The organism is Microcoleus sp. S13_C5, assembly GCF_036700845.1.
Lineage (GTDB): Bacteria > Cyanobacteriota > Cyanobacteriia > Cyanobacteriales > Microcoleaceae > Microcoleus.
Map to the genome: position 1 here is coordinate 1 of NZ_JAUBPR010000022.1, position 57,671 is coordinate 57,671.

At 45.9% G+C, this 57,671-nt stretch carries 51 protein-coding genes and 1 pseudogene; 34 read left to right on the forward strand and 18 right to left on the reverse strand.

From position 1 onward, the window contains the following. Window positions 1–382: 382 nt before the first annotated feature. A pseudogene (locus QUA04_RS08820) lies at window positions 383–962 on the reverse strand (transposase); the annotation flags it as partial. Window positions 963–1,079: 117 nt separating this feature from the next. Here QUA04_RS08820 and QUA04_RS08825 point away from each other — a divergent pair. The 3 genes from QUA04_RS08825 (at window position 1,080) to QUA04_RS08835 (ending at window position 5,432) form a co-directional block, all read left to right on the forward strand. After that, window positions 1,080–1,724: a ZIP family zinc transporter gene (locus QUA04_RS08825; RefSeq protein ID WP_333255791.1), complete on the forward strand. Its 645-nt coding sequence runs from the start codon at window positions 1,080–1,082 to the stop codon at window positions 1,722–1,724. A gap of 170 nt (window positions 1,725–1,894) precedes the next feature. Continuing rightward, window positions 1,895–4,306: a bifunctional serine/threonine-protein kinase/ABC transporter substrate-binding protein gene (locus QUA04_RS08830; RefSeq protein WP_333255793.1), complete on the forward strand. Its 2,412-nt coding sequence runs from the start codon at window positions 1,895–1,897 to the stop codon at window positions 4,304–4,306. Window positions 4,307–4,712: 406 nt separating this feature from the next. Then, a complete protein-coding gene (locus QUA04_RS08835; protein ID WP_333255795.1) occupies window positions 4,713–5,432 on the forward strand; it encodes a PHP domain-containing protein in 720 nt (239 codons plus the stop codon). A 349-nt stretch (window positions 5,433–5,781) separates the two neighbouring features. Here QUA04_RS08835 and QUA04_RS08840 read toward each other — a convergent pair whose 3' ends face one another. After that, on the reverse strand, window positions 5,782–6,948 hold the full coding sequence (locus QUA04_RS08840; protein WP_333255797.1) for a CO2 hydration protein: 1,167 nt from the start codon (window positions 6,946–6,948) through the stop codon (window positions 5,782–5,784). A 177-nt stretch (window positions 6,949–7,125) separates the two neighbouring features. Beyond that, complete coding sequence (locus QUA04_RS08845) at window positions 7,126–8,640, reverse strand: NADH-quinone oxidoreductase subunit M (protein WP_333255873.1); 1,515 nt, start codon at window positions 8,638–8,640, stop codon at window positions 7,126–7,128. A gap of 164 nt (window positions 8,641–8,804) precedes the next feature. On the opposite strand from QUA04_RS08845, the gene QUA04_RS08850 reads away from it, so the two are divergent. Next, window positions 8,805–9,380, forward strand: a complete 576-nt coding sequence (locus QUA04_RS08850; protein ID WP_333255875.1) for a Uma2 family endonuclease — start codon at window positions 8,805–8,807, stop codon at window positions 9,378–9,380. Window positions 9,381–9,504: 124 nt separating this feature from the next. On the opposite strand, the gene QUA04_RS08855 is transcribed toward QUA04_RS08850, so the two are convergent. After that, entirely contained in the window at window positions 9,505–11,379 is a 1,875-nt protein-coding gene (locus QUA04_RS08855; RefSeq protein ID WP_333255799.1) for an NAD(P)H-quinone oxidoreductase subunit F, read from the reverse strand. Between the two features lie 624 nt (window positions 11,380–12,003). On the opposite strand from QUA04_RS08855, the gene QUA04_RS08860 reads away from it, so the two are divergent. From QUA04_RS08860 to QUA04_RS08890, 7 genes are all read left to right on the forward strand, one after another. Continuing rightward, the gene (locus tag QUA04_RS08860; RefSeq protein WP_006635059.1) at window positions 12,004–12,315 is read left to right on the forward strand and encodes a carbon dioxide-concentrating mechanism protein CcmK; all 312 of its coding nucleotides are present in this window, start codon (window positions 12,004–12,006) and stop codon (window positions 12,313–12,315) included. 96 nt (window positions 12,316–12,411) lie between these two features. Beyond that, on the forward strand, window positions 12,412–12,753 hold the full coding sequence (locus tag QUA04_RS08865) for a carbon dioxide-concentrating mechanism protein CcmK (RefSeq protein ID WP_006635058.1): 342 nt from the start codon (window positions 12,412–12,414) through the stop codon (window positions 12,751–12,753). A 263-nt stretch (window positions 12,754–13,016) separates the two neighbouring features. Further along, on the forward strand, window positions 13,017–13,322 hold the full coding sequence (locus QUA04_RS08870) for a EutN/CcmL family microcompartment protein (RefSeq protein WP_333215294.1): 306 nt from the start codon (window positions 13,017–13,019) through the stop codon (window positions 13,320–13,322). 118 nt (window positions 13,323–13,440) lie between these two features. Then, window positions 13,441–15,093: a ribulose bisphosphate carboxylase small subunit gene (locus QUA04_RS08875; RefSeq protein ID WP_333255801.1), complete on the forward strand. Its 1,653-nt coding sequence runs from the start codon at window positions 13,441–13,443 to the stop codon at window positions 15,091–15,093. Window positions 15,094–15,384: 291 nt separating this feature from the next. Next, window positions 15,385–16,062 (forward strand): carbon dioxide concentrating mechanism protein, encoded by a 678-nt coding sequence (locus QUA04_RS08880; RefSeq protein WP_333255804.1) that lies wholly within the window; start codon window positions 15,385–15,387, stop codon window positions 16,060–16,062. Window positions 16,063–16,267: 205 nt separating this feature from the next. Then, window positions 16,268–17,041, forward strand: a complete 774-nt coding sequence (locus QUA04_RS08885) for a BMC domain-containing protein (RefSeq protein WP_333255806.1) — start codon at window positions 16,268–16,270, stop codon at window positions 17,039–17,041. 454 nt (window positions 17,042–17,495) lie between these two features. Next, the gene (locus QUA04_RS08890) at window positions 17,496–18,536 is read left to right on the forward strand and encodes a tetratricopeptide repeat protein (protein WP_333255808.1); all 1,041 of its coding nucleotides are present in this window, start codon (window positions 17,496–17,498) and stop codon (window positions 18,534–18,536) included. 395 nt (window positions 18,537–18,931) lie between these two features. Here the strand turns inward: QUA04_RS08890 and hemL are convergent, their stop codons facing one another. Continuing rightward, window positions 18,932–20,230 carry a glutamate-1-semialdehyde 2,1-aminomutase gene (gene hemL, locus QUA04_RS08895; RefSeq protein WP_333035451.1) on the reverse strand — a complete coding sequence of 433 codons (1,299 nt, stop codon included), beginning with the start codon at window positions 20,228–20,230 and terminating at the stop codon, window positions 18,932–18,934. 348 nt (window positions 20,231–20,578) lie between these two features. Between hemL and hisIE the strand changes: the two genes are divergently transcribed. Continuing rightward, the gene (gene hisIE / locus QUA04_RS08900) at window positions 20,579–21,229 is read left to right on the forward strand and encodes a bifunctional phosphoribosyl-AMP cyclohydrolase/phosphoribosyl-ATP diphosphatase HisIE (protein WP_333255810.1); all 651 of its coding nucleotides are present in this window, start codon (window positions 20,579–20,581) and stop codon (window positions 21,227–21,229) included. A 104-nt stretch (window positions 21,230–21,333) separates the two neighbouring features. On the opposite strand, the gene QUA04_RS08905 is transcribed toward hisIE, so the two are convergent. Beyond that, on the reverse strand, window positions 21,334–23,457 hold the full coding sequence (locus tag QUA04_RS08905) for an iron uptake porin (protein WP_333255812.1): 2,124 nt from the start codon (window positions 23,455–23,457) through the stop codon (window positions 21,334–21,336). A gap of 228 nt (window positions 23,458–23,685) precedes the next feature. Beyond that, window positions 23,686–24,936, reverse strand: coding sequence for an MFS transporter (locus QUA04_RS08910; RefSeq protein ID WP_333255814.1), 1,251 nt, complete (start codon window positions 24,934–24,936; stop codon window positions 23,686–23,688). A 322-nt stretch (window positions 24,937–25,258) separates the two neighbouring features. Here QUA04_RS08910 and QUA04_RS08915 point away from each other — a divergent pair, with 322 nt between their 5' ends. After that, the gene (locus QUA04_RS08915) at window positions 25,259–25,765 is read left to right on the forward strand and encodes a hypothetical protein (protein WP_333255817.1); all 507 of its coding nucleotides are present in this window, start codon (window positions 25,259–25,261) and stop codon (window positions 25,763–25,765) included. Between the two features lie 443 nt (window positions 25,766–26,208). On the opposite strand, the gene QUA04_RS08920 is transcribed toward QUA04_RS08915, so the two are convergent. From QUA04_RS08920 to upp, 3 genes are all read right to left on the reverse strand, one after another. Further along, window positions 26,209–26,502, reverse strand: a complete 294-nt coding sequence (locus tag QUA04_RS08920) for a TMEM165/GDT1 family protein (RefSeq protein ID WP_006635027.1) — start codon at window positions 26,500–26,502, stop codon at window positions 26,209–26,211. A gap of 60 nt (window positions 26,503–26,562) precedes the next feature. Beyond that, a complete protein-coding gene (locus QUA04_RS08925; RefSeq protein WP_333255819.1) occupies window positions 26,563–27,030 on the reverse strand; it encodes a TMEM165/GDT1 family protein in 468 nt (155 codons plus the stop codon). A 225-nt stretch (window positions 27,031–27,255) separates the two neighbouring features. Continuing rightward, window positions 27,256–27,906: a uracil phosphoribosyltransferase gene (upp, locus tag QUA04_RS08930; protein ID WP_333255821.1), complete on the reverse strand. Its 651-nt coding sequence runs from the start codon at window positions 27,904–27,906 to the stop codon at window positions 27,256–27,258. Window positions 27,907–28,354: 448 nt separating this feature from the next. Here upp and crtH point away from each other — a divergent pair, with 448 nt between their 5' ends. Then, window positions 28,355–29,899: a carotenoid isomerase gene (gene crtH / locus QUA04_RS08935; protein ID WP_333255823.1), complete on the forward strand. Its 1,545-nt coding sequence runs from the start codon at window positions 28,355–28,357 to the stop codon at window positions 29,897–29,899. A gap of 152 nt (window positions 29,900–30,051) precedes the next feature. Here crtH and QUA04_RS08940 read toward each other — a convergent pair whose 3' ends face one another. Beyond that, window positions 30,052–30,492, reverse strand: coding sequence for a pentapeptide repeat-containing protein (locus tag QUA04_RS08940; RefSeq protein ID WP_333255825.1), 441 nt, complete (start codon window positions 30,490–30,492; stop codon window positions 30,052–30,054). A 529-nt stretch (window positions 30,493–31,021) separates the two neighbouring features. On the opposite strand from QUA04_RS08940, the gene QUA04_RS08945 reads away from it, so the two are divergent. Further along, the gene (locus QUA04_RS08945; protein WP_333255827.1) at window positions 31,022–34,387 is read left to right on the forward strand and encodes an EAL domain-containing protein; all 3,366 of its coding nucleotides are present in this window, start codon (window positions 31,022–31,024) and stop codon (window positions 34,385–34,387) included. 121 nt (window positions 34,388–34,508) lie between these two features. Here QUA04_RS08945 and sipA read toward each other — a convergent pair whose 3' ends face one another. Then, window positions 34,509–34,748: a regulatory protein SipA gene (sipA, locus tag QUA04_RS08950; RefSeq protein ID WP_333239142.1), complete on the reverse strand. Its 240-nt coding sequence runs from the start codon at window positions 34,746–34,748 to the stop codon at window positions 34,509–34,511. Window positions 34,749–35,277: 529 nt separating this feature from the next. Between sipA and rbfA the strand changes: the two genes are divergently transcribed. The 3 genes from rbfA to QUA04_RS08965 all read left to right on the forward strand — a co-directional run bounded on the left by rbfA (window position 35,278) and on the right by QUA04_RS08965 (window position 38,016). Then, window positions 35,278–35,715, forward strand: a complete 438-nt coding sequence (rbfA, locus tag QUA04_RS08955) for a 30S ribosome-binding factor RbfA (RefSeq protein ID WP_333255829.1) — start codon at window positions 35,278–35,280, stop codon at window positions 35,713–35,715. A 61-nt stretch (window positions 35,716–35,776) separates the two neighbouring features. After that, a complete protein-coding gene (locus QUA04_RS08960) occupies window positions 35,777–37,417 on the forward strand; it encodes a glycoside hydrolase family 3 N-terminal domain-containing protein (protein ID WP_333255832.1) in 1,641 nt (546 codons plus the stop codon). A gap of 365 nt (window positions 37,418–37,782) precedes the next feature. Further along, the gene (locus QUA04_RS08965) at window positions 37,783–38,016 is read left to right on the forward strand and encodes a DUF4327 family protein (protein ID WP_333255834.1); all 234 of its coding nucleotides are present in this window, start codon (window positions 37,783–37,785) and stop codon (window positions 38,014–38,016) included. A gap of 63 nt (window positions 38,017–38,079) precedes the next feature. Here the strand turns inward: QUA04_RS08965 and QUA04_RS08970 are convergent, their stop codons facing one another. The 3 genes from QUA04_RS08970 to QUA04_RS08980 form a co-directional block, all read right to left on the reverse strand. Beyond that, window positions 38,080–38,484 carry a hypothetical protein gene (locus QUA04_RS08970; RefSeq protein WP_333255836.1) on the reverse strand — a complete coding sequence of 135 codons (405 nt, stop codon included), beginning with the start codon at window positions 38,482–38,484 and terminating at the stop codon, window positions 38,080–38,082. 363 nt (window positions 38,485–38,847) lie between these two features. After that, window positions 38,848–39,981 (reverse strand): ABC transporter ATP-binding protein, encoded by a 1,134-nt coding sequence (locus QUA04_RS08975; protein ID WP_333255838.1) that lies wholly within the window; start codon window positions 39,979–39,981, stop codon window positions 38,848–38,850. Between the two features lie 50 nt (window positions 39,982–40,031). Next, entirely contained in the window at window positions 40,032–40,601 is a 570-nt protein-coding gene (locus tag QUA04_RS08980; protein ID WP_333255840.1) for an HD domain-containing protein, read from the reverse strand. A gap of 145 nt (window positions 40,602–40,746) precedes the next feature. Here QUA04_RS08980 and QUA04_RS08985 point away from each other — a divergent pair, with 145 nt between their 5' ends. The 8 genes from QUA04_RS08985 to QUA04_RS09020 all read left to right on the forward strand — a co-directional run bounded on the left by QUA04_RS08985 (window position 40,747) and on the right by QUA04_RS09020 (window position 50,000). After that, the gene (locus QUA04_RS08985) at window positions 40,747–41,370 is read left to right on the forward strand and encodes a Uma2 family endonuclease (RefSeq protein WP_333255842.1); all 624 of its coding nucleotides are present in this window, start codon (window positions 40,747–40,749) and stop codon (window positions 41,368–41,370) included. Window positions 41,371–41,848: 478 nt separating this feature from the next. Beyond that, entirely contained in the window at window positions 41,849–42,004 is a 156-nt protein-coding gene (locus tag QUA04_RS08990; RefSeq protein ID WP_333255844.1) for a hypothetical protein, read from the forward strand. Window positions 42,005–42,073: 69 nt separating this feature from the next. Beyond that, window positions 42,074–44,884 carry an ATP-binding protein gene (locus tag QUA04_RS08995; RefSeq protein ID WP_333255846.1) on the forward strand — a complete coding sequence of 937 codons (2,811 nt, stop codon included), beginning with the start codon at window positions 42,074–42,076 and terminating at the stop codon, window positions 44,882–44,884. Then, complete coding sequence (locus tag QUA04_RS09000) at window positions 44,877–46,208, forward strand: response regulator (protein ID WP_333255847.1); 1,332 nt, start codon at window positions 44,877–44,879, stop codon at window positions 46,206–46,208. Before QUA04_RS08995 ends, QUA04_RS09000 begins: the two co-directional genes overlap by 8 nt. 93 nt (window positions 46,209–46,301) lie before the next feature. Next, window positions 46,302–46,535 carry a hypothetical protein gene (locus tag QUA04_RS09005; RefSeq protein WP_333255849.1) on the forward strand — a complete coding sequence of 78 codons (234 nt, stop codon included), beginning with the start codon at window positions 46,302–46,304 and terminating at the stop codon, window positions 46,533–46,535. A 45-nt stretch (window positions 46,536–46,580) separates the two neighbouring features. Beyond that, a complete protein-coding gene (locus tag QUA04_RS09010; protein WP_333255851.1) occupies window positions 46,581–48,104 on the forward strand; it encodes a thymidylate synthase in 1,524 nt (507 codons plus the stop codon). A gap of 38 nt (window positions 48,105–48,142) precedes the next feature. Beyond that, complete coding sequence (locus tag QUA04_RS09015) at window positions 48,143–49,003, forward strand: dCTP deaminase domain-containing protein (RefSeq protein WP_333255853.1); 861 nt, start codon at window positions 48,143–48,145, stop codon at window positions 49,001–49,003. 457 nt (window positions 49,004–49,460) lie between these two features. Then, entirely contained in the window at window positions 49,461–50,000 is a 540-nt protein-coding gene (locus QUA04_RS09020; protein WP_333255877.1) for a dCMP deaminase family protein, read from the forward strand. A 241-nt stretch (window positions 50,001–50,241) separates the two neighbouring features. Here QUA04_RS09020 and QUA04_RS09025 read toward each other — a convergent pair whose 3' ends face one another. From QUA04_RS09025 to QUA04_RS09035, 3 genes are all read right to left on the reverse strand, one after another. Beyond that, the gene (locus tag QUA04_RS09025; protein WP_333255856.1) at window positions 50,242–50,850 is read right to left on the reverse strand and encodes a salt stress protein, Slr1339 family; all 609 of its coding nucleotides are present in this window, start codon (window positions 50,848–50,850) and stop codon (window positions 50,242–50,244) included. 75 nt (window positions 50,851–50,925) lie between these two features. Further along, a complete protein-coding gene (locus QUA04_RS09030) occupies window positions 50,926–51,531 on the reverse strand; it encodes a VWA domain-containing protein (RefSeq protein WP_333255858.1) in 606 nt (201 codons plus the stop codon). A 119-nt stretch (window positions 51,532–51,650) separates the two neighbouring features. Then, entirely contained in the window at window positions 51,651–52,127 is a 477-nt protein-coding gene (locus tag QUA04_RS09035; RefSeq protein ID WP_333255859.1) for an NAD(P)H-quinone oxidoreductase subunit N, read from the reverse strand. A 430-nt stretch (window positions 52,128–52,557) separates the two neighbouring features. Here QUA04_RS09035 and rplC point away from each other — a divergent pair, with 430 nt between their 5' ends. From rplC to rplP, 8 genes are all read left to right on the forward strand, one after another. Beyond that, on the forward strand, window positions 52,558–53,193 hold the full coding sequence (gene rplC / locus QUA04_RS09040) for a 50S ribosomal protein L3 (RefSeq protein WP_333039608.1): 636 nt from the start codon (window positions 52,558–52,560) through the stop codon (window positions 53,191–53,193). Window positions 53,194–53,383: 190 nt separating this feature from the next. Next, window positions 53,384–54,016 (forward strand): 50S ribosomal protein L4, encoded by a 633-nt coding sequence (gene rplD / locus QUA04_RS09045; protein ID WP_190657994.1) that lies wholly within the window; start codon window positions 53,384–53,386, stop codon window positions 54,014–54,016. Then, window positions 54,009–54,317, forward strand: a complete 309-nt coding sequence (locus tag QUA04_RS09050; protein WP_333255860.1) for a 50S ribosomal protein L23 — start codon at window positions 54,009–54,011, stop codon at window positions 54,315–54,317. The genes rplD and QUA04_RS09050 overlap by 8 nt, the downstream gene beginning before the upstream one ends. 175 nt (window positions 54,318–54,492) lie before the next feature. Further along, window positions 54,493–55,356 carry a 50S ribosomal protein L2 gene (gene rplB, locus QUA04_RS09055; protein WP_333057787.1) on the forward strand — a complete coding sequence of 288 codons (864 nt, stop codon included), beginning with the start codon at window positions 54,493–54,495 and terminating at the stop codon, window positions 55,354–55,356. Between the two features lie 113 nt (window positions 55,357–55,469). Next, window positions 55,470–55,751: a 30S ribosomal protein S19 gene (gene rpsS / locus QUA04_RS09060; RefSeq protein WP_006634997.1), complete on the forward strand. Its 282-nt coding sequence runs from the start codon at window positions 55,470–55,472 to the stop codon at window positions 55,749–55,751. Window positions 55,752–55,847: 96 nt separating this feature from the next. Continuing rightward, the gene (gene rplV / locus QUA04_RS09065) at window positions 55,848–56,207 is read left to right on the forward strand and encodes a 50S ribosomal protein L22 (protein WP_190657986.1); all 360 of its coding nucleotides are present in this window, start codon (window positions 55,848–55,850) and stop codon (window positions 56,205–56,207) included. A 113-nt stretch (window positions 56,208–56,320) separates the two neighbouring features. Next, window positions 56,321–57,049, forward strand: a complete 729-nt coding sequence (gene rpsC, locus QUA04_RS09070) for a 30S ribosomal protein S3 (protein WP_242719701.1) — start codon at window positions 56,321–56,323, stop codon at window positions 57,047–57,049. Between the two features lie 115 nt (window positions 57,050–57,164). Next, on the forward strand, window positions 57,165–57,584 hold the full coding sequence (rplP, locus tag QUA04_RS09075) for a 50S ribosomal protein L16 (RefSeq protein ID WP_333059807.1): 420 nt from the start codon (window positions 57,165–57,167) through the stop codon (window positions 57,582–57,584). Window positions 57,585–57,671 lie beyond the last annotated feature (87 nt).

Genomic DNA, 57,671 nt, shown 5'->3' on the forward strand with positions numbered 1-57,671 from the left:
TGAACTGTCAGGACTTCGGTTAGTTTCTTTTCCTGTTGTTCTATTTGCTGCGCCATTGCCTCCACCAGTTTTTTGACACTGGTTGGAGTTTTCCCCCAATCTTCTGGGGGTATCTGCTCTAAGTGGTTGACGCGCTTTTCTTCCATGTCACTTAATTTATCAGATTTTCTCCGCTTTTTGGGCTATTTCTCTTCTACCCCCCCCTGAACGGTTACGGAATATCTTAAAGATTTTTTAGCTTGGTCGGTGTTTAGTAATCTTGACGAACTCCGCACAAAAGTCCAGGAAATTTTGGCATCTTTCACCGCTCGCGTCAGTGGTTTTCTCACCGGATGGTCTTGGATTTTACCTTCTTTATCTCTATCACATCTTTAAAAAAATGGTATAAGCTATCTGCCAGGAATAAGTTGAAGTTAAAACCCACTGATGATAGCTTTTTTATCAACAGGGCTGCTATTTCTGGCTTGGTACGATATTTATCTCCTGACTGTAATCGTTCACGGGGTTTATACACTTCAAACAATAACGGAAATGTCATCCCGCAAAAAACACCGTAGGCTGTCACTACTACCATCCCATTATCTCTTTTCCATAAGTTTCTTATATACTGACGTTTAACATAATCTGTATTATTACCTTTTTCCTTGTCTCCTGTTTCATCTATTATTAAAATGAATGGTCGATTTTTTAATAAGATGGAAAATTAACTCTAATCGCCGAATCCTTAACTCTTCTATTGACCACGGTGATGATGTAAAAAGATGGTGTAATCCTTGATGATTATCTAATCCAACGATTTTAGCTATCGCAGGCAGTGTTTTACGTTTTAGCTCAGAAACACATCAATTATGAAAGTACTTAAAAGCCTCAAAACTCCTGACATCTGAAAACAGGCTTGTATACCATTGGCAATATTCATCCACAAATTTTACTGTCGGTGTGGCCCGACGAGGCTGTACCATACTCTGTGTATTGGTTCGAGAATTTTTACATTATTATACTACTGCCAGAGTGACAAAACAGGGTTAACATGAGTTGACTGACATTCAGGACATTGCATAAGCTCTGAGTTTTTTGAAGTGTTATTTTCGGGCGCTCGCACTATAAATCTATCATACCCTAATTCAGCAACACCGGAGCTTACAAGCGCGGCGGTTTCGACTCGACGGCGATCGGCTTTTTGGGGCGCTACTATCTACACAGCCACCAATTGGTTTGTGAATCAACAGGGAGTAAAACACCGCAAGCGATCGGGCGCTTTGCACGCAGCTAAAACAGAGTCAGGCGATGGCGGATTAGCCATCGCCCTCGGCGCGCTGTTAGATGGAATACCGGAGTCGATCATCCTTGGTGTCAGCATGATTTCTGGAGGCGCTGTCAGTTGGGTGACAGTAGCGGCAATTTTCCTCTCCAACATTACCGAAGGGCTCTCCAGCGCCGCCGGTATGAAAAAAGCAGGGAGATCGATCGGTTACATTTTTGGAGTTTGGGGCGCGATCGCAGTTATTTCCGGTATCGCAGCATTGTTAGGATATGCGGTTTTCAGCCACTTTTCTTCGGAAGTAATAGCCACAACTACCGCCGTAGCAGCAGGGGGTATTTTAGCAATGATCTCAGATACTATGATTCCCGAAGCATTCGAGGAAACTCACGATTTTGCTGGACTAATTACTGTCTGCGGATTTTTAGCTGCTTTTGTACTCAGCAAGTTAGCAGAAAGATAATTGATAATTAGCGATCAGTCATCACTAATATAGAAGTGGTAATTGCTGAGAGTTATAGTGTTTTTGATATATACAGAGACTAATTTGATATATTGCCAAGCTGTATCTGGCAACAAAAAAGCTTATAATCAACATCAACGATCGCACTTCCACAAGGAACTATAAAATTTATGTGTCTCAATCCCGGAGAGATACTAGCCGAACGCTACATAATCATCGCTCAATTAGGACAGGGAGGATTTGCTAGAACCTACACCGCTCAAGATCTACAAAACCCCGAAAATCCCCCGTGCGTGATTAAGGAAATTCCTTTTCCTGAATCCGAAAATCCCCAGGTATTGGAAAGAGCCAGGAGGCGATTTCAAAGGGAAGCTAGGGCTTTGAGCCGTCTAGGAAATGACTCGCGCATTCCTGAATTGTTCAATAGCTTTGAGGAAAATGGCAATTTTTACTTAGTTCAAGAATACATTCAAGGAACTCCCCTAAGTCAAGAACTCGTTCAGGGCCAGCAGTGGACGGAAGAAGATGTAATTACCTTGTTACGAGAAATTCTAGAAATTTTAAATTTTATTCACCAAGCAAATGTTATTCACCGCGATATTACACCTTCTAACTTAATTCGGCTTACACAATATCGTAAAATTGCTCTCATTGATTTTGGAGCTGTCAGAGAAATCAGCACTTTGACTTCTAGTAGTACAGGTGAAATAGTGACATCGCAGGCGATCGGCACAGAGGGTTATATGCCTGCCGAACAATACAACCCGCAGTCTGCCCCGCGACCCTACAATGATATCTATGCAGTAGGAATCATCGCGATTCAAGCTCTCACCGGGCGACATCCCAGAAATCTGCCACAAGACCCCGAAAATTGCCAAATTATCTGGGATTATTTAACATCGGAACCGGTTAGCGATGGTCTAACAAATATTTTAAACACAATGGTGCGCTTCCACTTTCAGCAGCGCTACCAATCTGCTACTGAGGTGTTGGAAGCCTTGGATTCGATCGTCGCACGGCCCGAGTTACCCAAAACTTCGGGGAAGTTGCGATCGCGCTTTCGCTGGCTGCTGTTCGGCGTTGCGGGAATTGCGGCTTGTGGGGCGATCGTACTTTTAATCCCCACAATTTCGCCGCTAATCCCCAGAATTTCCCCGCAACCAACGTGGCCTACACCCTCCCCAGATGGTGTAAGTTCTGGCGAAAAACTCCTAGTGCAAACCTCCGCCCTGTGGTCAAAACAAAGGGGAATCAATGAGTTTGCCGGCTCAAATTATCCCGAAGCTTTAAATTTGCTCAAACAGTCCTGGCGGGAAGACCGCAGAGATCCAGAAACTTTAATTTACATTAACAATGCTCTGCTGAAGGCAATCAATGCAGAATATTACACGATCGCAATTGTTGTCCCCATCCGCAGAAATCAGGACGGCAGCATCCTCAACGCAAATTTAGCCGAAGAACTGCTCCGTGGCATTGCTCAAGCTCAAACCGAAGTTAATTTAGGTCTTCTGGCTGCAAATGAAAACAATAAAGATTTTCCCGGTCAAGGTTTTCTCGAACCAAAAGCTATTAAAGGAAAAGGTCTCAAAGTCATCATTGCTGATGATGGCAATATCAAATCCTACGCCGTTCAAAGGGCTAATTCTCTGGTCGCTCAGCCCGATATTCTAGCAGTCATCGGACACTATACTAGCGACATGACTGTGGAAACAGTAGATATTTACAATCAAAATCAACTCGTCGCCATTTCTCCGGGAAGCACAACAGAAGAACTGACGCGCAAACCTCGAAAATTTTTCTTTCGGACGGCTCCGACAACTAGCAGAGAAGCTGAAGCTTTAGTAAATCAACTGCTAGGGGTCGGTGAGAAAAAAGCCGCAGTATTTTACAATCCCAACAGTCCGTTCAGCGCTTCTTTGTGGGAAGAATTCAAAAAGCAATTTGAAGCAAAAGGAGGCTCGACTTTTAGGCTAAGTAATTATTACGACTTATCTAAAAATAATTTTAACGCCGAAGCAGCAATCAAACAAGTTGAGAAAGCCGGAAAAACAGCCTTACTTGTCATTCCCGACGGTCAAGTCACTAATTCCCTGGAAAACGCGATCGAAATGATTAAAGCTAACCGCGATCGCAATTGGATTGTCGGGCCCTGGACTCTGTACGAGCCGAGAACGTTAGAAGTAGCAAAAGAGCTAAAGTCTATTGAAAAACTGGGCATATCCGTGTTTTGGCATCCGTCAATAAGTTTTGACAAAAAATTTCCGCAAAACGCTGAAAAATTGTGGGGAGGCCCGGTAAATACTCGATCGGCCTTAACCTATGATGCCGCCCGGACGCTGATTAAAGCCCTAGAAATGCAGCCTGAACCGAGCCGCGAAGGAATGCAAAAAACCTTAGCCGATCCCAACTTTAAAGCCGAAGGAGCCACAGGTATAATTGAGTTTGACTCAAAGACTGGAAATCGGAAAAATCCTCCCAAACGAGTAGCGCATATTGTACCCTGTTCTACAGCAATATATGGCGTTACCTTTCTGCCGATCGAATTTCCCACAGCCGCAGCCGCAGGTTTAAAGTGCGATTGAATTGATATCTTGTGGCATTTTCTACAAACCTTTTAAGGGCGGGCAGGATGCCCAACCCCTACTCCCCACAATAAAATTTACTCTTTGTGGAACAGGCATCTTGCCTGTTGTTAAGAATGATGCAATATGTGCGAGTAATTGATATCTTGTGGCATTGTCAACAAACCCTCCGGGACGAGTTTTACCAAGTATAATTGCCTAAAATCAATCATCTCATAAACCCGCCCCACCCGACGATAAAATGCTGGATAGAGAATTGTGGAAGATGTGCGAGTGAATTGATATTTTGTGCCGAACGCAACAATCCGCCAGATATTTCAATCCTACAGCCGACTATTGCCACAGGTGCAACATATCGATTTATTAGATATATTAAACAAAGCTAGTTTTTCCTATAATAACGTTTATGGCTGTCAACTTCGCTACCTCCCCCGCTTCTAGTCTCCGACCAGAAGCCCAGAATATCTCAGCACTCAAACAAGTCTTCCAGACAATTGATGCCGATAGCTGTCCGGGTTCCTATAACTTTCATATGCACACAGTCTACTCCGACGGGCGATTGCAGCCAGAGAAATTGATGGAACAAGCCATAGCCGGGGGTTTCAAAGGCTTAGCTATCACCGACCACCACAGCACCCAAGGCTACGTTCAAGCTCAAATTTGGCTGGATAATTGGAAATCAAACCATGCCGACAAAAATAGCGAAGCACCTAGTCTCTGGACAGGCGCTGAAATTAATGCCGAATTGCTCAACAATGAGGTACACATTCTCGGTTACGCCTTCGATCCGCAACATCCCAGTCTCAAACCTTACTTGCGAGGTAAAAGCACTGAAGGCACTTATTTTTATCCAGCAGCCAGGGTAATTGAAGCTATTCATGAAGCTGGAGGCTTAGCAGTTCTCGCACATCCTTGCAGGTATCGATCAACTGCAGATAAACTAATCCCAGAAGCAGCCCGTTTCGGCATTGACGGTGTAGAAATTTACTATGCTTACGGTAATCCCAATCCTTGGAAACCCAGTCCCATACAAACTGCTTTAGTCAAAGATTTAGCAGAAACTTATGGTTTGCTGGGAACTTGTGGCACGGACTCTCACGGTCTGAGTCTTCTAGTCCGAATCTAGATAGTTCGGAAATAAGAAGTGCTTTATCCTGTCATTACCAGTTTAAGCCTTAGCGGATATATATCTTCTGAAAGCAATCACACTGAGCCGAAAGCAAACACTTTATCAGGTCATATTATGTCCGCTAAAATGACTACTATAAAATTGTTTGTTAGTGAGGACTTCAGTCCTCATAAAAGGGTGTGGACTGAAGTTTTCACTACTTGCCTTATAACGGCTCTTTTACGGAACGTAATATCATTTCGATCACTAGGATGAGCTTTCGCCCTCCAAAAGAAAGCAATTGCTTTCTTCAGGTAATATTGTGGTAACTCCGAGAGACCTTGCGCCCTCAAAACCAGTTGCCCTTCTAGCGTTCGGGGAACAACTGACAGGCCCTGTTAGTTGGCTGATTTGCCCAATCCAAGCGAGAAGTCCCAAATCGATCCATCCAACCTTCCAAATAAGCTCGATTAGCCTTTTTTTCCTCTGGATCGGAGGTATTCATTGGATGAGGTGCTAAACCCAAAATAGTCGCCGTCGTCACGCAAAACATCGACTTTTGAAAACTCTGGCAAATTTGCACCCGCACATCGTCTTCACCCCGACAGCTACTGCGATAAACTTCGTGCAAATACTCCGGCAAATAATGACGCATATCTTGCATCAATTGAGTTGGCGGAATCCCTGCACCTCCAATAGGTAATGGATCAGCAAACAAAGCCCCGTAGGCAAAATCTTTTTGTTTTTCCGGGATTTGATGAGCTTGAGCGTTATAGGAAACTGTGCCAAAAAAAGCTGTGCCCCGAAAAAAAACAGCCTCTACATAAGGCACGGCTACATCTGGTAAAAATGTTAAGTTAGCCGAGGCCGGAATGATATCGTAGACTTGACCGTGAATCTTGACGCTGTAGGTAATCGGTAGGCTGGCTGCGGCGACTAAACCGGCTTTGACAAAATCAACTACATCAGAAATAGACTTAGTTTCCCCTCGATCGTAGGAATCAGATAAGTCTATGAACAAATCGCTCATTACCCGCCAAAACTGACCGAGACCCGTGTAGTAAGCCAGCATCCGCACTTGTTCCGGCAAAAAATCAGGAAATGCTTTGTTGAGTCCCTGCATGAAAAAATTGCCTTTCAATTTCGCAGCGATCGCCTTTCCGGCCAAACTGCTAAATTCCGGGGAATCCAAATAACTGTCCAAACCACCGCCGCCGTGCCAAAACATTGTTCTCATGCAATACTCAGCATACTCAAAATTAATGCGATCGTGCCACAAATAGCGAATTAATTTGGGCAGAGTCACATCTCCGTTGAAATATTTAAAAAACGGGAAAAGCACTAAAAACTGTTCTTCAGCGATGTAGTTGAGATTGCGAGAATAGGCATCGAGAACCACACCGTAACTTTTGAGAATGCCGACAACTTCTACTACATTTTCCGCCGATTCGGGAAGCAAAGCTTGGCCTGATTCCAAGATGTCAATGTATGCGGATAGGGGATGGGAAGATGGTTTTAATACGGTACTTGTCATTTTAATTAAGCCTGAATAGAAGGAAGAACGAAGAAATAGGTTTGTAGTAAGGACTAAAGTCCTTTAATGATGGGCTAAAAGCTGTTAAGAGAGGAGTTGCACTCCTCACTACGAACCTATGGGCTAAAAGCTGTTAAGAGAGTAGTTGCACTCCTCACTACGAACCTAGGTCATATTTTATTTCAAGTTTTGAGCAATCACTTTAACTTGGGGCGGCACATTAGCTACCATTCCGATCGCAGTTTTTTCGCTCAAAGCAACTAAAACTCCCGGCTGCACTCCCATGATTGCGATAATTATGGCTAAAATCAGCGAAGGGATGCGATCGCGCCAGCGGACTTGAGGCAAATTTTCCACCAAATCCGAAAGGCGGCCGAAAAAGGCGCGGTTGACCATAAGTAAAAAGTAAACTGAAGTTAAACCAGTGCCGATCATGCAAAGCAAAGTTTGCACGGGAAACACTGGCAAACTGCCCCGAAACATCAAAAATTCCGCAATAAATCCAGCCAAACCCGGAATGCCGGCACTAGCCATTACGCCGAGGATCATCAAACTGCCAATCATCGGCAAACCGCGATCGGGATTGAACAAACCTTTGAGCACATCGATGTTGCGGCTGCCGGATTTTTTGTAAACAACGCCGACACTCAAAAATAGCAGCCCCGAAATTAAACCGTGGCTAACCATTTGCAAAACTGTTCCCAGCATACTAATCGGAGTAGCTGCGGCGCTAGCTAACAAAATGTAGCCCATGTGAGCGATCGAACTGTAAGCTACAATTTTTTTCATATCTTTTTGGGCGATCGCGCAACTCGCCCCGTAAAGCACACTCACCACCGCCCAACTCGCCAAAGTCGGCGCCGCCACCGCCCACGCATCTGGAAACAAACCCAAACCAAAGCGCAGCATCCCATAAGTTCCCAGCTTCAAAAGCACCCCCGCCAGCAGCACCGAAACCGGCGTCGAAGCTTCTACGTGAGCATCCGGCAGCCAAGTATGAAAAGGCACCAAAGGCATCTTAATTCCAAAAGCCAGCAACACCCCTGCCAGCAAAATAATTTGCCTTACCAAAGGTAATGGCAATCCTCCTTGCAAATGCGATGCGCCCGCTGCACCAACCATATCGAAACTAGAAGCACCGCTAAGCCAACCAGTCCCCAAGAAAGCAGCCAGCAGCACAATTCCCGCAAATGCAGTATAGATTAAAAACTTAGTAGCAGCATAACCCCGGCGCTCGCCTCCCCAAATCGCAATTAACAGGTAAAGCGGAATCAATTCTACCTCAAAAAACAGGAAAAACAGCAGCAAATTTTGAGATAAAAAAGCCCCTGTTACGCCGCCGGTAATTAACAGAATCAAAGAATAATAAAGTCGAGGTCTGCGGATCGACTCATCCGTAGCGTAAATAGCTATTCCTGTCAGTAGAGTATTTAAAATTACCAAAGGCAGAGCCAAACCATCAACACCGAGATTGTAATTCAATCCCAAAGCATCTATCCAAGGAATAAATTCCGAAAACTGCAACTGACTTGTACTGGCATCAAACTGAACTGCCAAAATCACCGAGAGAATAAAAGTTATACCCGCAATGGCGATCGCGACATTCCGAACTATTTTAGAACTCACTGAACCAGGCCAGAGCCCAATCAGGGCAGCAGCCAACATTGGTATCCAGATTAAAGCACTGAGCATCAATTAAAACTTTCCTTTGTTACACAGTATTTAGAGCTATATTTAACATTAACGCAAAGCAACTACATATAAAAGCGATCGGCTGATTTTCTTGTTAACATAGATTCAAATGTCTCTGGAATCCGCCTATGACCTCAAGTCTTACAGAGTGAGAAGATTTGCAAATTAAATCCGGTTCTCCTTCCACCCGCCTCACCGTTGCAGACTTGGAACAACTGCAAGGTATACTCTGCGAAGCACATCTAGACTACCAATTAGAACTCGTAGAGGGGAAGATTATCATTATGGGCCCCTCAGACATTGTTTCGAGCGAAATAGGAGCAGAGTTTGGCAGACTTTTGGGGAACTGGGTCAAACCTCGCCAACTCGGACGAGTATTTGAATCTAGCGGCGGGTTTATTCTTCCCAATTCCGATCTGAGAGCTCCCGATGTTTCTTGTGTGACAGCCGATCGCCTCAAACAAAGTAAAAGGTATTTTGCCGAACTTGTCCCCGACTTAGTTGTAGAAATCAAATCTCAGTCCGATCGCCTCAAATCCCTGCGAGAAAAAATTTTATCATTCATCGAACTCGGAGCCAAAGTAAGAATATTAATCGACCCGGACGAACGCACAGTAACAGTTTACAATCCGACAGCCGAGCCAGTGGTATTGAGAGACGGCGACATGATTTCAATTCCCGAACTTTTGCCCGGTTGGGAAGTTGCGGTGACAGAATTGTGGCCGATCGAGTTTGAATAAAATTAGATAAAAAAGCAGACAAACCCAGAATAAAATTATCTGCGTTCATCTGCGGTTTAAAATTAAATAACATCAGACAAAAAGCAGAAAAACCCCGAAAAATTAATCTGCCAACCTCTGCGGTTTAAAACTGCCAAATAATCAACGCCAGCAAGACAGCAACCCCCGCTGCAATAGTCAACACATAAAACTGCGACTGACCGGTGCTGCTGTACTTCAACCCTTCACCGCTGAAAATTGTGGCAAAACCGAACAAATTCACCGCCCCGTCCACCACATACCTATCAGTCCAAGCGCTTATTTTAGAAATAAAAGCCACAGCCCAAACGACAGTCAAGCGGTAAACCCGATCGATATAAAAATCGTAAGCAAACAAATCCTGCAACGCCGGGACTGGCAGCCGTACCGGTCGAGGTAAAACGCCGTACCAATAAATCGCCACCCCAACCGCAACGCCAATCAACCCAGATAACAACAACAGCGGCGTATCCAGCGTCTTCAAAAGCAAATTTAAAGTATCAAAATCCCCGGTTTGCGCCCAAGGCCCAGTCCAACTAATTAATAGTTGCCACTCCTGCAACATCCAAGGCACCAACAGCCCCATCACCGTCAAAATTACCATCGGCAAAGCCATCTGCCAACCGACTTCCGGAGCTCTGCGAGTTTTAGGCTGCGGTTTTCCAGCAAACACTAAACCGAATATGCGAGTTAAATTTAGCGCCGTCAAACCATTAACTAAAAGCAGCACTATTACCAGCCACAAAGGCACCGTCCAAAAACCGTTGAGCCAGCGTCGCATCGCCCAAAAGTTACCCAGAGGCAACAAGGCTACCATCCCCGCAGCGCCTACTAAATAAGCCGTAGTTGTGGCAGGCATCTTCGACCACAACCCACCCATTTCTGTTAAATCTTGAGTGTTAGTTGTGGTAATAATTGACCCTACGCTCATGAATAATAGGCCCTTGGCGATCGAGTGCGCGAACAGCAACAGCAAAGCAATGTCAACTTGATTGAGCCCCACGGCGATAAACACCAAACCCATAGAAGCGCTGGTAGAATGCGATAGTGCTCTTTTGATGTCGATTTGGGCGATCGCCACCAAGGAAGCGCCAACAGCCGTCACCGCACCCAAAACCACGAGTACCGCATCCGTCACGGGGGACAGCGCCAAAACAGGCTGAAGTTTAATCAAAACATAAGCCCCAGCGCCCACAACTACCGTATTCCTCATAATCGAAGCCGGGTTGGGCCCTTCCATCGCCTCGTCGAGCCACAAATGGAACGGAAATTGAGCGCACTTGGCCGTAGGTGCGGAGATTAAAGCTAAACCTAAAAGAGTCGCCACTAGGGGAGACAAAGTTGCAGTTTCCGCCCATGTTTCCAAATCGGAAAAATTCAAACTTCCCGCTAAAGTTGAAAGCGTCACTACTCCCATCAGCAGTGGCACGTCTCCTACACGCTTTGTTAAAAACGCATCTCTAGCGGCTGTTACTACCAGCGGTTGAGCGTACCAAAACCCGACTAGCAAGTAAGTTGAAAGCGTCAGCACTTCCAACAAAGCGTAAGTTATAAGCAGCGAGTCGCTAATGGCAATGCCGCTAATTGCCGCTTCAAAAAAACCCATCAGCCCAAAAAATCGAGCTAGCGCCCAGTCTTTTTCCATGTAGCCTAGAGCGTAAATTTGTGCTAGCAAACTCAGAACACTAACTAACTCCATTGCTCCGACGCTGACGGTGGAGATTTCTATTGCAAAAGACAAATCTAAATCGGCTGCTTGCACCCAGTGTACCAGCAACTGTTGGGGCGGTTGATCCCAAGTCGCTGTAAAAATCACTGACCCGTGTATGAAAGCCAACACAGTCATCAACAAATTGAAGTAAGCGGCCGGTCTGGGCCCTGTTCTGCGAACTGTTCCCGTAGACCACGGCAAAGTTAAAATTGCGCCTATCAAGCCATATAAAGGTACCCACCAACAGGCTTGGAGGAGAAATTGAGTCATTTAATTTATCCCTTAAACTTCAAATTACCGGCTGCCTTTATACAAAAAACAGTCGCGGTAGATCGCGCGAGACCCTAAAACTTTGACTAACCCCGATCGTATAGTTGTGGCAAAATAATTTGCACTCCAGATTAACTATACATTAAAGCATCAAAACAGATAATTATCTCAAGACAAAATTAGTGGTTGAGCAGACGAGGCACTCAAAGAAAAAAATGCCTGCCAATGGGCCAAGACTGCCTTTTTTGCCGATTTCCCTGCGATCCCCCTTTTGAAATCCCCAAGTTTCCCGCCAGTTATCAGCTCTTGCTTCACATACCGGACTCTACTTTATGAGTATTCTTACTTACTTTAATCCCCCCTCGCTCTCGGTATCTACCCCTCTCAATATTAAGATTATTAAATAAATATTAAATTAGTTTAAGTAACATAAAAAATTTTAATTTTTGTTATTAAACATTATGATGTTAGTTTATATTGTCAAGGTGGACAGCTTCCCCTATTCTTATAGGATAGGAAGCTTTACACTGCCTTACTAAAAAATGTGGGCCTCCCCGTCCAAATTTTTAGATTTCTCAAAGATTTGTAACGGTAATTTCGCTCATCCTCAAAGGAGATTCAAAAATGTCAATTGCCGTGGGAATGATTGAGACAAAAGGTTTTCCCGCTGTTGTGGAAGCTGCCGATGCTATGGTCAAAGCTGCCCGCGTTACCCTCGTGGGCTATGAAAAAATCGGCAGCGCCCGCGTCACCGTAATTGTGCGCGGCAACGTGTCGGAAGTCCAAGCCTCAGTCGCAGCCGGAGTGGAATCCGTCAAGCGGGTGAACGGCGGAGAAGTTGTCTCTACCCACATCATCGCTCGCCCCCACGAAAACCTAGAATACGTTCTGCCGATTCGATACACAGAAGCAGTAGAACAGTTCCGAGGCTACTAAGTTCTTAGCGCACAAAAATTTCGTTAAACGAAAATTTGTGCGATCGTCAAAAATTAACTCTTTAGTTCCCCAAATATTCAATCAGGAGTAAAACCAATGGCAATTGCAGTTGGCATGATCGAAACATTAGGCTTCCCCGCAGTGGTAGAAGCCGCTGACGCGATGGTCAAAGCAGCCCGCGTCACCTTGGTAGGCTACGAAAAAATCGGTAGCGCTCGGGTTACGGTCATTGTAAGAGGAGATGTCTCGGAAGTGCAAGCTTCTGTCGCAGCCGGAGTAGAGTCAGTGAAGCGCGTTAACGGCGGACAAGTGATGTCCACCCACATTATCGCCCGCCCTCACGAAAACTTAGAGTACGTGCTGCCGATTCGCTACACCGAAGCTGTAGAACAGTTCCGTGAAGGCGTGAGCGGCATTCGCCCTCTCAACAGATCATAAGATAGGCGATCGATCGGCTGTTAGGGGCGTTTGGTAATTAAAAATTAAAAATTAAAAATCGCGCTGTTTTTGATTTAGCATTTTTAATTTTTAATTGAGGTGGGTATGGGATATTGGTTATTAGTCATGAGTCATGAGTCATGAGTCATTAGTTACTAGACGAAGCTCTAAAAAGCGGACACCGGACATCGGACAGAGCTAATAAAAAAAAAGTGACCCTGTAAAAATGACAATTACCAATTACCTATTACCTATTACCTAAAATGCAAATGGCCAAAGTTCTCGGCACAGTTGTCAGTACCCAAAAAGAGCCGACACTGAGAGGATCGAAATTTCTACTGTTGCAATTCATTGATGAGGAAGGTTCCCCAGTTGCCGGATATGAGGTAGCCGCTGACTGTGTGGGCGCTGGTATCGATGAATGGGTCTTAGTGACCCGAGGCAGCGCAGCCCGGATAGCGCCCGGAAGCGAAAACCGTCCGATCGATGCTCTGGTAGTAGGCATTATAGATACTGTCAATGTAGAAAACCGCCTCATTTACAGTAAAAAAGACGACCCGTACGGCTAGTTGCAACCGTTAGCACTTAGCAGTTAGTGGAAAAATAACTAACAACTAACAACTAACAACTAACAACTAACAACTAACAACTAACAAAAAGATTTTTCAGTTTAGGAGAACTTAATTTATGGCAGTCCGCAACGTTGCGGCTCCCCCGACGCCTTGGTCGAAAAACTTGGCTGAGCCCAAAATTCACGATACCGCCTTTGTACATTCCTTTTCTAACATTATTGGGGATGTGCATATCGGTTCTAATGTGATGATTGCCCCCGGGACATCTATCCGCGCCGATGAAGGCACTCCTTTTTATATCGGAGAAGGAAGCAACATTCAAGACGGAGTAGTGATTCACGGCCTAGAAAAAGGCCGAGTCACAGGAGACGACGACAAATCCTATTCTGTGTGGGTGGGGAAAAATACTTCCCTCACCCACATGAGTTTAATTCACGGCCCTGCCTACGTGGGCGAGAACTGCTTTATCGGCTTTCGCTCTACGGTGTTCAATGCCAGAGTGGGCAACGGCTGCATTGTCATGATGCACGTACTAATTAAAGATGTGGAGATTCCCCCCGGTAAGTACGTACCTTCGGGAGCCATCATCACTAATCAGAAGCAAGCCGATCGCTTGCCTGACGTTCAAGATTCTGACGTTCAATTTGCGACCCATGTCATCGGCATCAATGACGCTCTGAGAACGGGTTATCGCTGCGCTGAGAACATCGCCTGTCTAGCACCAATTCGCAACGAGCAAACTAAAAACCCAAATATGACTCAAACCAAATATTCTACCCATGCCGGCACCCAATTGAGTTCAACTCTTGCCGATAGCATCCGCAATTTACTAGCCCAAGGATACAGCGTGGGAGCCGAACACGCCGACGCACGCCGCTTCCGTACCGGTTCTTGGCGCACTTGCGGCCCAATTTCCTCAACCCGCGACTCTGAAGTAATCGCGGCTTTGTCAGCTTGCATGGCCGAGCACCAAGGAGAATACGTCCGCTTGATCGGGATTGACACCAAAGCCAAGCGCCGCGTACTAGAAGAAATCGTCCAAAGACCGGGAGACAACGGCTCTAACGGTTCTAACGGCGCGAAAACGCACCAATTTAACGGTAAAGTTGCACAAGCTTCCAACCACAATAGCGGTTCCGTGTCAAACGGGAAATTGAGTGCCGAAACAGTGGCTCAGGTTCGTGGCTTACTAGCCCAAGGCTACAAGGTGGGGACGGAACACGCCGACGCGCGCCGCTTCCGCACCAGTTCTTGGCAAAGCGGGGCTTCGCTGCAAGTGAGAAACGAATCTGAGGCGATCGCCGCTTTGGAAGCTGTGATGAATCAGTACCCGGGCGAGTACGTGCGCTTGATCGGGATTGACCCGAAAGCTAAGCGACGCATAGTTGAAGAAATTATTCAGCGTCCAGACGGGCCGGTGGCTCAATCGGCTAAGCCGGCAGCAACATCTAAGTCGGCAGCAACATCGGGATACAAAGCAGCTTCGACTGGTTCGGCGAGCAGCGGAAGTTTGACCGGCAAGACGATCGACCAAATCCGCAACCTGCTTTCCCAAGGCTACAAAATTGGCACGGAACACGCCGACGCGCGCCGTTTCCGCACCGGTTCTTGGAGCAGCTGCGCCCCGATCTCATCCAACCGCGAATCCGAAGTGATTTCTGCCCTCGAAAGCTGTCTCAAAGAACACAGCGGCGAGTACGTCCGCTTGCTGGGCATCGACTCCAAGGCGAAGCGCCGGGTACTCGAAGAAATTATCCAACGACCTTAATTTGCTAGGTAATTAGCTTGTTTCTCCCGTTAAGTCTTTGCGCTAGACCCACGGGAGAAACCCCAGCGGATTGAAGTTGGATTTGAGATAGTTAAAAAGCTCGAATGAGAAATGTTGGTCAAAATCTAGAATCTTCGGAAAGTTTCTATAAAACGTTAAAGCATCAAGCTTCTCAGTATTAGTAAATTATCGTTTCTTAGATTGACATGATGGTTAAATTTATCAGTCGAGAAAACCCATAATTTAAAGTCGTTTTATCGAAAAAAATAGCTCCTTTCATGGTGAAGTCGAATGTATTTATCGCCACTGCAATTAAGTAGCAACTCTCAGATTTTGATGAGTGGCGATGTAGTTGTGAATGAGGGTGCGGCGATCGCCCCTGGAGCAATCCTGCAAGCAGATCCGGGCAGCCGGATCTTGATCGCCGCCGGTACCTGTATCGGTATGGGAGTTATCCTTCACGCCCGTGAAGGTACTCTGGAAATCGCGGCGGGCGTTATTCTGGGTGCAGGGGTGCTGGTCGTAGGTGCGGGAACGATCGGGGAAAATGCCTGTATTGGCGCCGGAACGACCCTAATCAATCCTTGTATCGAAAAAATGCAAATTATGCCAGCAGGTTCTCTAATCGGAGATACCAGCCGCCAAGCCGCCGCAGAAGCAACCGCAACAGCGCCAACAGCAGCGCCAACATCACCAGAAACCCCCGAAGCCACTACGCCACCAGTAGATCGACCGATCGAGCCGATCGAGCCGCCACAACCCGCCCAAACACCGCCTAAAACTGCGCCGGAGACTGCCCCAGAGCCGCCGGAATCCACCGCCGCAGAGCCGCCCCAACCAGGGGAAACGCCAACTATTCTGTACGGTCAAGCTCACATCAATCGGCTGTTGGGGACGCTGTTTCCGCACCGGCAAGCTTTTAATCGATCGGAGGAAAACGGCCAAACTCTATCGGGCGGTTCCGGGTAGCCGTCATTTCCGCAAAAGGCAGCTATGCTGAAGGCAGAAAGATCAAATATAAATAGGTAATCTCATATTATTGGTAGCTCAGCAATTTGTAAGGCCTTGCCGCAGCAATCTGTGTCTTGTAGCTCGTGCAGTCTGTCTTCTCATCTGAGAAACTATAAACTATCAACAAATTTTTATTTTGGGAAGTTTCTAAGGGTAATAGAAGATGGACGGACAAACAGATCGTAACAGTCACGAAGAACGATCGCAGCGCCAGGAATACTTCAAAGACACTGCTTTGGGTTTGGTATCCACCAAGAGTTTTCCGGCAATTGTGGGGACTGCTGACATGATGCTGAAGTCGGCAGGAGTGATTTTAGTAGGATACGAAAAAATTGGTTCCGGTCACTGTACCGCGATCGTCCGGGGCAGAATTTCGGATGTGCGTTTGGCTGTGGAAGCTGGAGCTCAAACAGCCGAACAGTTCGGGCAGTTTGTTTCTAAGTTGGTGATTGCTAGACCTTTGGCTAATTTGGAAGTGGTTTTGCCGATCGGCTTTCGCCTGACTCAACTGTCGGAAAGCGGCAATTATTCTCGGCTTAGCCATCAGGCGATCGGTTTGCTCGAAACCCGGGGATTTCCGGCAATGGTCGGTGCTTGCGATGCTATGCTCAAATCTGCAGACGTACACTTGGCAGCTTACGAGAAAATAGGCGCCGGTTTGTGCACGGCAATTATTCGCGGTGCAGTTGCAGATGTAGCAGTAGCCGTAGAGGCCGGGATGTACGAAGCTGAGCGAATTGGCGAGTTGAACGCGGTGATGGTAATTCCGAGGCCTTTGGAAGATTTGGAACAAACTTTACCGCTGGCGAGTTGCTGGATCGAGCAGCGTAAACCTGTGATGATGCCCGTGTCAGTTAAGGAAAAGGAACAAGAATTGATCGAACTTCCAGATTTGGAGAAATTGACTGTTTATGTGGAAGAGGAAATCAATCGGTAATTGGTAATTAGGCACCAAAAGTTTGTAGAGACGTACTGCCGCAAATACTGAGACGAAGTTTGTCAAAAAAAATATAGAGTTTACTCGGTAGGACTGCGGACCACAATTTATACTGAGTAGTGGTCTCAAACTTAATTTGCCGATCGAGCCGATCGCCGCCGCATCAAGAGACACAGAACACCAAGTAAAACTAGACTTTTGAGATAAAGTCGATCGTCGGGTCAACGAGCGAACTGACTAATAAGTAAATCCAGCCGAGGTGCAGAGCCTTTCAACAGGATTTAACTACTGTTAAAATAAACCAAAAATCCTGTTTAGGGTAGATTGCCGGGAATTATTGAAGAGTTACTCTGACCGCAGGTGGATGCTCTTTCAACAGATTAACGGCTGTCCAACTCAAAACTGACTGCACAGGAATCAACCCCCAGAATCAAGCAATCCTGAAAGTTGACCTATGAACCTCAAACAATTTTACAAGCGCGGTTTGCACAGCGCCAAGAAAGGAAACTATGAAGCGGCACTTGAGGACTTCGATCAGATACTGCAACTCAATCCCGCCGATGCCAAAGCCTATAACAATCGCGGCTTGGTTTACTATTACATGAAAGACTACCAAAAAGCGATCGCCGACCTCAGCCAAGCCCTAGATATCAATCCTAATTTGTTCGAGGCTTACTTAAATCGAGGTAATGCTTGGCGTCATCTCGGAGAACACGAAAAAGCCATTGATGATCTAAACTGTGCTTTAGCAAATAAGCCTAACAGCCACGCTATCTACAACAACCGAGGACTTGTACTTGCTAATTTAGGAAATTACGAAGAAGCAATAGAAGACTACAATCGAGCCCTATCTATCAATTCCAACAATTATAAAACCTATTACAACCGGGGGCGCGCTTACTACCTTTTGGGAGAAAAAGAGGCAGCAACGGAAAACTTTAACGAAACGCTGCGGTTGAATCCTAAATATATCAAAGCTTACATAAATCGAGGTCTCTGTTACCACCAACTAGGAGACAATACGCAGGCGATGGCCGATTACAACATTGCACTCGCCATCGATCCACAAAATATTTATGCCTATTATAACAGAGGTTGCGTTCGCTATAAATTAAAACAAATGCAGCTTGCAATTGAAGACTTTGACAAAGCAGTGGAACTCGATCCGAACTATGTTAAAGCTTATCTCAACCGGGGTTTAGCGCTGTATAAACTGGGAGATGTGGCGGCAGCAAATAAGGATTTTTACCACGTAATGTGCATTAATGCTGAAGCTTATGTATACTACCAAGCCCAGCGGTGCACGCCGGATATTAATTCGTACTTCAAAGAAGCGCCGCAGGTGGAACTTAATAATGCTGTAGAATACTACAACACAACATTAAATACGATGTCAACTTCCTTAAGTTCCGCAGCATTAAACGCGGTCTGGAATCAAGAAGATTTGGAGAACAGAGAGTCGATTATCTGTGAAGGTGAATTTATTAATGATTGATTTAGTCAGTAGTCAGTAGTCATTAGTCATTAGACTTATTGCATAAATCTTTAAGCGACAGGGAAAATGCAAATGCAACGCAGAGTCATTTAAAGATATTTTGTGAATGTATGCAATTCAAGTCTAATGAGTCAGCAGTCATTACTCATTCGTCATTAAGTAGATCATCGTAAAAAAACAATACCTCAGAAACCCGGTTTCTTCGTATATTTATCGTGAGTCGTCGCAAAATCTCGGAGAAACCGGGTTTCTAGCCCCCTGCGTAAGCCCTGATCAAGAGATTTTTAACGCCGATTGGGTAGGAGTTAAAAATTAAAGTCCTTACTGCCAAAAAACAGCAAGGACTATAATCATTTATTCCTGAGTTTTAAGGACTTTAGTCCTTAAAACTCAGGTTAAATACTTGCCATCACTTCACGCGCTGCAGCCAAAGTTCGATCGATATCTTCCTCAGTATGAGCCAAAGAAGTAAATCCCGCCTCAAACTGCGAAGGAGCAAGATAAATTCCGTGCTCCAACATTCCCCGGTGAAAACGGCTGAACTTCGTCAAATCCGACTTCTTCGCATCCTCGTAATTGTGAACCGGGCCAGCCGCAAAAAACAAGCCAAACATCCCGCTAATTTGCCCGCCCCAAACCGCGTGTCCGGCTTCCTTAGCAATTTTTAGCAATCCATCAGACAGTTTTTTGGTAATCTTATCCAACTGTTCGTAAGTGCCGGGTTTTTGCAGCAATTCCAAAGTCTTAATCCCAGCAGTCATCGCCAAAGGATTTCCCGAAAGCGTACCCGCTTGATACATCGGTCCAGCAGGAGCCACCATCCCCATAATATCCCGCCTTCCCCCGTAAGCTCCCACCGGCAAACCGCCGCCGATAACTTTACCCAAAGTAGTCAAATCCGGGGTGACACCGAATCTTTCCTGAGCTCCGCCGTAGGCTATGCGGAAACCGGTCATTACTTCATCAAAAACTAACAAAGCACCGTTATCTTTAGTAATTTCCCGCAAACCTTCGAGAAAACCTGCATCCGGGGTAATAAAACCGGCATTCCCCACCACTGGTTCGAGAATTACGCCTGCTATCTCGCCGGGATTTTCGGCAAATAAAGCTTTGACTGCTTCTAAATCATTGTAGGGAGCGTTGAGGGTATTGGCAGTAGTGGATTTCGGGACGCCCGGAGAGTCGGGAAGGCCCAGAGTTGCAACGCCGGAACCGGCTTTTACCAAGAACATATCGGCGTGCCCGTGATAGCAGCCTTCAAATTTAATCAGTTTATCGCGTCCGGTGAAAGCTCGCATCAGCCGCAAAACGGCCATACAGGCTTCGGTGCCGGAGTTGACAAATCGCACCATTTCAATGCTGGGAACCGCATCGATGACCATTTCAGCGAGTACGTTTTCCAACAGCGATGGTGCGCCGAAACTCGTACCTTTTTCTAAAGATTCGTGCAAGGCTTTGATGACTTCCGGGTGGGCGTGGCCACAGATGGCTGGGCCCCAAGTGCCTACATAGTCAATGTATTGGTTTTCGTCAACATCCCAAATGTAGGCTCCTTTTACCCTGTCAAAGACGATAGGCTGTCCGCCTACAGATTTGAAGGCACGGACGGGGGAACTGACGCCACCTGGCATCAACTTCTGGGCTGCAGCGAAAATTTCTTCTGATTTGGTCGTTTTCAAGGTTGTGGAAACCAATGTTTTCTCCTTAGTGAACGTCTGTTGTTGGTAGAATAATTTTATAGCCAGTTCAACATAAAGGTTAGGTCGATTCAAGGAAACTATTCTAGTAGATTTTAGGGTACAAACCAATGAGTAGCAATACTAGCTTGGGTTTTTTAGGCTTTGTCGCACTAGCACCGTGAAGCGAAGCTATCCCGTAGGGAATCGCCCTAAAATGTAATTTTTTGTAAAATAGTTCTTGACAATTTAGCCATCAGTTGCTCAATCTTCTCTCTTCCTCTGCCTCCTCTGCGTTCTCTGCGGTTAATAAAAAAATCTCCGACAGGAAAGCGTTAATCTATATTACCAAGTTGAAATAAAATTATGTCTACTACTGATTTATCAAGTTTGAGCCGATCCATCCCAATTGAAAAGATTCGTTACGACGATCGCGGTTTAGTGCCTGCGATCGTCCAAGATTATTTGGACGGTACGGTGTTGATGATGGCGTGGATGAATCGGGAGTCGCTGCAAAAAACGCTCTCTACCGGGCAAACTTGGTTCTGGAGTCGATCGCGCTCCGAATTGTGGCCCAAAGGCGCGACTTCGGGACACATTCAAAATGTCAAAGGGCTGCGTTACGACTGCGATAGCGATGCTTTGCTGGTGACAGTCGAACAAGTCGGAGACATTGCTTGTCATACCGGAGAAAGAAGTTGTTTTCACCAAGTTGATGGGGAAACTTCACCGCCGCCAGGGGATATGTTATCTCAATTATTTGCGGTAATTTGCGATCGCCGCGATCATCCTAACGAAAGTTCTTATACTTGCAAGTTGTTCGAGGGCGGCGACAACAAGATTCTCAAGAAAATTGGCGAAGAGTCGGCGGAAGTGGTGATGGCTTGCAAAGATGACGACAAAGAGGCGATCGCTGGGGAAGTTGCGGATTTATTTTATCACGCTTTGGTTGCTTTGGCTCACCATCAAGTTGATTTAAGAGCAGTTTACCGTAAATTGGGCGATCGGCGAAAATAATCAAAAATTGGTAATTGGTAATTGGAAATCGGGAATTGATACAGCAGATTCCGCAGGTGTACTTCACAAACGTCGAATCTGCTGTATGTAGGTTAGCACTCCCTTTAGAAGGTAAAAGTTGTGCGTAGGACTCCCACCCCTACGGTGTCATTATCCTTAGTTCCTTCAGGATTGAACAGCACAAAAGCTCCGGGTGTAATGCTGATATTATCGTTGACTTTGAAGCGGTAATAAGCTTCTAAATGGTAAGGAGTTGCTTTGTTTTGCTGAAAACGAGCACCGCCACTTACCGAATCCCGATCCAAAGGCTGCCCAAACAGAATACCTGCATTATTGCCCTGTTTGAACAAATCTCGGAAATGGAAACCTACCATCCAACTGTTAAAAGTTGTAGAAGCATTGCTTCTTTCAGCATCAGCAATTATCCAACCTCCATAGGTAGAAACAGCTAATTTCGGAGAAAGCCGCCAAGTTGCAGTACCGCCAAACGAATTCATCCTCACCCCGCCGCTAACAGGTTGTCTATCTCTTCCCAAAATTGAACCCAAATCCGCATCAGATAATCCTGTGGCAAGAATATTCAATTGGTGGCGGCTGTAAGCGTAATTCAAACCAATGTCAATACTGCTAGTTGGTTTAATCGTTAACTGTGCCGCAGCAACGGTACTGCCATTAAATAAACCCGCACCCAACGGAGTAGCTGGAAAGCCTAAATCGTTGGGCAAAGCAGCATTTACACTGCCGTACAAAGCTGTAAGATTGACTTTTTTGGAAAGGTTCCAAATAAACCCACCTGCCGATGCCAAGCCGCTGCCTGAAGTGCCGCCGGATACGCGCACTACAGGGTTGTAACCTCCAAACCTAGAAATAGATTCTTGGCCTTCTCCAGCGAAAGGAGTGATGGCTTGAAAAGCATCAGAAGTTTCAGCTTTCGGGCCCGCGAATAGAGTGAGGCTGTTAGAAACTGGAAAAACGTAAAGCAGTTTGTAAAGTTCAACAGTATTGGCGCCAATGCTAGATAAATTCTGAGGATTGATTCCGGGGAACTGCGGCTCAAAACTCAGCCTTGCCTGACTGTCAGACAAACCGCTAAATGCCCCCGTTGACAAACCCAAATCAGGCCCGAAGCTGCGAATGTTGTAAGCTTGTAAGCCTGTTATTAGGGTATCTTTGCCCGTAAAACTGGTTAGCAGATTCAGCCGCAGTCGGTAATTGAAGACTGTTTGAGTATCGCTATGATTGTTTTTCGTAGTATCGGCAACGCTAAAAATTGCTTCGCCGCTGAGTTTAGTTGTTGTCGAAAATTGATTGGCTTCTAATTCGGAGGTACGGGCTTCCAAAGCATCGACTCTACCGCGCAAAGTAGCTAATTCTGCTGCAAATTCTTCTTGCAGTCTTTGGAGTATTGTTAAGTCTTCTTTCGTCGCTAAATTGGTTGTACCTGCTTTAATTAGCTCGTTAACCTTATCCAAGCAAGCGTTTAAACCGGCGGCAAACTCGTAGCGAGTCATTGCCCGATTGCCTCGGAATGTGCCGTCAGGATATCCCGCTATGCAGCCGTATCTTTCGACTAAAGATTGCAGGGCTTGAAATGCCCAGTCTGTGGGGCGCACGTCGGAGAGTTGAGATACAGATGTTACTTGCTGGAGTTCGCTGGATTCGGAAGTTTCGCTGTTGGCTGCTGGGGGTTCTAAGGAAGCGCTGTTTTCGATTTCAGCTAACTTTTCGGAAGTAGAAGTTTCTGTTTGGGCAATTACTGCTGCAGGGTTAGGGGTGGGAATGACAGATGTTTTTTCTGTGACTTCTGCTGGTGTCTGCGAGTTTTGGGAAGGGGCAACAGATACTTGTTGTGTGACTTCTGCTGGGGCTGGGTTTGCTGGTTTTTCGGCTAAGTTTAATGAGTTTTCCCCGGGATTTTCTGCGGTTAATGCTGCTGTTTCGGGCAGATTCAGGTTGGCAGTTTCTTGGGGGAGATTGGCGAGTTGATTGGTTGTTGAGACGGTGTTGTCAACTTGCAGCCCCTCAACTAATTTTAACTCGGATCTTTCAGGGGCTTTGACCTGATTTTCAACAGTTGTATTCAGGCTAATTTTAGCCTCTGACTCTTTTAACTCTTCAGTACCTAATGTCTTTTTTTCGGCGGGAGGCATGGCTGCCAATGGTAAAGAACTGGCAAGTATATACAGTAAACCTACTGCGCCAGCACTAAATAATAGATGTGCTTTCACTAGAACTCCTCACAAATTTGACTGTAAAATTGCTATTAGCTTTCTAGGAATTGTAAAACTATTTGGTATCGCCAACCACAAAGTTTTGAGTTAATATTTTTTATAGGTCTAATAAAAGAAGTAAAACAACCGCCTGCTATCAGAGCTTAAGACCGCTAAGCATTTTTTGCGAGTTAGTTATTTATCTATAGGGTGGATTAGATTATCACAAAAGTTGTATTTTAGCAATTATTTTTTCAACATTCGATCGAGCTTTTGCAAAATAACCACAGCCGCAATCACACTAAGAGCCAAACCCAACCAAAAATTCTCCGCCGCCCATTTACCTCTATCCAAAGCCAAACCGCCCAGCGGCGGCCCGATTAAATAGCCGATCGCCCAACACTGAGAATTAACCGCCAAATACACGCCCCGCAAAGACTCTGGGGCTAAATCCACCACCAAAGCCGAAGCAAAAGGCGTATAAGCAACAGTCGCAACCGACAAAAAGCTCAAGCCTAAAACAGCTAAAAATAGATGGCCAGTTGCAGCCATTCCCGTCAAGCCGATCGCGATAAATCCCATTCCCCACAGCAGCGCCGAAATCATCAAAGCTTTCGAGTGAGAAAACCGCCTCAAAGCTTTAACAACCGGCAGTTGCAAAGCCACAGTTAAAAACGTGCTAAAAGCAAACAAAACGGTAATTGTACCAGTAGAAAAACCTGTTCCCGTCCCCACCGCGACAAACTTGCTAAAGTACAGCGGCATTGTGGTTTGGATTTGGGAAATATATAATGTGAACAGAGTATTTACTAAAGCATAAACTAGAAGACTGCGATCGCTCAGCGCCACCATCCAGCCATTTTTTAGACTTTTTTTGCCTATATCGGCTGAATTAGCTGGTTTGTAGGTTTCAGCGATCGCGATCGCCACCACCGCAAACAGCACTAAAAACGAGATACCATCAATAATAAAGAGCGAGCGATAATTCCCCGTTAACTCAATCAACAAACCGCCCAAAATAATCCCAACTTGCAAACCCAAATTATCAGCAAGCCGCGTCAAAGCAAAAGCCTCCTGTCGTTGTTCACCCTCCGTTAAATCCGCCACCATCGTCTCGGTTGGAGGCCAATACAAACCCACACCAAAACCCATCAGTAAATTGCCCGCAATTAAGCCAACGAAATCATTAGTCGCCGCCAGTACAAAAGAAGCCACAGCACAAATAACTGCCGCCAGCAATAAAGTTCGCCGCCTTCCCCAAAATTTAGAATCGCAAAAAGAACCGCCCAAAATTCGACCAAATATGCCCGAAACTGAACCACTACCCAAACCAATCCCAACAGCAGTAGCAGATAAACCCACGCGATCAACAAAAAATATCGGCGCGTAAAATAAAGTAAAACCGGTGCCGCTTTGGGAGAGGAATCTGCCGGCGGCCAGAATCCAGACTTGAGGGGGGAGACGGGGCAACCAAGATGATAATTGAAATTTAGGCATATACAGTTAAATTAGGAGTTATTTCTGGACGCAAAAACCTGGTTTTTTATGAAAGAAATACGTTAAGGCTTTTAATCCCGGTCAAAAACAGATATCTTTGGTCGCAGTGCATAAGTCCTGTGAGTAATTATTAATTTATTCCGTACTTTTTCCGAATTAGTATTAGTTAACGGCAGTGATGACAAACATAAGTGAGCTTAACAATTCTTCAGGGTATGTTACACAAAAGTTACCATTAATTTAAAAATACTTAACAGAATTTTAGAAAAAAGTTAGTTAAACTCTAGAAAAGGCAGAAGAAAATTTTAGAGGGTCTAATTATATGACAGCTATTACAACATCAAGAGTGGAATCAATCAAACCGCGCTGGCAAGCAATTGTCATGGTGTCTCTAATTTTCTGGCTCAGCGGTAGCCTGATTTTGGATCTAGTAATTATGCCCAGTCTCTACGTATCTGGCATGACGACATCTCCGGAATTTGCAACGGCGGGGAATTTAATGTTCTGGGGATTCAACCGCGTTGAGTTAATCTGTTCGGGCCTGGTGGCAACGGGTTTGATGGTTTTGAGCAATTTAGTCGGTGATTTCGGCAAGCGCAGCCGCACAGCAATCTTATTATCATTGGTACTTCTGGCGATCGCCCTGATTGACACCTACGCCCTGACACCCCAAATGAGCGCCTTGGGAATGCACCTAAATCTGTTCGATTCCGCAGCAGAAGTGCCCGCCGGCATGAATCTACTGCACGAAGGCTATTTTGGATTGGAAGCCCTGAAGTTGGCTGTCGCCGGTACGCTGCTCGGCTGGTGCTACCAAAACCAAGTTTAATCGACACAATACTCAGAGGTCGAGTTGAGAAAAAAAACTCAACCAGCAGCGGGGGGCGTGAATTCACGCCCCCCGCTAATTTTTTAAATTTTAGCGATCGAAAACGACGCTTGAATTGCAGCCATTCTGTATTCCTCGGCGTTAATCTGTGTTTATCTGCCCTCATCTGCGGTAAAAAAAAGAGAATATGTTAACCGCAGATGACAAGGGATTGACGCTAATTCACGCAGAGGTCGAGAAGAGAGATAGGAATAATTCCGATGCTAACAGATTTGATATAACTATACTGTCCAGTTTCCTGACCCGCCCAAAAACAGATACTTGTGAACGACTCCTGTTGTGGAAAGATAAAAATTTTAGACTCTTGGTCAACTTCCTACATTCATCTGTGGAGTAAATCTAAAATCTAAAATCTAAAATCTAAAATCGACCGACAGCAAGCCCTACTCGGATGCTTCGGGTAAATCTGCTTTCGGCCACAGCAGCCGCAAGCCCATCACCGCAAATCCGATCGCCGCGAGCCCCTTTACCAGTCGTTCCGGCAACACCTCAGCCGTGCTGAAGCCGATCGCCACCCCGATTAAACTCGCCAGCAGAAGCGCCGACGCGGTGCCGAAAAATACAGCCCGCGGCGAGTTACAACTACTGCCCAAGGCGATCACAGCTAATTGACTTTTGTCTCCCAATTCTGACAAAAACACTGTAATAAAACTAATTCCCAAAAGTTGCCAGTCCATGTTTTTTTAGTTCTTAGTTAGCTATTGTAGAAATCTAGGACTTACCGACAAGGCAGACAATTAACCCAGCACTTCCCACAGCAGAACCGCCGAAATCGCCAGTAAAATCAATCCGGCTGCTCTCTCCAAAGTTCTCGGAGCAATCCGACTAGCCAGCCACCTTCCCAGCAACACCCCCAGCAAACTGGTTGCTATCAAAGCCGAACCCGCACCCGCAAAAACGATCCAAGGATTTCGAGATTCAGCCGTCATCAGCAAAATTGCGAGCTGAGTTTTGTCTCCAATTTCAGCCAAAAAAATAGTTGCAAAAGTCGAGGCAAAAATTGCCCACTGCTGCGACTTCAGTTTCTTTTCTTCCTGACAAATATCGGGATTTCCACTCCCTGATAGTTCAGCGGGCTCCGGGGTTAAAGGAGCATAACTTTCAGAAGCCTCTTTTATTTGTAGTTGTACCTGTTGTGGCAAATCGTAATTGGGGTTTACTGAGTCAGAAGCAGACAAGCTTGGCGGAACAGAATCAAGTTTCACGGGCAATGAGTGCTAAAAGCTATTTATTTTTGACTTGTACTTTTGATTCTAACTCTCTCTGTGCCTGCTTTTACCAAACCAGGGTCATCTTTTTCCCCCGAGCTTTCAGCAACTGATTCCTGGAACAACTTTCCGTACCCCAATATCGATAGAAGCCCCCAGATTTATCTGTCGAGTCAATCTAAAATCTAAAATCTAAAATCTAAAATTGACTGACTGACTTGTTCATGTGCCGTAAGTTCGATCGCCCGCATCTCCCAAACCAGGTACAATAAAGCCCTGTTCGTTCACCATTTCGTCGATCGTTGCCGTGTAAATCATCAAACTCGGGTACTCTGCACTCAGCCTCTTCAAAGCCGGAGGAGCAGCCACCACAGAGATAATCCGAATCAAGCTCGGGTCAATTCCCCGCTTCGTCAATTCCTGCATTGTCGCTATAATCGTGCCGCCCGTAGCCAGCATCGGCTCGCTAATTATCACCCGCGTTTCCGGGTTAAACTGCGCCGGCAATTTGTTCAAATAACAAGTCGGTTCCAACGTCTCCTCATTTCTTGCCATACCAAGGTGGTAAACCGACGCCAGCGGCACAACCGTCTGAATTCCTTCGAGTAGTGCCAAACCCGCCCGCAAAATCGGTACCACAACTAACGGAGCTTCCGGGTTGATAAAAGTCGCCGGACATTGTGCCAAAGGCGTCTGCACTGTGGTTTCCACTATGGGCAGCCATTCTCGAATCGCCTCGTAAGCCAGCCACCTTCCCAATTCTGTCATCGCAGAACGAAAAAGTACCGATGGCGTGGCGGCGTCGCGAGCAACAGCCAGCCAGTGTTTAATTAATGGATGTGGAGGAACGTAAACGCGCAGTTGCAGGGACATTAGAAAATTGGGGAGAGTAGGAGGTTTGAGGGATTTTATGCGGTGCGGTCGATCGTCCTTGAGGGCTTAGCCAACGAGCGATCGATCGCTCTGTGCAACTTATCACATCCTTGAGGGCGCATACAAGCCAGAGATTGAGTTAGAACCCATTCGCCGATCGACCTCCATTAGCTTATTGAAATATTTTTCTAATAGTATTGACATTAATTAGCAACAAGGCTATAGTGATTTTTAGTGTTCTCCTCTCAAAGGATTGGCAGACGGGGGCAGTCGGCAATGGTAGACTGTTCCCGCATTTTTTTTGGGAAGGAAGAAGGAAGAAGGAAGAAGGAGAGGGAAGAAGGAAAAAGGCAGAAGGCTACATATACAAAGGGAAAATGGCAGACGCCACAGTTCAGGGAGGGCGATCAACTGTAATATTATGGAAATTATTAAGATTTTTAATCCAATGTCAGCTCCTACCCAATCCCAGTTATTTTCTCCCAACTCCCGCTCTACACAGCAAGAGTTTGATGTGATTGTCATCGGTTCCGGCATTGGTGGACTCGTGACAGCCACCCAGCTAGCCGCTAAGAAAGCCAAAGTTTTAGTGCTCGAAAGCTATACAATTCCGGGGGGTAGCGCTGGATATTTCGATCGAGAAGGCTATAGATTCGATGTCGGCGCCTCCATGATTTTTGGCTTTGGACAGCGTGGTACCACCAACCTCCTCACCCGCGCCCTGAAAGCAGTCAACGTCACCTTAGAAACCATTCCCGACCCCGTACAGCTTCACTATCACTTACCCAGCGGGTTGGAACTTGAAGTTCCCCAAGCTTATGAGAAATACTTGCAAGAATTAACTGACAGGTTCCCTCACGAACGCGAAGGAATCCACAAATTTTACGGCGAATGCTGGAACGTCTTTAACTGCCTTAACGGAATGGAATTGCTCTCCCTAGAAGAACCCGGATATCTCGTCCGAGTCTTTTTTCAGAATCCTTTAGCTTGTTTGGGATTAGTAAAATATCTGCCTCAAAATACTGGCGATATTGCGCGGCGCTACATAAAAGACCCTACTTTGCTGAAATTTATCGACATGGAATGCTACTACTGGTCTGTAGTACCTGCAGACTTGACGCCGATGATTAACGCCGGAATGGTATTTTCCGACAGACATTACGGTGGCATCAATTATCCCAAAGGCGGAGTCGGTCAAATTGCCCAAAAATTAGTAGAAGGATTAGAAAAATGCGGCGGGCAAATTCAATACAAAGCTAAGGCGAAAAAAATTATTACAGAAAACGGCCGTGCTGTCGGAGTCGAGCTAGCAACCGGCGAAGTTTACCGGGCAAAGCGGATAGTTTCTAACGCCACGCGCTGGGATACTTTTGAGAAATTGCTGCCTGCAGAAGAGATGCCCGCTAGCGAAAAGAAATGGCAGCAGCGCTATCAAAAAGCTCCCAGTTTCTTGAGTTTGCATTTGGGAGTGGAAGCAGCCGTAATCCCTGCGGGTAGCGCCTGCCACCACATTTTGTTAGAAGATTGGGACAAAATGGAAGCGCCGGAGGGAACTGTTTTGGTGTCAATTCCGACCGTGCTCGACCCGGATTTAGCTCCCGCAGGATATCATATCGTTCACGCTTTTACTTCAAGTTGGATGGAACAGTGGGAAGGACTTTCACCGCAGGAATACGAGGAGAAAAAGGAAGAGGCGGCAGGGAGAATTATTGAAAGATTAGAAAAGATTTTTCCCGGTTTAGATGGTGGTTTGGATTATATGGAAGTTGGGACTGCGCGTTCTCACCGCCGCTTTTTGGGGCGCGAAGACGGAACTTACGGGCCGATTCCGCGACAGAAGCTAATGGGTTTGCTGGGAATGCCGTTTAATCGAACTTCTATGCCTGGTTTGTATTGTGTGGGTGACAGTACGTTTCCCGGACAGGGTTTAAATGCGGTGGCGTTTTCTGGGTTTGCTTGCGCGCACCGAATAGCGGTTGATTTGGGTTTTTAGTGGTAATGGTAGGGTGCGTCAGATTGTTCGCTTGAAATACGACATAAAATGTGAGGCTCCGGGGCAGCCTACAAAAAGACTAAAAACCCGGTTTCTGGAGAGAAACCGGGTTTTTAACCTCAAAATTGGTGTTTTCCATTCTTTTAACGAGTTTACTGGTCGTAGCTGCCGCCGACGCCGATTTGGGTATTGTAGATTTTTGCATCAGTGATGGTCATATCTTCCATTGATGCGCCGGATACGTCAGCGGTGTTAATGATGGCTGCGGTCAGATTTGCCCGATCGAGGTCTGCGTCATTTAAACTGGCATTAGTCAGGAAAACTGCGGTTAAGTTAGCACCGGTCAAGTTAGCATTCGTCAAGTCAGCACCTTCGAGGTTGGCATGAGATAGGTTGGCTCCTCGTAAATTTGCTTCTCTCAAGTCAGCACCAATTAAATGAGTTCCCGTTAAATCTGCTCCTGACAAGTCGCACTGAAAACATTGCCCCGTTGACAATAACTGTTTGACGTGAACGGGATTTTCAGCGCGAGCCGGGCCTGCCAACACTAGGGGAGTAATTAAAAAAGTAGCGGCTAATAGATTGCGTTTCATAATCCCTTTTCCTCACAGACTCTGTATTCAAGTTCTTGTCTTGATATCTACAATCGTACCATGGTTGTTTTCGCAAGTTGCGATCTAATTCACACATTGGCTGTGATATCGATTGCCCTCAACAACGCATAGATGGTCTCGACCAGCTCGCAAAACTTAATTTCGCAAAACTTAACACTGCCGAACTTAATACAGTGCCTTTTTGTAGTAACCTTTTCTAGGTTAGCTAGTATAGGCAACAGATGTGTCTTTCTGAAGATGGAGATGATTCGCAATACGAGGGATGATTTTAGAGATGATCCTATCGCAAAAAGTTCACATAAAATACTTTGTTTTTAATAAAAGTGTCACGAGACTGAAAAATTAATTTAAAATAAAGATAAGCTTATAACTTTATAGGTAGAGGAAAACCAGTCACTGGCTTGATCCCCAGTCCAAGCTTGGCTGCATTTTTAACAATAAATTTTAATTAGGTCTCAGCAGCGCCGTAAAAATCCACCTAGTGCTTGGAAAGCAGCACTTTTTTGGAATGTCGCAGAGTCCACGCGATCGCAAAACTCAATTAAATATGCTCAAAAACGATTCATCCAAGTATCTGCCAACCTTAGCTCAAGTAATTGACCGCTACCCCTTGACAGTTGCGCCCGATACCCCACTAGCAGAAGTAATTACCCTGATGGGCCAACGGCGCGGAACTTGCTCTCTAAACGCAGAGATTGCACCAACCGATATCTATCAGCCACTAACAGAAATCGAAAATCCCCCCACCTCAAGCGCATTTAGAGACGCGACAGGTATCTGCGTCTTTGTCGTGGAAAAATCCCTAGAAAAATTATCCTCGCACTCGGCTCCACATTCTCAATTGCAAGGAATCTTCACCGAGAGGGATCTTGTCGATTTGATTGCCTCGGGCAAAAACTTAAAAGGTGTTACCATCGCAGAAGTAATGAGGCAGCCTGCAGCAACTCTGACAAAATCCGAGACTCAAAACATTTTCAGCGCCCTAATTCTGCTGGGGCAACGAAGAATTAAGCATTTGCCAATATTGGATAGTGAAGGTCTACTCTTAGGAGTAATTACGCCCGAAAGCATTCGCCAAGCCATGCTCAAACCGGCAAATATCTTAAAAATGCGCCGCGTAAAAGAAGTAATGACCGCACAAGTCATTCAAGCACCTCGATCGGCGTCAGTTAGAAGTTTAGCCGAGTTGATGGCCCAGCACCGCGTTAGCTGCGTAGTAATTACAGAATCAACAGAATTATCGATGGATTTACCGTTCCCCATTCCAGTAGGTATAGTCACAGAACGGGATATTGTCGAATTTCAAGCTTTAGATATAGATTTGTCGCAAACGATCGCCCAAACAGTGATGAGTACCCCCTTATTTAGCCTCAAGCAAGAAGACTCGCTTTGGGTAGCTCATCAGGAAATGCACGAGCGTTTAGTCCGCAGGTTGGTAGTAACGGGGGAACGCGGAGAGCTCCTGGGAATAGTTACTCAAACCAACATACTGCGCGTACTTGACCCGATGGAAATGTCCGGGGCGATAGATGTTCTGCACGATTCAGTGGCAGAAAGGACTAGGGAATTGGAAAAAGCGATCACATCCCTGAGCTTGACTAACGCCAGACTAGAAAGGGAAATTGCTACCCGCGTTAGGGCCGAGGCCAGGCTCCACCTTTTAGAATCTGCTGTAGTGAACGCTAACGACGCAATCGTAATTATGGATGCTGGAGACAGCGATATCTCCGACCCCACCATCATCTATGCCAACGAAGCTTTTACCCAAATGACGGGCTACCTACCCGAAGAAATCATCGGACAAACCCCCAGTTGCTTGCGCGGCCCAGAAAGCGACCCCACCCAAGTCGCTAAAATTCGCCGTACTTTCTCTCGCCGAGAACCCCTACGCCTAGAATTGATTAACTACCGCAAAGACGGTTCAACTTATTGGGTGGAACTCAATAGCGTACCCATTGCCGACACCTCCGGGAACGTTACCCACTGGGTGTCGGTGCAGCGAGATATTACTGATCGCAAGCGCATGGAACAAGCATTTTTTAAAGAAAAAGAACTCGCTCAGGTTACTCTACAATCGATCGGCGATGCCGTAATCGCTACTGACGCCGACGGCTGCATTTCCACCCTTAATCCAGTTGCCGAAACACTCACGGGTTGGTCTACCTCGGAAGCTAAAGGTTTGCCCCTCGCCAGCGTGCTGAGAATAGTTGACGAAACTACCAGACGGCCGATCGAAAATATCGCCGAAATCGCTTTGTGCGAAGGTCGGATTGTTGACCAAGGACACAACAGCTTGCTGATTGCCCGCAACAACACCGAATTTGCGATCGACCACTGCGTCGCCCCCATCCACGCTAGCAGCGGCGAAATTGTCGGGGCCGTCGTTGTGTTCCGAGATGTCACGCAAGTGCGAACTCAAGCGCGGCAGCTCACCTGGCAGGCAACTCATGACCCCCTGACGCAATTAGTCAACCGCCGGGAATTTGAGTACCAGCTAGAGCACGCCCTACACGGCGCTCAAGGTTACGGGCAAGAACACGTGATGCTTTACCTGGATCTCGATCGCTTCAAAATAGTTAACGACACCTCCGGTCACGCTGCAGGCGACGAACTGCTGCGCCAAGTCAGCCAGCTATTTAAAAGCAAAATCCGCAACACCGATATTTTGGCGCGTCTCGGCGGCGATGAATTTGCCGTACTCCTGTATAATCGTCCCGTCGAACGAGGATTGAATGTTGCTGAAACGCTGCTGCGAAGCATTCAGGGATTCCGCTTTGCTTGGCAGGACAAAACTTTTTCAATCGGCGTCAGTATCGGTTTGGTAGCAATCAATCCCAAAACAGCATCGACATCTGCGATTTTGAGCGCGGTCGATATGGCCTGCTACGCTGCTAAAAATAAAGGTCGCAACCGGGTACAGGTTTATCAAGCCGGCGATCAAGAATTAATCAAACAGCACGGCGAAACCGAGTGGGTGGTGCAAATTCATCAAGCTTTAGAAGAGAATCGCTTTTGCTTGTACTCTCAGCCGATCGTACCTTTGCTCCACTCTCCAACCACCGGAACCCACTGCGAAATCCTCCTGCGCCTCCAACTTGAAACTGGTGAGTTGGTGTCGCCGATGGCGTTTATTCCGGCTGCAGAACGCTACAACTTGATGCACGCGATCGACCGCTGGGTAATTCGTACTTTATTTAGCAATTTATCTAAATTTTTCACTGCAAATTTATTAGTCCAAAACCCCGAGGTAGACAGCGATAAAATAGTTACATTCCCAGCTTGCTCTCTTTTGTCTGATCTGCCATCCTCATTTGGCAAATATTCCAACATTTATTCAATCAACCTTTCTGGGGACAGCCTCAACGAAGAAAAGTTTATAGAGTTTATTCAGGAACAGTTTTCTATCCATCAAATACCGCCGCAAATAATTTGTTTTGAAATTACCGAAACCGTGGCGATCGGTAATCTCAGCAAGGCAGCCAGCTTGATTTGGCAACTCAAGGAACTAGGCTGCCAGTTTGCCTTGGACGACTTCGGCAGCGGGATGTCTTCCTTTGCTTACCTCAAAAGCTTGCCGGTTGATTATCTCAAAATAGACGGCAATTTTATTAAGAATATTGTCGAGAATCCTATTGATATCGCAATGGTGGAAGCTATTACCAAAATCGCTCACGTCATGGGAATTAAAACTATTGCCGAGTATGTTGAAAATCAAACAATTATGGATAAACTCAATGAACTTGGGGTAGATTACGCTCAAGGTTATCATTTGGGCAAGCCTCAACCTTGTAATTTCACATCTCCGATTTTAGAGGAAGTTTTGGGGGAGTTTCCTGTTAATTCTTTGGCTTTTGAGGCTAAGCTGGCTTGTTGAAGAAAGAAGTTCGGCAACGAGCAAGCAATGGGACTTAACGGATTTAAGGGAGGGATGTTGAGGGAACAAGGAAAAGGGAGATGTTAACTTGTGATCTCAATTCCCCATTCCCCCTTTTCCATTACCCATTACCTTCTACAAGTGTTTCCGCTGCTTCAATGTACTGACTGTCTAACAGAAAAGCACCTTTTTCAAAGCGAATGCCCCAATAATTGCCGGGACGCCGATCGATCACAACGCCTTCAGCGCCAATCGCAATTAAATTCGCCGGCCGCAGCATCGGCATCGGTTCGGCAGTTTTAACGTAAGGTGGCATCGCCACAACTCGGACTTTTTGACCGATTGTAAATTCTTTTTCCATAATTTTCATTTCCTAAAAAAACACGGCGATAAAGGAATTTTAACAAGGAATATTTCTGTTTGATTGATTGATTAGGGATAATAAAATGGAGAACTATGAAGCGTAATTAAGGTAATTACTGGCCAAATTATTGATATTGTAAGCCTCCATCTTTCTTATATTCAAGTTCATGATATTTTCCGCCTAACCCTAAGTCATGAAGACATCGTTGGTAGTTTTTGGCTCCCATATCGAAAGGGTTAGTCCTGTTCAATCTTGCCCATTCAGCTATCTTTAGCTGGTTAGTTACCCCTGAAGCATCGGCTACGGTTTTGACCATCCAATCAAACATTTTTTTACTCTAAGCTGTCTCTCACTCTACCTCTCTATATTAGCTATATATTCACCTATAGGCAATCAAACATTTTTTTACTCTAAGCTGTATCTCACCCCTAACTCGGACGATCGCCCGTAAAACCCCTGACCGATCGCGCTACAATTATGGATCGGGATAAAAACGGCTGATTAGGAAAGTAGAGGAGTAGGTGCTATGGCTACAAGTCGTCGCATTGAGCGTGTAGCTTCAATGGTTAAACGGGAAGTCAGCCTGATGTTGCTGAATGGAATCAAGGACGATCGGGTAGGTGCCGGTATGGTTAGCGTTACCGATGTAATTGTTTCGGGAGACCTTCAGCATACAAAAATTTTTGTCAGCATCTACGGTACTGATGAGGCAAAGGCTGAGACTATGGAGGGTTTGAAATCTGCAACTAGCTACGTCCGCAGCCAGTTGGGCCAACGATTGCAACTGCGCCGGACGCCGGAAGTAGTATTTCTCGAAGACCATTCTTTGGAACGGGGCGATAAAATGCTGATACTGCTGAATCAGCTTTCTGCCGAACGCAAACCGGGTATGTTTGATGACGAAGAATTAGCGGATGGCAATGAAAATGATGATGATGATGATTTAGAAGCAGACGAGGATTAGTGTCTGAAGGTAGTCAATAGTTAACAGTCAACAGTCAACAGTCAACAATTAGCAATTACACATGATTGACAATCTTTCCTTACCAGAACTGGTGGCCCAGATGTTCGTGGTGCGCGCTTCTGGCTGCTTGTTCGACCACCAAATTCGCTATCCCGAATGGGAACCAACTGCTAGCAAACTCCGCTATTATCTGGAAAAGTTAGGCGTCGGCGGGGTGATTTTGGTCGGGGGAAGTGCTGCGGAGTTGGCAGTTCGATCGCACCAATTGCAGTCTTGGGCCAAGTTTCCGCTACTGCTGGCGGCTGATATTGAGGAAGGTGTCGGCCAGCGGTTCGCGGGGGCGACTTGGTTCGGGCCGCCGATGGCGATTGCTGAAGTGGCGCGACACGATGCAGGTAAGGGCGATCGATATGCTGAACAAATGGGCGCTGTCACTGCGATCGAAGCTAGGGCGATCGGTCTAAATTGGATTCTCGCACCAGTGGTTGATGTTAACAACAATCCCGACAATCCCGTGATTAACGTCCGCGCTTTTGGCGAGACACCGGAAATTGTCGCAAAATTAGCCGCTGCTTTTATTCGGGGCGCAGGCGAACACCCGGTTTTGACTACAGCTAAGCATTTTCCCGGTCACGGGGACACGGCGGTTGATTCTCACTTGGAATTGCCGGTTTTGCCGCATTCGCCAGCGAGATTGGCTGAGGTTGAGTTGCCTCCTTTTGTTGAGGCGATGGCTGCTGGGGTCGATGCTGTGATGAGTGCTCACTTACTGATTCCGGCTTGGGATGCGGAGTTTCCTGCTACTCTTTCTCGAAAAATTTTGATTGGGAAGCTGCGAGAAGAGTTGGGATTTGAAGGTTTGATTGTGACGGATGCTTTGGTGATGGGTGCGATCGCCAATAAGTACGGCGCTAATGAAGCTGCTGTTTTAGCTGCTGAGGCTGGTGCTGATGTTTTGCTGATGCCACTTGACCCGGAAGGGGCGATTCTCGCTGTCTGCGAAGCTGTCACTCAAGGGCGGATTTCCTTATTACAAATCAAGGAATCTGTCAAGCGAATTTGGAAAGCGAAAATAAAGGTGGGTTTGTCGATTTCTGACCCCCCCCAACCCCCCCTTGCTCACGGGGGGAGTAAGAATTTACAATCCATGGAGTCGATCGACTTAAGTTTGCTGGCAAATCCACAGGCAAGGTCAACTGCTGCCGATATTTTGCGAGATTCTTTGAAATTTGGAGGTTCTCTGCCTTTAGCGAAAAAGCCCCCAGAAAACCAGCTTTTGCGGAATTTGATTATTGTAGATGATGTTTTGGGATGCGAGTTTTTGGGCAACCACACTCCGGCGATCGCCCTTCCCGAACAGTTTGGTTACGAATTGCAACTGATTGACGATCGCACAGGTGCGATCGCTGATAATACAGGTGCAGAGCATTTTTCTCCGACACTGCTGCAAATTTTCATTCGTGGCAATTGCTTCCGAGGCAGTGCTGGTTTGACCCAAGCAGCTCAAGATTGGTTTAAGAAATTATTAAAAACCGGAGAACTGCAAGCTGTGTTAATTTACGGCAGTCCCTACGTTTTAGAGCAATTTTTGCCACACTTGCCTCCCAGTATTCCTTATGTATTTTGTTTTGGGCAGATGCCGGCAGCGCAATCTCTTGTTCTAGAAGTGCTATTCGGCATTGACGGAACTGGTAATAGTTGAGTTGCCCGACTTCTGAATCTTTCCTTTGCTGCTTGCTGCGTTAGGAGTTAAATTCATCAACCCGGTTTCGGGCGAGAAATTCTGCCTTTGGTGGCGAAGTATCCGGAAACTGGGAATTGGATGCGGGTTCCTAAGTTCTGAATTGAGCTTTCCAGCAGATCCGCTTGGTAGTTGGGAAAATGTGCTGCTTCTCAACATCCTAAGACAGATCCCATCACTTACTGATGATTCGTATAAATTATTTTTATTTACGGCAGTGAATTGTATAGCTGTATACGGACAAAATTTAACTTCCATATTCGTAAGTTTGGACTATATTATTACCAGGGCCATAAATTTTTTTAGTAAAACATTGAGGGCGCATTATGATTCACTCCACTATTCCCCAAATCCAATACTCTTTAGATGTGATCCAAGATGAAGCGCGTCACCTCGTGCATGAGGGCGTACTCAGCCGCCAACAGCCCATCTATACCCTGTGCCAATTCATTCCGCCTCGGGAATGGGCTTGTGTAGAGTGCGAATTAGAAAAATGCGACTTCTTGCTGCGCGATCGCATCGCCGACCTGATCGGTTCTGAAAAATGGGAAAATGACTAAAGTTTGGTTCTCTTAAATTAAGTTGGCAAGTAAACTCCGGCTGTGTTAAAGACTCTTGATTCTTTAATACTGGGAATTTTCGGCGCGCAAATTTTCCAACTCGGCCCTCAGCGCTGCCATGTGTGCAGTTAATTCTTGAATCTCTAGCTTTACGTTAGGCTGTACAACCGAATCGGGAGGAGCATCAGTCGCTGCATCTGATTGCTTGGGCGAGACAGATTCGCTGTCTGCATTCTCCCGATCGCCCGGTTGAGAGAAAATAGTATCTACAAAATTCCGGGCTTCTCGCTCAGTCATTTCTCCTTTTTCCAGCAGCTCATCAGCTAGCTGGCCCAAATCAGACTTCAGTTTGTCAAGATTTTCTTCTCGCTTCAGAGGATCTTGCAATGTCTCAATTAAAAAGGAAGTTGCACCTAAAGTTAGGTGAAATCCTGTTTGCAGCATTTGAGGCAGGTTGTCGGGATTCATCTAAAAATGCCGCTAGAACGTTTTTCTGAGTTTTTGCTTCGCTAGTTGCTCCCAAGTCGGGGCGTAAAGTCGCTTTTTAGCGCGAAGATGCTTGTCTTGTGGGTAGCGAGGGCCCCAAGTCAGCAGGAAATATCAGCTTTTGGGGGACGTTTTGCCGTTGTGCCAATACTAATCGTATCATTACTTCGGAAATTAATAAATGTCAAGTGTAAACTTTTGTAACTGCGAATCGAGACTTTCCCACTGCAAGGCTCAGTCTATTTTAGATTTTAGATTTTAGATTTTAGATTGAACAGGACTTAGGCACTGCAACTAAAAAAACCCGGTGGCTGATTACCCGTGCGTAAGTCCTGTTCAATCCAGTTAAGGATACAGCGCCTCGCCGGTGGAAGGGTCAAATATAAATAGTCGATCGAAGTCAAGCTGTACCGTCAGCCGATCGCCCGATCGCAAGCGAACACTCGCAGGTATTTGTAACTGTACAGTAGTTTCAGCACTCAACAAAGGCAAACTCGCCCGAATTAAAGTTTCTCGCCCCAGAGGTTCCACTACTTTTACCTCTACATCAAGAGGGACTTTTTCTAATGCCCAAACATCGGTTTTCAAATCATCATCTTCCGCTGTTTGTGGCGTAAAGATTTCTATATTTTCTGGACGGATGCCCAAATCAAATCCTTGTCCTTCTCTCGCCTGCAATTTTTTCTGAATAGAGGGCGGACAGACTAAAGCTTGATTTCCTACTTGAAAGGATTCGTTAGTATAAATTGCAGGTAAAATGTTCATGGCGGGATTGCCTAAAAATGTGGCAACCATGCGGTTAGCGGGTTTGGCATAAATGCTTTGCGGCTCTCCAATTTGTTGAATTTTTCCCCCATTTAAGACTACAATCTTATCAGCTAAAGTCATCGCTTCCACTTGGTCGTGGGTGACGTAAATTGTGGTAATTCCCAGCCGTTGATGCAGTTGTTTGAGTTCGGCTCTAGTGTCATCTCGCAGTTGAGCATCGAGGTTAGAAAGCGGTTCATCTAAAAGAAATACTTTCGGTTCGCGGGCGATCGCCCTTCCGAGTGCGACCCGCTGCTGCTGTCCGCCTGATAGCTGTTTGGGCTTACGCTTGAGGAGGTGGTCGATCGAGAGCGATCGGGCGACTGTCTCAACTCGTTCTTGAATTTTAGTCGGGTCAACATTCCGCATCCGCAATCCAAAAGCCAAGTTTTCTGCGACAGTCATGTGCGGATAAAGCGCGTAATTTTGAAACACCATTGCAACGTCCCGCTGTCTCGCCGGAATGTTGTTAACTAAATTATCTCCGATGTAAAGATTTCCAGAAGTTGCAGTTTCTAAACCTGCAATTGTCCGCATAATTGTAGATTTTCCGCAGCCGGATGGCCCGACTAATACCCAAAATTCCCCGTCCGGGATTTTGAAGCTGATGTTTTCGATCGCGGTGACGTTTTGGTAGCGTCGGGTAATATTTTCTAAGCGAAGATTTGCCATTTTTTGACTGTAATTGGTAATTGATAATTAGTGCTTTTTACCTTCAGTCTTCAGCGTTCAGAAAACTGTTCCAGTTCTAAAACTGTGCGGTCTAATTCTTCAACTATAGGCGTTAACTCAGCTTGGCGGAATGCTTCTACTAAAGAACGATAATACCAGAGAGAACCGTCTTTGCCACCTTTGAAGCGTTCCCAAACAGTATCTCCTAATTGACGGAGATCTTTCAGGATCGATCGAACATTATAAAGTTTATCAGCAGCCGAGACTAATCTCACTGAGCCCGAAGCTGTAGAAATGCGATCGATATAAGCTTGTTTTCGCTGTCGCCAAGGGGGTTTCGGCGTCGCGTCACTGTCGGTACAGCCGTCTACAATCGCTGTGACGGTATCGCCAAAGCGGCGGCGGATGGCTTCGCGGGTGGTGGCGCCACCTTGATCTTCGATCGCATCGTGAAGCAAAGCTGCGATCGCCTCATCTTCCGAAGCCCCATATTCTAAAGCTATACTAGCAGTACCCAACAAATGGGCAATGTAGGGAACGCCCGAACCTTTGCGAAGTTGGGTAGCGTGTAATTCGGCGGCATAGGTGAGGGCTTCAGAAAAACGGTTTGAGAGAATCATGAAAGTCACCTTTCTTAATTGCTATGATATATAAATTGTCGGGCTAAGTTGACCAGACAAAATCTACTAAGTTTAATAACATCATAAAGATGCGATCGAGAGCGATCGCTTGTACAATTATAATCGTTAAACCGAGGTTACGAGCATGACAGCTACTATAATTATACCAAAAAATGCCGACCAAAACTCCGACCCAGAATCTCATACAAAATTAGAAAATATCCCTGAAAATCACCCACAATCTAAGCCAGAAAAAGTCATATCTCTTGAAGATTTTTTAGTCAACCCTCCTGATAGAATGGAATGGGTTGACGGCAACTTAGTGGAGAAAACAGGAATGACATTCAAGCACGGTCTCGCTCAATCTAAATTATCTACCTCCTGGAGAAATTACAAAAATTCCAGCGGACAGGGAGGAGAAGTTCTTACAGAAGTCCTTTGCCGCACTAGCAAACAGGGTCGCCGTCCCGATGTTGCTTACATTACTCCTGAACTGCTGCCACAATCAGGCAATTTTACAGCATTTTCCCAAAGTTTTCCTTTGATAGCGGAAGTTGCTTCCCCCGAAGATAGTGGCGAAGAGTTATTTGCCAAAGCTCAGGAATATTTGGAATCTGGATGTTTAGAAGTTTGGTTGCTGTTTCCTGAAGCTAGATTAATATTTGTCAATGGGGGGCAAAGCTGGCGGTTGTTTAATGCCGATGAAGTTGTTAACAGTCAAAGTGTGCTTGCAGGTTTTAGCGTAGCCGTAAGTGAATTGTTGGCTTGAGGAATTTGTTAAAATAATTTATTAAAACCATAAAAAGAGAAACTCCAGGTGAGAAACTTTAGCTTAAGATTGGGTTGAATGAGAATGTGGGAACGATCAAATCGAGTTTAAGATCGACCTACAGGTAACTTTTAAGTATTGATACAGTTAACATCTGATTAGGGGACTGCGGCGTAGACTGAAAAGGACTGACCCTAAAGGGTCAGCAGATTCATCCCACGACTAGAAGCGATGGGCTTTATCTGCGATTTTCTGTAAGCGGTAGTCTTCGATTGGAATGGGGTTGAGAGATTTTTGGTGGAGTGCGATCGCCTTTAAATTGGAGCCAGAACGATCGCCTCATCTACTAAAAAAAACAGTATGCTAACAGATCAAAGCTGATAACCGCCTCCGGGCCACTTCACCAACCAACGGCACATCAACCAACTCAGCCATTGTCGCTCTCCGTGAAAAAGAGAAAGCAACTCGCAACTTGCTAATGCGACTCGTCGTTGGAGTTACGACATTAATTGTCAGCGTCGGTGTCTATTTCAGCTATCAGGTAGTCCGAAATTTGACGCTAGAGAACTTGAACCGCCATGCTTTTTTAGAAGTCCAACAGGGAGCCGATATTTTGCCTCTTTATTGCCGATAAAGTCTGGTGCATCTAAGCCAGGTTTGGGAACTCTAAGGCCTGTAGCCTATATTTACTGTTTTGAACGCTATGCTATCGAAGTCCACAATTGCTGTTGCTAAAGGCTTTAGTAAGGTTCCCCTGCGAACCGGTCTGGTTGTTCCATTCATCCTGCAAATCTTCGCGGCCGTAGGATTAACAGGGTATCTGTCGCTGCGAAATGGACAAAAAGCAGTGAATGAACTAGCGACTAACTTGCAAACGGAGGTGAGTAACCGTGTGGATCAGCACCTCGACAGCTATGCCGCTGCAACCCGCTATTTGACCCAAATCAACGGCGAGCAAATTGACCTGGGATTGTTGAACTTACAGGATGCCGATCGCCTAGCTCAATTCTTTGCCAAGCAGGTAAAAACCTATAACGTTGGCTATATCCTCTACGGCTCTAAAACGGGCGACTTTATCGCATCGGGATATTACCGCGAGTCAACCATTCCCAATCACGGCAATCCTGACATTAGCCTGGTGCTACCGAAGCGGTACGGCAATCCTGATTTGTACAACTACATTACGAATGACCAAAGCAAGCCCACTAAAATGTTTGAAATCACCAAAGCGTATCAGTTCCAGAAGGAAGGTTGGTACGCCAAAGGTGTCGAAACCGGCAAGCCCGGGTGGAGCGCGATCTATCAATGGGAGACTAATAACTACCCGTTGTCGATCGCCACGAGTCGCCCCATCTATAACAAGAATGGTCAGTTGATCGGCAGCGTGGGAGTGGAGCAGCGCCTTTCGCAAATTAGTGACTTTTTACGTAAAATTAAGGTTAGTCAATCCAGCAAGGTGTTCATTCTGGAGCGCAACGGATTTATCGTTGCCAGTTCTAGCGATGCGCCCGTGTTTTCAGTGACGAACGGCAAACCTCAACGACTGCGGGGCTTTGAGAGTAAGGACGCCCTAATTCAAGCCACCTCCAAGTATCTCCGCGATCGCTTCGGCGCTCTCAAAACCATTCAAACCGTCCAGCAGTTAGACTTTCAGCTCCAGGATCAGTGGCAGTTTGTTCAAGTAACTCCCTGGCACGACGAATGGGGATTGGACTGGCTCGTAGTCGTCGCCATGCCCGAATCAGATTTCATGGGACGAATTAATGCCAACACAGTCAACACGATTTGGCTGTGCTTAGGCGCATTAGCACTGGCAACAGTTTTGGGTATCTACACCTCGCGCTGGATTGCTCGACCCATTTTGCTGCTCAGTCACGCATCGGAAGCGATCGCCGAAGGAAAACTAGACCAAAACGTCGAAACCTCTGGCGTTAAAGAACTGGGTGTACTTGCTCAATCCTTTAACCGAATGGCGCAGCAGTTGCGCGATTCCTTCACCGCGCTAGAGCAAACTAACCAGCAGCTTGAACAGCGAGTTGAACAACGCACCGCCGAACTCAAGTATGCAAAGGAAGCAGCAGACAATGCCAACAAAGCAAAGAGTGATTTTCTTGCCAACATGAGCCACGAACTCCGCACGCCGCTCAACGGTATTTTGGGCTATGCTCAAATCCTCAACCGATCCAAAGCGTTGCCAGCGAAAGAACGTCATGGGGTAGAAATCATTCACCAGTGTGGTTCTCATTTGCTGACCCTGATTAACGATGTGTTGGACTTGTCCAAAATTGAAGCTGGTAAATTAGAACTCACACCTCAAGCGATTCACTTTCCCTCATTCCTCCAAGGTGTCGCTGAAATCTGTCGCATTCGTGCCGACCAAAAAGGCATTGATTTTGTTTACAATCCCGATCCGCAGTTGCCTGAAGGGATTTTTGTGGATGAAAAACGGCTGCGTCAAGTGTTACTCAACTTGGTGGGAAATGCGATTAAATTCACCGACAAAGGTTCTGTCACCCTCAAGGTTGCCGTAGTTGAGAATCCTCTCAATCCATCCACTCGCTCTTTCAAATTTCAAGTTGAAGATACGGGCGTAGGAATTGCGCCCCATCATTTGGATAAAATTTTTCATGCTTTTGAACAAGTGGGCGATCGCCAGCGCCAAGCCGAGGGCACGGGTTTAGGATTGGCGATCAGCCAAAGGATTGTCCAACTTATGAACGGACAAATCCAAGTTAAAAGCCAACCCGGAGTCGGCAGTGAATTCTTTTTTGAGGTGGAACTGGCGATCGCCGCAGATTGGGCCGAGCAAAACTCCATCACAACTGGAAAACAAATTATTGGTTACGAAGGACAACGACGCAGCATTCTGGTGGTAGACGATCGTTGGGAAAACCGAGCCGTTCTCGTCAACTTGTTAGAGCCGCTCGGATTCCAACTGACTGAGGCAGAAAATGGACAAGCAGGATTGGAAAAAATACGACAGTCTCAACCTGACTTATTGATTACAGACTTGGCGATGCCAGTTATGGATGGCTTTGAACTGCTCAAACAAATTCGCAGTGCAAAGGATTTGCAACCGCAGAAGATCATTGTCTCTTCCGCATCAGTATCACAAGCCTATCGACAGATGAGTTTAGATGCAGGGGCAAATGATTTCTTAGCAAAGCCAGTGGAAATCAGTGAATTATTTAACCTCTTAGCCACTCATTTAGAATTAAAATGGAAATATGAAATTACAGCCTCCAACGAGTCTGGTTCATCCATTCCAACGACTGCATTAGAAAATCGAGAAGGGAGTATTATTCCTTCCCCCGTTGAGTTAAAGACCTTACTAGAAATGGCACAAAAAGGCAACTTAAAACGGCTACGATCGCACACAGAGCAGATTGCTGGCTCTAACCCTGGCTACGCAGATTTTACCTCACAAATTATTCGACTGGCCAAGCAATTTAAAGCCGAAGAAATTGAAGAGTTGCTACAACAACACCTCACAGAGAAGAAAGCCGATGTCTAGTCCTGAATTAATTCTGGTGGTGGATGATACCCCTGCGAATTTAGAAGTGGTTTGTGAAACCTTAAGTGATGCGGGGTACGAAGTAGCAACCGCAATCAACGGCGATCGCGCTCTTAAGCGAGTCCAGGTTTATCCTCCCGATCTGATCTTGCTCGATGTTCAAATGCCAGGAATTGACGGCTTTGAAACCTGCAAACGTCTGAAGGCAGATCCGAAAACAGCCAGTATTCCCATCATTTTTATGACCGCTCTCTCCGATGCCGACAGTAAGGAGAAAGGATTTGTCCTGGGTGCTGTGGACTACATCACCAAACCCTTTCAAGAAAAGGAGATGCTAGCACGGGTGAAAACTCATTTGCAGCTACGGCAGTTAACTAAAAATCTCGAACAGCGTGTAGCTGAGCAAACGGCTGATTTAGAAGCCGCACTTACACAACTGCAACAGTCTCAGCTTCATTTAGTCCACACCGAAAAGATGTCTGCTTTGGGCAATTTAGTCGCGGGTGTCGCGCACGAAATTAATAACCCGCTTTGCTTTCTTGCTGGCAATCTGAAACCTGCTCAGGAGTATATTAAAGACCTCTTTCAACTAATTGAGTTATACCAAAAAGAACTCCCTTATCCAAGTGCCTCACTACAGGCAGTCGTGGAGGAAATAGATTTGGAATATTTACAAGAGGATTTACCCAAGCTGATCGATTCGATGCAAGAAGGAGTCGATCGCATTCACACAATCAGCACCAGTTTAAGAACCTTCTCCCGTTCGGATTGCGATCGCCCCATTCATTACAATATCCACGACGGCATTGACAGCACGATCTTGATACTCAAGCATCGCCTTAAAGCCAACGAATCTCGCCCGGAAATTCAAGTCATCACAGACTATGGGGATCTGCCACAGGTAGAATGCTTTGCCGGACAGTTGAATCAGGTATTTATGAATGTGCTGGCAAATGCGATCGATGCCCTTGAGGAATCAAATCAAGGACGCAGTTTTGCTCAGATCAAAGCCAACCCCAACCAGATTACTGTCAAGACGCAATTGTCGGAATCTCAGGCAGTGATCCGAATTCAGGATAATGGGATGGGTATTACGGATGCGGTGAAGCCAAAAATCTTTGAGCATCTGTTTACAACCAAAGGAGTGGGGCAAGGAACAGGGCTAGGATTGGCGATCGCTCGTCAAATCGTAGTCCAGAAACACTCTGGAACTCTAGAAGTCAACTCAACTTTAGGTCAAGGTACAGAATTTGTGATTTCAATTCCGGTGAAGGATCTCGCTGTAAAAGACATTCAGGCAACGATCTGCGTTGACGCAGCATAACAAATTGTTGCAGCAGCAGAAACATGATTAATCGCCTCTTCAAACCTTCCAAACTATTGATATAGTAGTACGCGGTGCAAAAAACGGTAAACCATGACAGCCACAAATCTCGTCAATAAATTTGAGTACAAACCCCTATACAAACCAAATCAATTAATTTGCGGAACGGGGCAAACAGCCATTGTCAGTGGCTGGACTGTAAAAAGTGCGATCGGCAAACATTTACAACCTCAAGAATATGCTGCGATCGCTCCTTCAAAAACAAAAAGGGGTACAGGACCTCTGACTTTAGAAATTTTTGGCAAAAGTGTCCCCACAGTCTGGTAATGTGTTCTAGCAGTTTTTTTTGACTTGTAGTCAACCATCACAGCAATGAGTCAGCAGGCAACCCTATTCCAGTACAAACCACTACACAAGCCAAACCAACTGATTTGCGGAACTGGTCAAACCGCTGTAGTGACTGGATGGACTGTAAAGCAAGCGATCGCCAAACACCTTCACGCCCATGAGTTTGCTGTGATTGGACAGCTTTACAGTTCTACTCGTGGAATTAGCTTTCTGATTCGGAATCTTTTATGCAATCCTCATGTCCGCTTTTTAGTAATCATGAACGCTACAAAAGAAGACCTCAATGCTGGTGGATGTAATTGCCTACTGGACTTTTTCCGTCACGGATTCACAGAAGGTACCAGTGATACCGGACGAAAATGTTGGGTGATTCGGTCTTCCATTACTGGGTATATTGATATTGAAATTCCAGCTAGTGCTTTAGAACAATTACGGCAATCTATAGAGGAACCAGTAGAAGCCAAATCCATTTCTGAAGCTGTAAGCTGGGTCAAATCTTACGCGCAGCGCGACCTAATTGAACCGTGGAGCGATGGCCCCCTAAAATTCGATGTATCTGAAAGCGTTCCTACTATTCAACCTGGACCTCGTTACGGTCATCGGATAGAAGGAACAACGATTGCAGAAACTTGGGTTAAAATTATTCATCGCATCAAAACAACAGGTACAATTCGACCGACTGGCTACGATGGCAAATGGCAAGAATTAATTGATTTAATAGCTGTGGTGAAAGATGAGCCACCAGGATTTTATTTTCCCGAGCCAAATTATCTACCCATTGACCGTCCTTTTATTCAAGAATACGTTTCACAAATATTAGATGATTCTCGGAAACGAGAAGGTGTTAAATACACATATGGGCAGCGTCTTCGTTCTTGGTTTGGTGGACGCGACCAAATTGAACAAGTTATTAAGAAGTTGATAGGTGAGATAGACGCTGCTAGTGCAGTTATGTCGCTGTGGGATGTAGCCGATCACGATTCAGGTGGCAGTCCATGCCTTAACCATATCTGGCTAAGAGTTGTGGATAACGAACTGTCAATGACTGCTACTTTCCGCAGTAACGATATGTTTAGTGCTTGGCCCGCTAACGCTATAGGATTGCGAAAGTTGCAGGAACACATTCGAGATGCGATCGGTGAGCGATCGGAGTACAATCTAAAGATGGGCCCACTGATTACCATTAGTCAGAGCGCTCATATCTACGATGATACTTTCGATTCAGTTGACCGGATTATCAACCAGCACTACCAAAAAATTGTTGATGCAGAACGTAGGCGTTATTTTGATCCACGCTATTCTGATTGCGATCCTGTGGGAAACTTTTTAATTAAAGTGGAGGATAAAGCAATAGTTGTTTCCCAAACAACTCCTGGCAGTGGTGAGATTACCAAGCATTATAGTGGCAGAGACCCTCTCAAACTATTACGACAGATTTGCGCTAATTCTCCAGCTATACAGCCTGAACATTCAGGTTACTTAGGGCTGGAAATCCAGAAGGCTTTTGGCTGCCTTGAAACTGGTAAAAAATATATTCAGGATCGATAAATTTAAGTGTCCTAAACTTAAAGAAGAGGAAATAGTTTATGTCTGTTCTAAGCGAGTGGGATATTATCAACGAGCTAGGTAGAGGTATATTTATTTATCCTTTCAAAGGGAAAGAAGATAGCATCACAGGTTGCTGTTTACACCTAACGGCAAGTGAATATGCTTATACATTTAACATAGCTCAACCGACTCAAGAGCCACAACGCTTGCTTTTTACCGATCAGGATGATAAGAAATTTATTAAAATTCCGAGCAGAAAAACTGCTATAACATGGACTAATGAATCAGTATTTCTGGGTAATTATTTATGTGGCTCTCTTCATTCAAAAGTAAAGCTAGTATCCCAAGGTCTAGGACATATTGGAACAAGAGTTAATCCTAATTATGGAGGCATTTTGGCTATTGCTCTCCATAATTTATCTGACAACGATATACTAATTGAAGTAGGTGAAACTATTGCATATTTAAGAGTTCATAGATTAACGTCACCATCTTCTGCTAAGAAGAGTGATGATTCTGGTAAGCTTGTTACTGATGCTATTCCTGGAGACTCAATCCCCTCGAAGCTTAAAGCTTGGATAAACGATCCACAAAATCGTTGGCGAAAAGGAGAGCCTGAGGAGATTTGGAAAGTGTTAGAGGCATCATCAGGATATCAAACAGCCAAGGATGAGCTTAAAAAAAAATCTATCCGCTACCGTTTAGTTTTTAAGTATTTGCCACAGTGGGATGCGACAGTGTGGGCTGGGATTATCGGGGCATTAGCAACACTTGTGGTAGGTATTCCAGCATGGCTAGCATTGAGACCTTCTTCGCCACCTTCTTTTGATCCAAAACCAATCATCACACCAAAGACACAAATAGCACCCACCCCTAAAGCAACCTCTGTTCCAAAATAATAATGTTGAGAGAGCGTAAATATCAATGAGCAAAGTATATATATCTGGTGCTTTAACAGGAATTGAGAAACCAGTAGAAGTCAAGACTTTCTATGAAGCCATTGGTTTGCTTTGCCAGGAAATAGGTTTTCAAGCTTATGTTCCGCATATGTACAGCGATCCCATAAACAACCCTGATGTTAGTCCTAGCCAAGTATTTGAGAGAGACAAATATCAGGTTAGTACATCAGATTTAGTTATTGCTTATATGGGTTCCTTCTCTTTTGGTGTGGGAATGGAGCTAGCTTATGCTGAAACAAATAACATTCCTATTATTATTATTTATGAGCAATATAAAAATATATCACGATTTCCACTTGGTATCCCTACACTAATTGCTGAAGTTCAGTTCCAGACTTATGAAGATGCTTTGAAACAACTCAAAAACGTTTTGACACAGAAGAGAATACAGCAGCTTATGAATAAAAAATTTCAAAGACCAAATTGGGAAGAATACTTCTTAATGTTAGCAAAATTGGCCGCTACTCGATCGACTTGTCTGGCTTTTCCTGTAGGCGCGGTGATAACTAAAAACAAGCAAGTTTTAGCAACGGGTTACAACGGTTCGCCGTCAGGTTCGGCACACTGTACTACTCAAGGCTTCTGCTATCCTGGTTTGAGTAGCTGCGACGCCAGTAAAACTTTGCCATCAAGGGCGGTTCACGCTGAAGCAAATGCGATCGCCAAAGCTGCAAAACACGGTATATCTACTGCTGGGGCTAGTATTTACGTCACCTTAGAACCCTGTATCTATTGTTTGAAATTAGTCATTGCGGCTGGAATTCGAGAAGTGTTTTACGAAACGACTTTTAACAGCGGAGAAAAAGCTGCTTTGAGAGATACTTTTATCAGTGAAGGTATTGTTGAGTTAAAACAAATTCAGCTATCTGAAGATACAGCAAAAAAGGCGGCTTTGTTTTTGTTGAATCCTACATCTGTGTCCAAAAATTTAGTATAGGAGCAATCCTCGCCCTGGTTGTCGCACCCACAGGAAATAACTGTGCTGTGTTCCTATAAATGATATTTATTTGCTGGCGATTTGTAGGGAGACGGCACTGCCGTCTCCTAAATCCCGCGTGATACAAATGATATTTATTTTACGCTTTGTAAAGACACAGCACTGCCGTGTCCTTACAACAAATAAAGATGGCAATTAACCAAAAAACAGCCTTACAAATTGTGAATACCGTGTAGTTCAATTAATCAAACTCATTCACAGCTTGCAAATAGTCGATCGCCGCATCTATCCTCGAAGAATACCTAAAAGCAAACTGATCGAACCAATATCCCTCATCGGAATTCTTATCCAACTTTTTCAGCCAAACCTGAGCTTGCCTAACTTTCTGTCTGTGCGTTTGTACGTCCAACTGCGGCCCCGCGACTTTTTCTGCTGGTTGCGGTTGTAGTGAAGCTACTTCCTGAGCTTGATTTTGCGCTTCGTGCTCAGCCTTAAGCGGTTCCAGTGCAGCCACTTCCTGAGCTGGATTTTGCCCTTCGTACTCAGCCTTAATTTGAGCTAAATCCTTATCCAAAGAACCAGCATACAAATTTATAAGCGGTTGCTGTGAAGCCACTTCCTGAGCTTGATTTTGCCCTTCGTACTCAGCCTTAATTTGAGCTAAATCCTTATCCAAAGAACCAGCATACAAATTTATATCTGATGTTTCAAATGTTTGATTTGACGGCATTGCTGCTTGTGGCAAAGGCGTTTGTGCTTGCACCGGTGTCGGACTTTTCAACTCAGCATTTTTTTGAGATGCTTGATACTCTGCCTTAAGTTCACCTAACAGGCGCTCGATAGATTCCATAACTTAAACCCCCTAAAAAATGCTGCTGGGCTAACTAACCCCAATAATATAATCACGGAAACTTCGCCCGCCTCCTTAATCAGTTATTGCATTCAGCAATACCTCTGTCAGGGTCATTCCTTCAATATCATCCATCGTGACAGTATCAACGATATCGAATTTAGCCCCAGCGCTTTGCAGTTCGTCATCCAATATCTTGAGAAACTTAGTAGCTTCCGGCGCATTCCCTACTTGAATGAAAGAAATCGCCAACTCTTCATCTCGATCGAGCTTACGAGAAGCCTCTATAATCGTTTTCATCACTTCTTTGCGATCGTCAGGTTCCCCGTCCGTCACCACTAATATTGTTTCCCCATTTTGCTTGGTCTTACCGGATGCTTTGCGCTGAAAATAACTGTTCAGAGCGTCTTGCAGAACAGCAGCTAAATTCGTAGTTCCCGAAGGTTCGTTTTCTTGGAAAATTTGCACGACTTTAGCGGATGTTACGTTGTCGTAGCGCTTGAAGCGACCGGAAAACACATAAACTGTTATGCCATCAGGATCAAGTTCTTCGCATTTATTCGCCAATGCGATCGTCGATTCTTGCATGAGCGCCCACCGAGTTTTACCGCCCATCTGGTCTTTTGTGTACATACTGCCGCTTTTGTCAATGATGATGGTATAATCGCGATTCTGAAGCATAAGATTTTTCCTGTTAATTAAGTTTTTCCCAAAAATATCAAAACCAGCGAGCAGAAGCTGTTGAGCTTTAGTTGCTCGCTGCGTTTTTTTAGTTGATTTGCGATCGCAAATCCCGGAATTTAAGCTGCAACTAAAGCATCTTTAAGTGGCTTCCAGCTAAAAGCTCGATCGCCCCCCATCTCAACTGCTATTTTAACTCGCGGTTCTAACGTCGGCAAAACAGTCAAATACTCAATCTCCTGACTCGACAAAATCTGCCCTTCAATAATCCACAGCACCAGTCCTTTTGCTTTAGGTGGCAAATTGTCTAATTGAGTTTGCAAAATCGGCGGCACGTAGTACGTATAACCCACAGCCGATTCATTGCCAGTAGTTTTCTTGCCTAAATGCGGCGGCCGCACCCCGTGAACCCCCGTCAAATACATCGCCAAATCACCCAAACCCCGCGCCGAAATCGTGTACCCACCGTAGCCCGCAGCCCTCAGCCGCCGCAGGTAGCGCCCCTCAAATCCTCCCTCTAAAGGAACGTACAGGGCCAGCGACCCCGACTTTTCCAAATCCCGAATCAGATCAGATCCCGTCGTAATCAGTCCCATAAATTTGTCTTGCCTGCTATCTTACATTTGGTTGATCGCTGCTTGCGAGCTGGAAATATTATAAATCCTAAAGTTGAGCCGAAAAATTCTCATCCCGGCCTTGACAAACGGCAAACACTTCATGTACTATTGTGAATTGTCGCCGTAAAGGATACTGAGTAGTTTGCTGCTCAAGTCCTGGCGCAAACAAGCAAGACCGAGACAAAACTCGGAGATCTAGCAGGTAAAAAGCCGCGAATCTCAACCCTTGCAAGACTTCCACAAGCTCGCTCCCAAATTTAAAACTCAAATTTTAAACACCGAGGAAGGCTGTTGGTTGATAACAGTTAATTGCAGGAACACTGAAATAAATGTTTCTGCACAAGAGCAAGCGGATTGACGAAAACTTCGCAATCCGAAACCTCTTGCGTAAATAAAAGGAAGAAAATCCGTGTCTGTAGGCATTCTTGGCACTAAACTAGGCATGACTCAAGTGTTTGACGCCGAAGGGAGAGCCATCCCCGTCACCGTCATACAAGCAGGGCCTTGTACAGTAACTCAAATCAAAACCAAACAAACTGACGGCTACGGTGCCGTTCAAGTTGGATACAACGAAGTCAAACCAAAGGCTCTCAACAAGCCAGAACTAGGACACCTTGCCAAGTCGGGGGCGAATCCACTGCGACACTTGCAGGAATACCGATTGGAAGACACCAGTTCATTTGAATTAGGTCAACAACTAAAAGCAGATACCTTTACACCGGGACAAATAGTAGATGTCATCGGTACAAGCATCGGTAAAGGTTTTGCAGGTTTTCAAAAGCGCCACAACTTTAAACGAGGCCCGATGTCTCACGGTTCCAAGAACCACCGCGAGCCCGGATCGATCGGGCCTGGAACAACTCCTGGTCGCGTTTATCCTGGGAAAAGAATGGCAGGACGTATGGGCAACGTTCAAGTCACCGTCCGCAAACTAACAATTGTCCGGGTGGATACAGAGCAGAATTTGCTGCTAATTAAGGGAGCAGTTCCCGGCAAAGCTGGCGCCTTAGTCAATGTTGTGCCTGAGAAAAAAGTAGGACGTTAGTCAGTAGTCATTAGTCAGTAGTCAGCAGTCAGTAGATAGTAGTTGGCCGTTAGTAGCAAGCAATAACTAAGAACTAAAAGCTGAAAACTAAGAGCTGAAAACTAAGACCTGAGAACAGACAACAGACGACAGACAACAGACAACAGACAACTAACAACAGACAACTAACAACAGACAAAGGACAAAAGATATGGTTAACTGTGTAGTGCGAAATTGGCAAGGCGAAGAAGTTGGGGAAACAACTTTAGAACTGCGCGTAGCCAAAGAAGAAAATGCGTCTCACATCGTTCACAGAGCATTGACGCGGCAACTGAATAACGCTCGTCAAGGAAATGCTTGCACCAAAACTCGATCGGAAGTCAGAGGCGGTGGCCGCAAACCCTGGCGTCAAAAAGGCACCGGCCGAGCCAGAGCAGGTTCTATCCGTTCTCCGCTGTGGCGGGGCGGCGGTGTCATCTTCGGACCAAAACCGAGAGACTTTGAAGTCAAAATGAACAAAAAGGAACGCCGTCTCGCTTTGCGGACAGCATTCCAAAGTCGCACCGAAGACATCATTGTGGTTGAAGAATTTGCAGAGCAATTTCCGAGACCCAAAAGCAAAGAATTGCTGAGTGCGATCGCCCGCTGGGGCATCGAACCAGATACAAAAGTTCTGTTAATCTTGCCAGAACCGCAACCAAACGTCTACTTATCAGGACGCAACATCGAATTAGTAAACGTCATCTTGGCAACTTCCCTGAATGTTTACGACGTTCTCGCGGCTGACAAAATTATCGTCACATCTACAGCCATAGCTAAAATTCAGGAGATTTACGGTGAGTAAAATCGACCCCCGCGACTACGCAGATTTGATCCAGCGTCCGATTCTCACCGAGAAAGCTACCCGAATGATGGAATTAAATCAATTCACATTCGACGTAGCCCCCAAAGCGACAAAGCCTCAAATCAAAGCTGCAATTGAAGAGCTATTTAAGGTTAAAGTCACCGCAGTCAACACCCAAAACCCGCCGCGCAAAAAGCGTCGAGTTGGCAAATTCGTCGGCTTTAAACCTACTTACAAGCGAGCAACCGTAACTCTGACCGACGGAGACTCGATCCGCAAACTCCTATTCCCAGAAGTCTAGACGATTTTGGATTTTAGATTTTAGATTTTAGATTTTAAATTGCGGTTAACTGGTGGAAATTCTCGAACCAGAAAACTCGTAAGTTAACCAAAGATCGCCAATCTTCAACCTAAAATCTAAAATCGATAAACGTCAAATCCAAAATCCAAAATCCAAAATCTAAAATAGATCGATTATGGGCATCCGTTCTTACCGACCTTATACCTCCAGCACCCGGGAACAGACCGTCTCGGACTTCGCTGAAATTACCAGATCAGAACCAGAAAAGTCTCTAACCAGCAACAAGCACACCAAACAAGGCCGCAACAACCGAGGCGTCATCACCTGTCGCCACCGGGGAGGCGGTCACAAACGGCTGTATAGAGACATCGACTTCCGCCGCGACAAACACAGCATTCCCGCTACCGTCAAGGCGATAGAATACGACCCCAATCGCAACGCCCGCATCGCCCTCCTGTTCTACAAAGACGGCGAAAAACGGTACATCCTGCACCCGCTCAACTTAAACGTCGGTACAGTAATTGTCTCAGGCCCAGACGCGCCGATCGAAATCGGTAACGCCCTCCCCCTGAAGAACATTCCCCTCGGTACCAGCATCCACAACGTCGAGCTAGTACCCGGAAAAGGCGGACAAATCGTTCGCTCCGCCGGCTCCAGCGCTCAGCTAATGGCAAAAGAAGGTAGCTACGTCACGCTCAAACTGCCATCCGGCGAACAGCGCAAAGTCCGCGCCGACTGCTACGCCACCATCGGTCAAGTCGGCAACACCGACGCCAGAAACATCAGCCTCGGCAAAGCAGGTCGCACCCGCTGGAAAGGTCGCAGACCCACCGTTCGCGGTAGCGTCATGAACCCGGTAGACCACCCGCACGGCGGTGGCGAAGGCAGAGCTCCCATCGGACGTCCGGGGCCTGTCACTCCTTGGGGTAAACCAGCATTGGGTGCAAAAACTCGACGCAAAAACAAGCGCAGCGACGCTTTAATCGTCCGGCGCCGCCGCAAAGCTTCCAAGCGCGGCAAGGGCGGCAGACAAAGCTAGTCATCAGTCAGCAGTCTTCAGTGCTTAGTTATTAACTGCTAACTAATGACTGAGGACTGATGACCCATGACTGCTTAATTCTGACTAATGACTCCTGAATTACTAAAAAAATCATGTCTCGATCGCTAAAAAAAGGCCCCTTTGTCGCAGATGCTCTGATGACAAAAATCGAAAAACTCAACGCCGCCGGCCAAAAACAAGTAATTAAAACTTGGTCGCGCTCTTCCACAATCCTACCCCAAATGGTAGGTCACACTATCGCCGTTCATAACGGCAGACAGCACGTACCAGTCTACCTCACCGACCAAATGGTAGGCCACAAACTCGGAGAATTTTCCCCCACTCGCACCTTTAGAGGTCACGCGAAAAGTGGTGATAAAAAGGCGAAAAGATAGCCGAATTAGGTGACAGGTAATAGGTAGTCGGAAAAAAAATTACCAATTACCAATTACCTTTTGCCCAATTACCAATTACCAATTACCGAAATCGAAATGGCTATAGATACCACATCCGAAATTAAGGCGATCGCCCGTTACATCAGAACATCCCCCTTCAAAGTGCGCCGAGTCCTCGACCAAATTCGCGGCAAAAGCTACCAAGAAGCGCTGATTTTACTCGAATTCATGCCCTACCGCGCCTGCGAACCAATCGTCAAAGTTTTGCGATCGGCAGTAGCCAACGCCGAACACAACGCTGGATTGGATAAATCCAAGCTGGTAGTTTCTCAAGCTTACGCAGACCAAGGCCCAGTCCTCAAACGCTTTAGACCCCGCGCTCAAGGTCGCGCCTACCAAATCCGCAAGCCAACCTGTCACATTACCGTAGTAGTAGCTCCGCTCGTAGAAAACTAACCAGGGAAAAACGTAAGAGGTAATAAACAGCTTAAAGTTGAAAAAAATGGGTAATCAGCAATTACCAATTACCAATTACCAATTACCAATTACCAATTAACTCATCAACTATTATGGGCCAAAAAATACATCCAATTGGTTTTCGCCTCGGCATTACCCAAGAGCACCGCTCTCGCTGGTTTGCTGATCCCAAAAACTATCCAGAACTCTTGCAAGAAGACTATAAAATTCGCAAGTACGTTCGTAAAACGCTCAGCAATGCTGGGATTTCCTCGGTCAGAATTGAGCGGAAAGCCGATCAAATCGACCTAGAAGTGTTCACCGCCAGACCAGGCGTTGTCGTAGGCCGTGGCGGAGCAGGCATCGAAACCTTGCGCGTCGGTTTGCAGCAGCAACTCGGTAGCAACCGCCAAATCCGCATCAACGTCGTCGAAGTCCAGCGAGTAGATGCCGATGCCACACTGATCGCGGAATACATCGCTCAGCAACTAGAACGGCGCGTATCCTTCCGCCGAGTAGTCCGCCAAGCAATCACCCGCGCCCAAAAAGTCGGCATCCAAGGCATCAAAATTCAAGTCAGCGGACGCCTCAACGGCGCAGAAATCGCACGTACCGAATGGACGCGCGAAGGAAGAGTCCCCTTGCACACGCTGCGGGCAGACATCGACTACTCCTACTGCACTGCTCAAACCATCTACGGTATTCTGGGCATTAAAGTTTGGGTTTTTAAAGGCGAAATTATTCCCGGACAGGAACAAGAGGCTGCACCAAATGCAGCAGTGCCCCGCACAAAACAAAAGCGCCGCCGCCAGAACTTTGAAGATCGATCGAATGAAGGCTAGCTAATTGTTGACTGTTAGTTGTCACTTGTTAAGTGTCAGTTGTTCCAAACCAATTAGCAATTAGCAATCACCAATTAGCAATTACCAATTACCAATTACCCAACTCCCTTTCGCCATGTTAAGCCCTAAAAGAACGAAATTCCGCAAACAACAGCGCGGGCGAATGAGCGGTATTGCCACCCGCGGCAATACAGTTAGCTTTGGCGACTTCGCGCTCCAAGCCGTCGAACCCGCCTGGATTACTTCCCGCCAAATAGAAGCCGGACGCCGCGCCATGACCCGTTATATCCGCCGGGGCGGCAAAATTTGGATTCGCATTTTTCCCGACAAACCAGTCACCGAGCGCGCAGCAGAAACCCGGATGGGTTCTGGTAAAGGCTCACCAGAGTTTTGGGTTGCCGTGGTCAAACCAGGCCGAGTAATGTTTGAAATTGGTGGCGTAACTGAAGAAACTGCGCGCGAAGCAATGCGTTTGGCATCTTTCAAATTACCAATTAAAACCAAGTTCATCACTCGCGAAGAAGGCCAGTCCTAGCGAAGAGCGAAGGTAGAATTAGGTCTGTATTAATCAGCATTTTAAACGGCTACAGCATTTTAAAATCTGGCTTTCATAACTTTTCTT

What these genes read in the sequence shown, in the direction of transcription:
- rplP (WP_333059807.1), top strand. Translation starts at nt 57,165, where the DNA reads ATGTTAAGCCCTAAAAGAACGAAATTCCGCAAACAACAGCGCGGGCGA.
- QUA04_RS08860 (WP_006635059.1), top strand. Translation starts at nt 12,004, where the DNA reads ATGTCAATTGCCGTGGGAATGATTGAGACAAAAGGTTTTCCCGCTGTT.
- rbfA (WP_333255829.1), top strand. Translation starts at nt 35,278, where the DNA reads ATGGCTACAAGTCGTCGCATTGAGCGTGTAGCTTCAATGGTTAAACGG.
- rplB (WP_333057787.1), top strand. Translation starts at nt 54,493, where the DNA reads ATGGGCATCCGTTCTTACCGACCTTATACCTCCAGCACCCGGGAACAG.
- QUA04_RS08875 (WP_333255801.1), top strand. Translation starts at nt 13,441, where the DNA reads ATGGCAGTCCGCAACGTTGCGGCTCCCCCGACGCCTTGGTCGAAAAAC.
- QUA04_RS09000 (WP_333255847.1), top strand. Translation starts at nt 44,877, where the DNA reads ATGTCTAGTCCTGAATTAATTCTGGTGGTGGATGATACCCCTGCGAAT.
- QUA04_RS09035 (WP_333255859.1), bottom strand. Translation starts at nt 52,127, where the DNA reads ATGGGACTGATTACGACGGGATCTGATCTGATTCGGGATTTGGAAAAG.
- QUA04_RS08960 (WP_333255832.1), top strand. Translation starts at nt 35,777, where the DNA reads ATGATTGACAATCTTTCCTTACCAGAACTGGTGGCCCAGATGTTCGTG.
- QUA04_RS08870 (WP_333215294.1), top strand. Translation starts at nt 13,017, where the DNA reads ATGCAAATGGCCAAAGTTCTCGGCACAGTTGTCAGTACCCAAAAAGAG.
- QUA04_RS08845 (WP_333255873.1), bottom strand. Translation starts at nt 8,640, where the DNA reads ATGCTCAGTGCTTTAATCTGGATACCAATGTTGGCTGCTGCCCTGATT.
- QUA04_RS08985 (WP_333255842.1), top strand. Translation starts at nt 40,747, where the DNA reads ATGACAGCTACTATAATTATACCAAAAAATGCCGACCAAAACTCCGAC.
- QUA04_RS08995 (WP_333255846.1), top strand. Translation starts at nt 42,074, where the DNA reads ATGCTATCGAAGTCCACAATTGCTGTTGCTAAAGGCTTTAGTAAGGTT.
- QUA04_RS08970 (WP_333255836.1), bottom strand. Translation starts at nt 38,484, where the DNA reads ATGAATCCCGACAACCTGCCTCAAATGCTGCAAACAGGATTTCACCTA.
- QUA04_RS08830 (WP_333255793.1), top strand. Translation starts at nt 1,895, where the DNA reads ATGTGTCTCAATCCCGGAGAGATACTAGCCGAACGCTACATAATCATC.
- QUA04_RS08965 (WP_333255834.1), top strand. Translation starts at nt 37,783, where the DNA reads ATGATTCACTCCACTATTCCCCAAATCCAATACTCTTTAGATGTGATC.
- QUA04_RS08885 (WP_333255806.1), top strand. Translation starts at nt 16,268, where the DNA reads ATGGACGGACAAACAGATCGTAACAGTCACGAAGAACGATCGCAGCGC.
- QUA04_RS08835 (WP_333255795.1), top strand. Translation starts at nt 4,713, where the DNA reads ATGGCTGTCAACTTCGCTACCTCCCCCGCTTCTAGTCTCCGACCAGAA.
- QUA04_RS09005 (WP_333255849.1), top strand. Translation starts at nt 46,302, where the DNA reads ATGACAGCCACAAATCTCGTCAATAAATTTGAGTACAAACCCCTATAC.
- QUA04_RS09030 (WP_333255858.1), bottom strand. Translation starts at nt 51,531, where the DNA reads ATGCTTCAGAATCGCGATTATACCATCATCATTGACAAAAGCGGCAGT.
- rplD (WP_190657994.1), top strand. Translation starts at nt 53,384, where the DNA reads ATGGTTAACTGTGTAGTGCGAAATTGGCAAGGCGAAGAAGTTGGGGAA.
- QUA04_RS08880 (WP_333255804.1), top strand. Translation starts at nt 15,385, where the DNA reads ATGTATTTATCGCCACTGCAATTAAGTAGCAACTCTCAGATTTTGATG.
- QUA04_RS08855 (WP_333255799.1), bottom strand. Translation starts at nt 11,379, where the DNA reads ATGACTCAATTTCTCCTCCAAGCCTGTTGGTGGGTACCTTTATATGGC.
- QUA04_RS09025 (WP_333255856.1), bottom strand. Translation starts at nt 50,850, where the DNA reads ATGGAATCTATCGAGCGCCTGTTAGGTGAACTTAAGGCAGAGTATCAA.
- rplV (WP_190657986.1), top strand. Translation starts at nt 55,848, where the DNA reads ATGGCTATAGATACCACATCCGAAATTAAGGCGATCGCCCGTTACATC.
- QUA04_RS08990 (WP_333255844.1), top strand. Translation starts at nt 41,849, where the DNA reads ATGCGACTCGTCGTTGGAGTTACGACATTAATTGTCAGCGTCGGTGTC.
- QUA04_RS08865 (WP_006635058.1), top strand. Translation starts at nt 12,412, where the DNA reads ATGGCAATTGCAGTTGGCATGATCGAAACATTAGGCTTCCCCGCAGTG.
- QUA04_RS08945 (WP_333255827.1), top strand. Translation starts at nt 31,022, where the DNA reads ATGTCGCAGAGTCCACGCGATCGCAAAACTCAATTAAATATGCTCAAA.
- hisIE (WP_333255810.1), top strand. Translation starts at nt 20,579, where the DNA reads ATGTCTACTACTGATTTATCAAGTTTGAGCCGATCCATCCCAATTGAA.
- QUA04_RS08915 (WP_333255817.1), top strand. Translation starts at nt 25,259, where the DNA reads ATGACAGCTATTACAACATCAAGAGTGGAATCAATCAAACCGCGCTGG.
- rpsS (WP_006634997.1), top strand. Translation starts at nt 55,470, where the DNA reads ATGTCTCGATCGCTAAAAAAAGGCCCCTTTGTCGCAGATGCTCTGATG.
- QUA04_RS08940 (WP_333255825.1), bottom strand. Translation starts at nt 30,492, where the DNA reads ATGAAACGCAATCTATTAGCCGCTACTTTTTTAATTACTCCCCTAGTG.
- crtH (WP_333255823.1), top strand. Translation starts at nt 28,355, where the DNA reads ATGTCAGCTCCTACCCAATCCCAGTTATTTTCTCCCAACTCCCGCTCT.
- upp (WP_333255821.1), bottom strand. Translation starts at nt 27,906, where the DNA reads ATGTCCCTGCAACTGCGCGTTTACGTTCCTCCACATCCATTAATTAAA.
- QUA04_RS09015 (WP_333255853.1), top strand. Translation starts at nt 48,143, where the DNA reads ATGTCTGTTCTAAGCGAGTGGGATATTATCAACGAGCTAGGTAGAGGT.
- QUA04_RS09010 (WP_333255851.1), top strand. Translation starts at nt 46,581, where the DNA reads ATGAGTCAGCAGGCAACCCTATTCCAGTACAAACCACTACACAAGCCA.
- QUA04_RS08840 (WP_333255797.1), bottom strand. Translation starts at nt 6,948, where the DNA reads ATGACAAGTACCGTATTAAAACCATCTTCCCATCCCCTATCCGCATAC.
- QUA04_RS08975 (WP_333255838.1), bottom strand. Translation starts at nt 39,981, where the DNA reads ATGGCAAATCTTCGCTTAGAAAATATTACCCGACGCTACCAAAACGTC.
- QUA04_RS08910 (WP_333255814.1), bottom strand. Translation starts at nt 24,936, where the DNA reads ATGCCTAAATTTCAATTATCATCTTGGTTGCCCCGTCTCCCCCCTCAA.
- sipA (WP_333239142.1), bottom strand. Translation starts at nt 34,748, where the DNA reads ATGGAAAAAGAATTTACAATCGGTCAAAAAGTCCGAGTTGTGGCGATG.
- rpsC (WP_242719701.1), top strand. Translation starts at nt 56,321, where the DNA reads ATGGGCCAAAAAATACATCCAATTGGTTTTCGCCTCGGCATTACCCAA.
- QUA04_RS09020 (WP_333255877.1), top strand. Translation starts at nt 49,461, where the DNA reads ATGAATAAAAAATTTCAAAGACCAAATTGGGAAGAATACTTCTTAATG.
- QUA04_RS08980 (WP_333255840.1), bottom strand. Translation starts at nt 40,601, where the DNA reads ATGATTCTCTCAAACCGTTTTTCTGAAGCCCTCACCTATGCCGCCGAA.
- QUA04_RS08920 (WP_006635027.1), bottom strand. Translation starts at nt 26,502, where the DNA reads ATGGACTGGCAACTTTTGGGAATTAGTTTTATTACAGTGTTTTTGTCA.
- QUA04_RS08890 (WP_333255808.1), top strand. Translation starts at nt 17,496, where the DNA reads ATGAACCTCAAACAATTTTACAAGCGCGGTTTGCACAGCGCCAAGAAA.